At 51.2% G+C, this 57,671-nt stretch carries 51 protein-coding genes, 1 rRNA gene and 1 riboswitch; of the genes, 12 read left to right on the top strand and 40 right to left on the bottom strand.

What is annotated here, in order from left to right; all coding sequences use genetic code 11:
* The first annotated feature begins 228 nt into the window (after positions 1–228).
* Together AC27KL_RS23310 and AC27KL_RS23305 are read left to right on the top strand one after the other, a co-directional pair.
* The gene (locus AC27KL_RS23310; RefSeq protein ID WP_036714979.1) at positions 229–744 is read left to right on the top strand and encodes a DoxX family membrane protein; all 516 of its coding nucleotides are present in this window, start codon (positions 229–231) and stop codon (positions 742–744) included.
* A 298-nt stretch (positions 745–1,042) separates the two neighbouring features.
* On the top strand, positions 1,043–1,579 hold the full coding sequence (locus AC27KL_RS23305) for a DoxX family protein (protein ID WP_339323467.1): 537 nt from the start codon (positions 1,043–1,045) through the stop codon (positions 1,577–1,579).
* Positions 1,580–1,672: 93 nt separating this feature from the next.
* Here the strand turns inward: AC27KL_RS23305 and AC27KL_RS23300 are convergent, their stop codons facing one another.
* Positions 1,673–2,452, bottom strand: a complete 780-nt coding sequence (locus AC27KL_RS23300) for a DODA-type extradiol aromatic ring-opening family dioxygenase (RefSeq protein WP_339323466.1) — start codon at positions 2,450–2,452, stop codon at positions 1,673–1,675.
* 156 nt (positions 2,453–2,608) lie between these two features.
* Positions 2,609–3,442 (bottom strand): alpha/beta hydrolase family protein, encoded by an 834-nt coding sequence (locus tag AC27KL_RS23295; RefSeq protein WP_487171243.1) that lies wholly within the window; start codon positions 3,440–3,442, stop codon positions 2,609–2,611.
* A gap of 235 nt (positions 3,443–3,677) precedes the next feature.
* On the opposite strand from AC27KL_RS23295, the gene AC27KL_RS23290 reads away from it, so the two are divergent.
* The 3 genes from AC27KL_RS23290 (at position 3,678) to AC27KL_RS23280 (ending at position 5,665) form a co-directional block, all read left to right on the top strand.
* Positions 3,678–3,800, top strand: coding sequence for a hypothetical protein (locus tag AC27KL_RS23290; protein ID WP_339323465.1), 123 nt, complete (start codon positions 3,678–3,680; stop codon positions 3,798–3,800).
* Between the two features lie 72 nt (positions 3,801–3,872).
* Positions 3,873–4,538: a DUF1129 family protein gene (locus AC27KL_RS23285; protein ID WP_487171242.1), complete on the top strand. Its 666-nt coding sequence runs from the start codon at positions 3,873–3,875 to the stop codon at positions 4,536–4,538.
* Between the two features lie 164 nt (positions 4,539–4,702).
* Positions 4,703–5,665, top strand: coding sequence for a hypothetical protein (locus tag AC27KL_RS23280; RefSeq protein WP_487171241.1), 963 nt, complete (start codon positions 4,703–4,705; stop codon positions 5,663–5,665).
* Positions 5,666–6,367: 702 nt separating this feature from the next.
* Here AC27KL_RS23280 and AC27KL_RS23275 read toward each other — a convergent pair.
* From AC27KL_RS23275 to AC27KL_RS23255, 5 genes are all read right to left on the bottom strand, one after another.
* A complete protein-coding gene (locus AC27KL_RS23275; protein ID WP_339323462.1) occupies positions 6,368–6,637 on the bottom strand; it encodes a hypothetical protein in 270 nt (89 codons plus the stop codon).
* An 80-nt stretch (positions 6,638–6,717) separates the two neighbouring features.
* Complete coding sequence (locus AC27KL_RS23270) at positions 6,718–8,793, bottom strand: ATP-binding protein (RefSeq protein ID WP_339325036.1); 2,076 nt, start codon at positions 8,791–8,793, stop codon at positions 6,718–6,720.
* Positions 8,777–10,150, bottom strand: a complete 1,374-nt coding sequence (locus AC27KL_RS23265) for an SIR2 family protein (protein WP_339323461.1) — start codon at positions 10,148–10,150, stop codon at positions 8,777–8,779. The genes AC27KL_RS23270 and AC27KL_RS23265 overlap by 17 nt, the downstream gene beginning before the upstream one ends.
* A 359-nt stretch (positions 10,151–10,509) precedes the next feature.
* Positions 10,510–10,629 carry a DUF6809 family protein gene (locus tag AC27KL_RS23260; RefSeq protein WP_445164787.1) on the bottom strand — a complete coding sequence of 40 codons (120 nt, stop codon included), beginning with the start codon at positions 10,627–10,629 and terminating at the stop codon, positions 10,510–10,512.
* A 59-nt stretch (positions 10,630–10,688) separates the two neighbouring features.
* Positions 10,689–10,793 carry a DUF6809 family protein gene (locus tag AC27KL_RS23255; protein ID WP_445164732.1) on the bottom strand — a complete coding sequence of 35 codons (105 nt, stop codon included), beginning with the start codon at positions 10,791–10,793 and terminating at the stop codon, positions 10,689–10,691.
* 346 nt (positions 10,794–11,139) lie between these two features.
* On the opposite strand from AC27KL_RS23255, the gene AC27KL_RS23250 reads away from it, so the two are divergent.
* From AC27KL_RS23250 to AC27KL_RS23230, 5 genes are all read left to right on the top strand, one after another.
* Positions 11,140–12,489 (top strand): FAD-dependent oxidoreductase, encoded by a 1,350-nt coding sequence (locus AC27KL_RS23250; RefSeq protein ID WP_487171240.1) that lies wholly within the window; start codon positions 11,140–11,142, stop codon positions 12,487–12,489.
* Between the two features lie 427 nt (positions 12,490–12,916).
* Positions 12,917–14,209, top strand: a complete 1,293-nt coding sequence (locus tag AC27KL_RS23245) for a transporter permease (RefSeq protein WP_212952466.1) — start codon at positions 12,917–12,919, stop codon at positions 14,207–14,209.
* A gap of 100 nt (positions 14,210–14,309) precedes the next feature.
* On the top strand, positions 14,310–16,454 hold the full coding sequence (locus AC27KL_RS23240) for a hydantoinase/oxoprolinase family protein (RefSeq protein WP_487171239.1): 2,145 nt from the start codon (positions 14,310–14,312) through the stop codon (positions 16,452–16,454).
* A gap of 104 nt (positions 16,455–16,558) precedes the next feature.
* Positions 16,559–17,239 carry a hypothetical protein gene (locus AC27KL_RS23235; protein WP_487171238.1) on the top strand — a complete coding sequence of 227 codons (681 nt, stop codon included), beginning with the start codon at positions 16,559–16,561 and terminating at the stop codon, positions 17,237–17,239.
* 97 nt (positions 17,240–17,336) lie between these two features.
* Positions 17,337–18,197 carry a MurR/RpiR family transcriptional regulator gene (locus AC27KL_RS23230; RefSeq protein ID WP_487171237.1) on the top strand — a complete coding sequence of 287 codons (861 nt, stop codon included), beginning with the start codon at positions 17,337–17,339 and terminating at the stop codon, positions 18,195–18,197.
* Positions 18,198–18,433: 236 nt separating this feature from the next.
* On the opposite strand, the gene ilvA is transcribed toward AC27KL_RS23230, so the two are convergent.
* From ilvA to AC27KL_RS23205, 5 genes are all read right to left on the bottom strand, one after another.
* A complete protein-coding gene (gene ilvA / locus AC27KL_RS23225; protein ID WP_339323455.1) occupies positions 18,434–19,747 on the bottom strand; it encodes a threonine ammonia-lyase IlvA in 1,314 nt (437 codons plus the stop codon).
* A gap of 204 nt (positions 19,748–19,951) precedes the next feature.
* Positions 19,952–20,557 (bottom strand): alpha/beta hydrolase, encoded by a 606-nt coding sequence (locus AC27KL_RS23220; protein ID WP_081992707.1) that lies wholly within the window; start codon positions 20,555–20,557, stop codon positions 19,952–19,954.
* An 11-nt stretch (positions 20,558–20,568) separates the two neighbouring features.
* Positions 20,569–21,516 (bottom strand): ring-cleaving dioxygenase, encoded by a 948-nt coding sequence (locus tag AC27KL_RS23215; RefSeq protein WP_487171236.1) that lies wholly within the window; start codon positions 21,514–21,516, stop codon positions 20,569–20,571.
* A gap of 261 nt (positions 21,517–21,777) precedes the next feature.
* Positions 21,778–22,611, bottom strand: coding sequence for an SDR family NAD(P)-dependent oxidoreductase (locus tag AC27KL_RS23210; RefSeq protein ID WP_487171235.1), 834 nt, complete (start codon positions 22,609–22,611; stop codon positions 21,778–21,780).
* A gap of 211 nt (positions 22,612–22,822) precedes the next feature.
* Complete coding sequence (locus AC27KL_RS23205; RefSeq protein ID WP_487171234.1) at positions 22,823–23,269, bottom strand: YbhB/YbcL family Raf kinase inhibitor-like protein; 447 nt, start codon at positions 23,267–23,269, stop codon at positions 22,823–22,825.
* A 253-nt stretch (positions 23,270–23,522) separates the two neighbouring features.
* On the opposite strand from AC27KL_RS23205, the gene AC27KL_RS23200 reads away from it, so the two are divergent.
* On the top strand, positions 23,523–24,188 hold the full coding sequence (locus AC27KL_RS23200; RefSeq protein ID WP_487171233.1) for a GntR family transcriptional regulator: 666 nt from the start codon (positions 23,523–23,525) through the stop codon (positions 24,186–24,188).
* Between the two features lie 191 nt (positions 24,189–24,379).
* Here the strand turns inward: AC27KL_RS23200 and AC27KL_RS23195 are convergent, their stop codons facing one another.
* The 10 genes from AC27KL_RS23195 to AC27KL_RS23150 form a co-directional block, all read right to left on the bottom strand.
* A complete protein-coding gene (locus AC27KL_RS23195; protein WP_487171232.1) occupies positions 24,380–25,114 on the bottom strand; it encodes an ABC transporter permease in 735 nt (244 codons plus the stop codon).
* A gap of 14 nt (positions 25,115–25,128) precedes the next feature.
* Positions 25,129–25,836, bottom strand: coding sequence for an ABC transporter permease (locus AC27KL_RS23190; protein ID WP_487171231.1), 708 nt, complete (start codon positions 25,834–25,836; stop codon positions 25,129–25,131).
* Positions 25,833–26,753 carry an ABC transporter ATP-binding protein gene (locus AC27KL_RS23185; RefSeq protein ID WP_487171230.1) on the bottom strand — a complete coding sequence of 307 codons (921 nt, stop codon included), beginning with the start codon at positions 26,751–26,753 and terminating at the stop codon, positions 25,833–25,835. The genes AC27KL_RS23190 and AC27KL_RS23185 overlap by 4 nt, the downstream gene beginning before the upstream one ends.
* A 101-nt stretch (positions 26,754–26,854) precedes the next feature.
* Positions 26,855–27,910, bottom strand: a complete 1,056-nt coding sequence (locus AC27KL_RS23180; RefSeq protein WP_487171229.1) for a sensor histidine kinase — start codon at positions 27,908–27,910, stop codon at positions 26,855–26,857.
* Positions 27,911–27,914: 4 nt separating this feature from the next.
* Positions 27,915–28,628 carry a response regulator transcription factor gene (locus AC27KL_RS23175; RefSeq protein ID WP_487171292.1) on the bottom strand — a complete coding sequence of 238 codons (714 nt, stop codon included), beginning with the start codon at positions 28,626–28,628 and terminating at the stop codon, positions 27,915–27,917.
* 213 nt (positions 28,629–28,841) lie between these two features.
* Complete coding sequence (locus AC27KL_RS23170) at positions 28,842–30,740, bottom strand: ABC transporter ATP-binding protein (RefSeq protein ID WP_487171228.1); 1,899 nt, start codon at positions 30,738–30,740, stop codon at positions 28,842–28,844.
* Positions 30,727–33,933: a lantibiotic dehydratase gene (locus tag AC27KL_RS23165; protein ID WP_487171227.1), complete on the bottom strand. Its 3,207-nt coding sequence runs from the start codon at positions 33,931–33,933 to the stop codon at positions 30,727–30,729. The genes AC27KL_RS23170 and AC27KL_RS23165 overlap by 14 nt, the downstream gene beginning before the upstream one ends.
* The gene (locus AC27KL_RS23160) at positions 33,884–34,591 is read right to left on the bottom strand and encodes a winged helix-turn-helix domain-containing protein (RefSeq protein WP_487171226.1); all 708 of its coding nucleotides are present in this window, start codon (positions 34,589–34,591) and stop codon (positions 33,884–33,886) included. The genes AC27KL_RS23165 and AC27KL_RS23160 overlap by 50 nt, the downstream gene beginning before the upstream one ends.
* A gap of 38 nt (positions 34,592–34,629) precedes the next feature.
* Positions 34,630–35,886, bottom strand: a complete 1,257-nt coding sequence (locus AC27KL_RS23155) for a lanthionine synthetase C family protein (protein WP_487171225.1) — start codon at positions 35,884–35,886, stop codon at positions 34,630–34,632.
* 105 nt (positions 35,887–35,991) lie between these two features.
* On the bottom strand, positions 35,992–36,144 hold the full coding sequence (locus AC27KL_RS23150) for an FDLD family class I lanthipeptide (RefSeq protein ID WP_310862384.1): 153 nt from the start codon (positions 36,142–36,144) through the stop codon (positions 35,992–35,994).
* A gap of 196 nt (positions 36,145–36,340) precedes the next feature.
* Here AC27KL_RS23150 and AC27KL_RS23145 point away from each other — a divergent pair, with 196 nt between their 5' ends.
* A complete protein-coding gene (locus AC27KL_RS23145; protein WP_487171224.1) occupies positions 36,341–37,714 on the top strand; it encodes a lanthionine synthetase C family protein in 1,374 nt (457 codons plus the stop codon).
* Between the two features lie 236 nt (positions 37,715–37,950).
* Here AC27KL_RS23145 and purD read toward each other — a convergent pair whose 3' ends face one another.
* From purD to rrf, 18 genes are all read right to left on the bottom strand, one after another.
* Positions 37,951–39,225 (bottom strand): phosphoribosylamine--glycine ligase, encoded by a 1,275-nt coding sequence (purD, locus tag AC27KL_RS23140; RefSeq protein ID WP_339323447.1) that lies wholly within the window; start codon positions 39,223–39,225, stop codon positions 37,951–37,953.
* 166 nt (positions 39,226–39,391) lie between these two features.
* The gene (gene purH, locus AC27KL_RS23135; protein ID WP_487171223.1) at positions 39,392–40,939 is read right to left on the bottom strand and encodes a bifunctional phosphoribosylaminoimidazolecarboxamide formyltransferase/IMP cyclohydrolase; all 1,548 of its coding nucleotides are present in this window, start codon (positions 40,937–40,939) and stop codon (positions 39,392–39,394) included.
* A 239-nt stretch (positions 40,940–41,178) separates the two neighbouring features.
* Positions 41,179–41,793, bottom strand: coding sequence for a phosphoribosylglycinamide formyltransferase (gene purN / locus AC27KL_RS23130; protein WP_487171222.1), 615 nt, complete (start codon positions 41,791–41,793; stop codon positions 41,179–41,181).
* Positions 41,793–42,833 (bottom strand): phosphoribosylformylglycinamidine cyclo-ligase, encoded by a 1,041-nt coding sequence (purM, locus tag AC27KL_RS23125; protein WP_487171221.1) that lies wholly within the window; start codon positions 42,831–42,833, stop codon positions 41,793–41,795. Before purM ends, purN begins: the two co-directional genes overlap by 1 nt.
* Before the next feature lie 116 nt (positions 42,834–42,949).
* On the bottom strand, positions 42,950–44,431 hold the full coding sequence (gene purF, locus AC27KL_RS23120; protein ID WP_339323443.1) for an amidophosphoribosyltransferase: 1,482 nt from the start codon (positions 44,429–44,431) through the stop codon (positions 42,950–42,952).
* Complete coding sequence (purL, locus tag AC27KL_RS23115; RefSeq protein ID WP_487171220.1) at positions 44,416–46,659, bottom strand: phosphoribosylformylglycinamidine synthase subunit PurL; 2,244 nt, start codon at positions 46,657–46,659, stop codon at positions 44,416–44,418. Before purL ends, purF begins: the two co-directional genes overlap by 16 nt.
* A complete protein-coding gene (gene purQ, locus AC27KL_RS23110; RefSeq protein ID WP_036714264.1) occupies positions 46,637–47,326 on the bottom strand; it encodes a phosphoribosylformylglycinamidine synthase subunit PurQ in 690 nt (229 codons plus the stop codon). The genes purL and purQ overlap by 23 nt, the downstream gene beginning before the upstream one ends.
* Before the next feature lie 5 nt (positions 47,327–47,331).
* The gene (gene purS / locus AC27KL_RS23105; RefSeq protein WP_487171219.1) at positions 47,332–47,577 is read right to left on the bottom strand and encodes a phosphoribosylformylglycinamidine synthase subunit PurS; all 246 of its coding nucleotides are present in this window, start codon (positions 47,575–47,577) and stop codon (positions 47,332–47,334) included.
* A gap of 141 nt (positions 47,578–47,718) precedes the next feature.
* The gene (locus AC27KL_RS23100) at positions 47,719–48,606 is read right to left on the bottom strand and encodes a phosphoribosylaminoimidazolesuccinocarboxamide synthase (RefSeq protein ID WP_487171218.1); all 888 of its coding nucleotides are present in this window, start codon (positions 48,604–48,606) and stop codon (positions 47,719–47,721) included.
* 380 nt (positions 48,607–48,986) lie between these two features.
* Positions 48,987–50,282, bottom strand: a complete 1,296-nt coding sequence (purB, locus tag AC27KL_RS23095) for an adenylosuccinate lyase (protein WP_212952432.1) — start codon at positions 50,280–50,282, stop codon at positions 48,987–48,989.
* Between the two features lie 3 nt (positions 50,283–50,285).
* Entirely contained in the window at positions 50,286–51,467 is a 1,182-nt protein-coding gene (purK, locus tag AC27KL_RS23090; RefSeq protein ID WP_487171217.1) for a 5-(carboxyamino)imidazole ribonucleotide synthase, read from the bottom strand.
* On the bottom strand, positions 51,464–51,949 hold the full coding sequence (purE, locus tag AC27KL_RS23085) for a 5-(carboxyamino)imidazole ribonucleotide mutase (RefSeq protein ID WP_487171216.1): 486 nt from the start codon (positions 51,947–51,949) through the stop codon (positions 51,464–51,466). The genes purK and purE overlap by 4 nt, the downstream gene beginning before the upstream one ends.
* Before the next feature lie 210 nt (positions 51,950–52,159).
* Positions 52,160–52,261, bottom strand: a riboswitch (purine riboswitch).
* Positions 52,262–52,461: 200 nt separating this feature from the next.
* Positions 52,462–52,896: a universal stress protein gene (locus tag AC27KL_RS23080; RefSeq protein WP_487171215.1), complete on the bottom strand. Its 435-nt coding sequence runs from the start codon at positions 52,894–52,896 to the stop codon at positions 52,462–52,464.
* Positions 52,897–53,099: 203 nt separating this feature from the next.
* A complete protein-coding gene (locus tag AC27KL_RS23075) occupies positions 53,100–53,363 on the bottom strand; it encodes a DUF1294 domain-containing protein (protein WP_036714253.1) in 264 nt (87 codons plus the stop codon).
* A 130-nt stretch (positions 53,364–53,493) separates the two neighbouring features.
* On the bottom strand, positions 53,494–55,629 hold the full coding sequence (locus tag AC27KL_RS23070) for a DNA topoisomerase III (protein ID WP_487171214.1): 2,136 nt from the start codon (positions 55,627–55,629) through the stop codon (positions 53,494–53,496).
* A 174-nt stretch (positions 55,630–55,803) separates the two neighbouring features.
* Positions 55,804–55,944, bottom strand: coding sequence for a hypothetical protein (locus AC27KL_RS23065; RefSeq protein ID WP_197070048.1), 141 nt, complete (start codon positions 55,942–55,944; stop codon positions 55,804–55,806).
* 45 nt (positions 55,945–55,989) lie between these two features.
* A complete protein-coding gene (locus tag AC27KL_RS23060; RefSeq protein ID WP_487171213.1) occupies positions 55,990–56,742 on the bottom strand; it encodes an acyl-[acyl-carrier-protein] thioesterase in 753 nt (250 codons plus the stop codon).
* Positions 56,743–57,535: 793 nt separating this feature from the next.
* Positions 57,536–57,652: ribosomal RNA gene (rrf, locus tag AC27KL_RS23055) — 5S ribosomal RNA — on the bottom strand.
* Positions 57,653–57,671: the final 19 nt, after the last annotated feature.

Below are 57,671 nucleotides of genomic sequence, written 5' to 3'. Positions count from 1 at the left end.
TCACAAACGGCAGGCTTTGTCTTTGAAAAACCGAAATTTTTGGCCTTCGCTTTCGGCTGCTTGGGGGAAATATGGCGATTGTATTATAAATCGTTGATTACGCTACTTGCCGGTGAATGACTGTAACTTATAATTTAAGGATGTTATTCCATTAAATACTAAAAATTAAAGCGGTAAAGGAATGACAAAGAAAGCACCCTGCCATATAAAAATGAAGGAGTGGGAAAATTGTTCAACAATTGGCTGAGAAAAAATCAAATCGCCATGTGTTTGCTGACGGTCGTCCGGATTTATTTGGGCTACACCTGGTTGAAGGGCGGGATCAAAAAGTTGACCGGAGGTTTCGATGCCGGGGGGTTCCTGAAAGGCGCCATCGCCAAAGCGTCGGGCGAACATCCTGCGGTACAGCACTGGTGGGCGGCTTTTCTGAAACACGGGGCGCTCCCTGGCGTCAAGCTGTTCAACGTCCTGATCCCGCTCGGCGAAACGCTCGTCGGTTTGGGACTTCTGCTGGGCACCTTCGCGACCCTGGCCGCCTTGATGGGCATGGTCATGAACTTTGCCTTCCTCTTCTCGGGCAGCATTAGCGTCAACCCTCAAATGATTCTGCTCGAGATGCTCCTCGTGGCCGCTGCCGCCAATGCCGGACGCATCGGGCTGGATTATTGGATCATGCCTTATCTGCGCACTTTATTCTCCAAAAAGCCAACGCCCTCCGCCTCAACGCCGCACAAAAGCATGTAATGTTTGCAACAGCTAAGCCTATCAAACCTGCATGAATTCTCGTACGGAGCCGGGCCGGATTTCCGTTCGGCTCCGTTTTCGCATGGCTGCCTGCCGAGAGAGGGATTCCCGAAAAAATAATTTTAAATTTTATTTATATTGTGATTTTTATCACATATATTGTGAAAATAATCACATATAATAAAGACATGAAAGAGATGATCATCCTCCAACAAAACAAAGAAGCGAAACATCAAGGCTCAAGCAGACCAAACGCTTCTTCCAAAAAATACGAAACCCCAATAAGGAGTGGTTCAATATGTTCAACAACTGGCTGAGAAACAACAAAGCAGCGATGTGGCTGCTGACGGTCGTCCGGATTTACCTGGGATATACGTGGTTCATGGGAGGGATCGGAAAATTAACCGGCGGATTCGATGCCGAAGGATTCCTCAAAGGCGCCATCGCCAAAGCGGGCGGCGATCATCCCGCCGTGCAGGGCTGGTGGGCCGCCTTCCTGGAACATGGCGCACTGCCCGGCGTGAAGCTGTTCAACTTCCTGATCCCCGTCGGGGAAACGCTGGTCGGACTGGGCCTGATCCTGGGCACCTTCACCACCTTCGCCGCCCTGATGGGCATGGTGATGAACTTCGCCTTCCTATTCTCGGGTACCGTAAGCACCAACGCCCAAATGCTCCTGCTTGAAATGTTCGTCGTCGTGGCCGCCGCCAATGCCGGACGCATCGGGCTGGACCGCTGGGTGATCCCTTACCTGCGGAACCTCTTCCGCCGGAACGGCGAAGGCAACACGCCATTCCCCCAAGGCGGGATGACGAAAACGAAAGGCGCAGCCTAAAACGGTAAACAAGCGATCCCTCCCCCGCGGGAGAACCCAAAAGAGCCGGACTGAATCTTCAGCCCGGCTCTTGATTTTATTTGTCACGTGTCATTAGGAACCGAACATCCAGCAGTTCAGGCTCAAATTGCCGTACTGGTAGTCCTGGAACAGCCGCTTGGCCTGGCGGTCGTCGTCCGCCGCGCCCATCGCGTAAAACAGCGGTATAAAGTGCTCCACGCCGTAAGACGGCACCGCCTGGCGGACATGGGGGGCTTTTTTGTCGTATTCGAAAAGCTCGCCAAGCTTCCAGCCTTCAAGCTTTTCCGCAACCCAATCATCGAACTCCACCGCCCACTCGTCCGGCGTCTCCGTCTGCCCCAGCATCCGCAAATTGTGCACGAGGCCGCCGCTGCCGATGATCAGCACGTTTTCCTGGCGAAGCTCCTTCAGCATGGCGCCGATCGCGTACTGTTCCGATGGAGAACGTTTGGAGTCGACTGACAGCTCGACAACGGGAATGCCGGCATCCGGATACATTTTCTGCAAAATGACCCATGCGCCATGGTCGAGCCCCCGGCCGGAAACGGACTGATGCGGCAGGTTGCCTGCCTCGAACAGCTCCCGGATCCGTCCGGCAAGCGCCGGGGAACCCGGAGCCGGATAACGCAGCTCGTACATCGCGTCCGGGAAACCGTAAAAGTCATGCATCGTCCCGTTGGTCTCGTCCACGCTTACCGACTGGTCGGCTTCATCCCAATGCGCGGAAAAGACGGCGATGGCTTCCGGCACGGGCAGCTCCCGTCCGAGATTTTCCAAAAAACGCGTGTAGCCGTTATCCTCCAGGGCGAGCATGGGTGAACCGTGCGCTACAAATAGAGATGGTATTGTCATCGATGTCAACCTCCACACGCCAGTATAAGTTGCTACTTATATTTTACCGCGTAGATCAGGATAATTCCAACTTCTGTACACCGTGTCTTTTCCACCTTCTGCCGCCGCGCCGTTCCGAACATCCCGTGGGTACGCCCAAGCGCTTTTTTCCGAAGCTTAGATCGACCAATGCTGCCAGTCCTGCTGCTGGGAGATTTGCTCTTTCAGCCATTCTTTGGTCCGGTGAATCAGCTGGTTGCAGTGCGGTCCCGACGAATACGTATGGTTGCCCTGAAAAATGATTTCCTTGTCGCAGCGCCCCTCGGACCGCATCCAAAACACTTTTTGGTACAAAAACGCGTAATCCACCGGGATCGTATCATCCGACGTTCCGTGCACGACCAGCACGTTGCCGCTGAATTTGACCGCTTCCTGGAAAGGCTGGAACATGCCCAGCGAGTCGAAAAAGGCCGGCGTCAGGCCGAAGCCGAGATAATCCGCGCTGCCTTCCTTTACCGCTTGGTCGTATACGTCCCGGCCGGTGATTTTGACGATGTCGCTCAGCGGGTAACCAACCGCCGACCACAGCACCAAATTTTTGACCCTGCGGTCGCGCACCGCCGTCAGGATCGCCACCGCCCCGCCGAGGCTGTGCCCGATCAAAGTGACCTGCGACGGATCGACGTTCCCGCATTCCAGCGCGTAATCGAGCACCGTCCGCGTTTGGGCGATCATCGATTCGAGCCCCTCTTTGCCGTACGAGCCGGTGCTTTCCCCGCATCCCGCAAAATCGAAGCGCAGCACCATATACCCGGCACCTGCCAACTCGCGCGCGGTTTTCACGAACAAACGGTCCACCCCGATCCGGCTGCCGACGAAGCCGTGGCATATGACGACGAGCGGAACCCGCTCCCCTTTAGGTCCGTTTTTCCCTTCCGGCTGCGCCGCCGGATAATGCAAGCTTGCGGTCAGCTCTTCCTGCCCGTAACGAATGCCGATTTGTCTTTCCATCGCTTCACTCCCCTTTAATTCCGATCGACCTATGACTGAAAAACGAAAATATGTGGTCTTTCTATTCCTTAACTTATAATTCCGATAAGTTTAATATGTTTTAGATACGTCCATATTAGCACCGCTCGTTCGGCTGTGTCAAATAGATCGTTTTTATGGAAGCGGGCGTGGTATGGAACCGGGCAGCTTGACAGAAACTAGGTTCAAAACCGAATGCAGAAAGGGACGTGTCGTTATGTGGCAGCAATGTCTAGCTCATATTCGCGAGCATCCGCTGTCCTGGGTGCTGGTCGTATGCGTCATCGCGGCCGTCATATACGTGTTTGTCCATCGCGAGCAGCTTTTTCATCTCGAATGAAGACCCCTGCTTCGATCGGACTTGAATCCGGCAATTCCAGTTCCTATACTTGATGTATACGGAGGAACGGACATGACAACTAGAGAAATGGTACAAGAAAACAACCGTCTGCGGGAGCAAATGACGCCGGCGAACAGGGATTTTTACGAAGATATCGTCGTTTATGTAAGAGACAGCCGGGCGGACCGTCATCGGGGCGAGCAGCGGCTGTTGGAGCTGGCCCAGAAGGTGCTGAACGCCCAGCAAAAAGGAATTCCGGCATCCACGCTGTTTGGCGGCGATGCGGAGGCCTTTGCCCAATCGGTGGTCGAAACGCTGCCGCAGGTCCGAAAGCTCGAAGGTCCCGCCTACTATCTCATGATCGCGTGGACCGGCTTAACGATTTTGTTTCTGGCGGAGGCCGTCATCGGTTTCGGCGCGCAGCTTGCCGGGCATGGCGGGGATCAGCTTAACCGCATCAGCCTGCTGGCCGTCATCCTGGTCGCCGCAGGTTCAATCGCGCTGACGGAAATCATCATGAATTCGCTGGGCAAAACGGCGGATGCCGGTCCGCAAAAGCCGGGAATCAACCTGAAGGCGATCGGCATTTATTTGATCATCATGGTCGTCGTGATGGTCGCCGGATTTTCGCTGCGCGGCGTGCTGCCGGCATGGACGGTACCGCCTTGGGTCAGCCTGATCCTGTGCGTTATCGGCTTTCTCGGGCTGCGGTTTATCTTTTTGCGCAAAACAAAATAAACAACTCCCCAAAAACATCTTTGGATTGAACCAGCGTCGCAAGTTCGGTCAAAGATGTTTTTTATGTTTATGCTAAAAAGTTTACAAGTCCGAAACAAGCGGACGCGATCATGAAACAAGACGCGGGTAATATGGGAGTAACCAAACCTTGGAGGTGCTTTTACATGAAAAAATGGACCAAATCCGCAGCCGCGGCCGCTGCTTTAATCGCCGCCATCAGTTTGCAAACCGGCGCCCCCGCCGTTCATGCAGCCGAAGCCGCGTCAAAAACCGCCCCTGCAGGCGGGCCGATAACGGCACCTGCTGCCGCTTCCGCCAAAACGGCGCATGCCAATGCGGTGTTCAACCAAATGATGAGATTGCTCAAATCTCCTTCCAAACAAGCCGAGGCCGTCGCTTACATGGAAAAAAACATCTATCAGGTGACGCCTTGGCAGGCCACCATCATGGTGCTGAAGCTCGAAAATGCCGAAAAGGCGAACCTCGACGCTTGGAACGACAAATTTTACAGGGACAACGTGCAGCAAAAGCTCATCAAGCTGATGAAGCAGGGCGACGACCTGACTTCCCTGATCAGCAAAACAAACGATAAAAGCTTGAAGACCTTGTTCGCAGGGGCGCGCGACAGCGGTTACCGCATCGATACGGCCGAGGGCATGTTCTATCTCGTGCTCGATTACCCGCGCCTGCAAAAAATACGCCCCTACGTCACCAACGACATCAAAAGCTATATCGACATCATGACGGCCGAAACGAAAGCCCCTTTCGCGCGCGATGCCGCTTTGTCGGTCGGCTGGACGGAAGCAACCAAACGCGCTTTGTCGGATGAGGCATTCCTGAAGTCCTACCCGACATCCAACCGGGCGACGCAAGTCAAATCGTTGTATAACCTGTACCTGGGCGTTTCCATGTACGGCCTCAACAACACGCCGATGTTCGACTATGACACCAAAAAGGTCGATCCCGAGGGAAAAGCGGCCTTGCAGGCAGCCGTTCAAAAAGGGGACCCGTCCAAGAGCGCTTACCTGAAAAAGATCAAAGGATTCCTGGAAGTACTCGAGAAAAATCACGATATGTTGACGCCGGAGGTTGAGGAATATCGGAAAGCGGCGACGGGGAATTGGTAAATCCTGAAAAAGATCAGCCGATAGTGCAAATTTTCCACTTCACTTATTTTTCAAATTATACAAAGAAGCCGGGTGTCGAAACACCCGGCTGAACAAACTTGGATGGGACTAAAGAACGACCTTCAGTGCTAACCTTGCGGTGGGTTCTAAGTTTGACTACCTTTTCTGCCTCTCGCATTTCACATAGCATGGTTAATTTTTAGAGAGGAATGTCCCTTAAGAACGGGAGGGGGCCCGCCTGAGGGGACAAAAGAGCTACTAAAATGCGAAGACAATAGCATTGTTTACCATACAGGGCAAGAACAAATTGCAATTGAGCTGAGAAGGCATCCATCCTGTAGGAGCCGATATCATTCAACTTGAGATGATCATTGATCCGCATCAGATAGAAATCCATCTGGCTTCTAAACTATATTAAAATAGGACATGAATTCACTCACGTCCCTTTTAATTCGATTATATCTATGAGTCATATATTTATTCCATTATTATATCGCTTCCACAAACAACTCCTGCGATAGAACCTTGTAATTGCTGTCTTCAAAGATTCACTTACCAGCAATCATTGTCATAACTTTTTGAAGTTCATTTCAATTGTTCTGAATGGCCAAAAATTACTTATTGTTATTTTTCTAGCATAAGACCTCCTTCTTGCAGAACAAGAAATTCCATCCTACGTTGAGCTTGGCTCCGCCTAAAAAATCACTTGCAATTTAACTTATAAAGACTTTGGTTGACTACGCTAATCCAGTGCTCCTTTTCCTTCACTTGTCCCGAAGCTGCTTTTGTATACGCAATAAGTTCAGCAAAAATATTTTTCTGTGGAGCTTCTATGCTTAATGTTTCTTTCATAAATTCTAAGCGTCTAATAAATGGAGCAGCAGCTTCTTTATTAATCGCCATAATTGCCTTATTGACAAGTCCTTCAATTTCCCCTAATTCTTCATCAGTAAGTTTTCTTTTACTCTCCATCCTTCTGCCCTCCTCAAGTCAATTTTGAGTTAAAAGCAAAGTTCTAACGTCGCTTTACAGATTTTGCAATTTACTTTTTATTATTCAACCTGCCATTCTCTGGCTATGGCTTTCCAGTCGACTTCTCGTTCCACTTTCCTTGTCCACACATCCCAAAAATCAGGATCAGAGGAATGCGGCCGTTCTTCCTCTTTTAATTGTTTCATTTCAACTAGAATCGGAATTGAAGATGCTGCCCCGATCAATAAAGCCTTTCCTGTTGGAAGTACAGGCAGTTCACTTAGCATTTCTCCCAAATTATCAGGAACCAAACGTTTGACTAATTCTTGATCCCGATCGTTTACTATACGGTGCAGCAGGAAGGTATTGCATTGTGACAATACTGTTGGAGATAACTCAGATGGTCTCTGAGAAGATATCATTAGTCCAAGGCCAAACTTTCTCCCTTCGCGGGCAATTCTCTCGAAAGTCTGCGTGCACATAGATGCTGGCGATAATTCTTCCGAATTTTGTACATACCGACTGAGAAAATGATGAGCTTCTTCTAATACCATGACTGTTGGCAACGGTTTTCCATTTTTCCTTCGATATCTTTGTAAAGACTCAAAAATAATCCGTGACATTACAGCAACGATTAGATGTATTATTTCTGATGGGACAAGTGATAAGTCAATGACCACGGCTCCGCTTCCTTGACCATCCCCAATATATGTCTCTAACCATTCAGATAAAGTCATTTCGCTCTTGTTATTAATAATAGAAGACATTTTAATGTCAGCTATCATCGTTTGAATACGCATAATTAAATAGTCTACATACTGTATGGCGTTTTGTTCTTTAGATATTTGAGCAATTTGGGCGGTTAATTGATTGAGATCAAACTCAACTGGCGTATCCTCATTAGGTCCTTCATATTCCACCTCACCTCCCCATGAATCTAGGACTTCCTGCATATTTGCAACTAAATTGTCAAAGTCAGCCCTCGAGATACTCTCAAAATATTGTATCGTTTCCTCATCTCTAACAAATGACTTAGAATACTTATTAATTATGTCCTCAATCATTCGAAGAATTTTCCCTAGTCCAGCAACAACCTCAGAAAGGTGATCATATAGAGTTATCATATGCTCAAAATCACCCTTAAACATAACAAGCCTTTTCCCGAATGCTGTACGCTCATTCTTATCGGACAAAATATCATAGCCTCTGGCAACATGAGTTTTAAGCGCTAAATGGTAGCTCGTCAAATCTATTCTTGCTTTGAAGATATCATTTGAAATAGTACCGCCATTTCGTAATTCTCTCAATGCACGCCTTAGTATTGGTCGTTGCATTTTTCCACTGGCTTGTGCAATCGAACTCCATTCATAGCTATTCCACATCCAGGCTGGTACTTGAAGTTGAGTACTTTCATGAATCAAATCCTCACCTATATTTACCCTAAATTTCTTTGGTTCCCCTAAAGTATCAAAAGTTTTAGAGTATTCTCCATTTGGATCAAAAACAATAAAACGCGCATTTAGTGCCCCTGATTTTTTATTGTTGATTTTAGCAGTCTCAATTGACCAACGAACCAATCCAGCCACTGAGCAGGATTTTCCGCTCCCTGTGTTCCCTAAAACAGCAACATGTCTACCAAATAGTGTATCTGGGTTTATCTTAACGGGAACATTGCCTGCTATTGGGGCTGTGCCAATAATAACATTCGCGTTCCTTTCTCTATTTTCAACAATAGCCTCCATTTCCTCATTTGTAGGAATAGAAACAGCATCCCCAACAGAAGGAAATTGATAGACACCTCGTTCGAATTCAAAAGTTCCATCTCGTTTTGTTTTTAAAGTTCCAAGTAAATTAACTTGCATTTTCCTTTGGGGAAATGGAAGGTCGATTAAATCAAAATCTTTTAATCCTGTTCTTTTGGGATAAAGCGAATTTTCAACGCCAATCCAAGATATCATTCCGACTATAGCCCCGACTTCATTAGGAACAAGTACAAATCCGTTTATTTTAGGAAAAGATACTGGAAAACCAGCATTAAAAGCTGTGTTTACTGGTGTATTGAATTCTAATTTCACTCTAATTGTTGATGGACTGACAAATTCGACAGTACCAATTGTGAGATCTCGAAGATAATCAAAATCAGGAATCCCATTCATCAAATCTACCTTCTCCACTTTTGTTTTGAGGTTCTTTATCTCCTCGACGTTCCTTCAATTCATGCGCTTTTACAGAAATCTTGTCTATTGCAGCTTTTGGCAGATAACAATCAACCAGGTTCTTTAAATCACTAAAATGGCTTCCAATTAATAAAGTAATCTGCGCAGGGTTATGCTTTTCATAGAAACGTTTTATCCGCTTCGCGCTATCTTCATATGCAATGATAACTAAGTGAGTTGAAGGGAGTGTTAACATGTCCTCAATGATCCGATTTATATGGGAATCACCAAAACTGTAGCCATAAACAACAAGTGCAGAGTTAGGGCGACAAAGCGCTGCAGAAAAATCTCGAAACATGTCCGCATATGGAAAAAAATCAGTTTCAATATCCTTAGAAGAGTTAGGGTAAATAACTACAGCTTCTGTTGATTCATTCATAAAGCTTGAAGCTCCAAATTGTAATGGTTCTCTTACAATCTTTTTTCCCTGAAACTTCCAGTCGATTGAACCGTGCATTTTTGTTAATCGTGCTACGCCTTCAACATAGCGAGGTTCTCCTCTAATACCTGGTGGATTGTAGTGATAATCTAATTCAAGTTTAGTCGAACGCATAATCGGAGAAATTTTCCCTATAAAGCGATCCAACAATAATATACCTGCCATATCACATGCGTACTCAATAAATCGATCGTAATTCGTAGTGAAGATGTTAAGGCGATCTCTGCTGGCAGTCCGACTGGCGAAACTTGTAAGGAATGACTTTAGATAGCTTAACGCTTCTTCCGCCTTCTTTTGATAATCTAGTTTTTTTTGTTCTGCCTTACTCCCGTACTCCACATCAAACATCATCTCTATATCAAATTTTTGAAAGTCGGCTTCCAGTGCTTTTTTAAATTGTTCCTCAGTTTTTAAGATTGCTGAAATAAATTCAGATAATGCTGTCTCTATACTTGTCTTTAGTTGCAGGGCATCCACTTCATGGCCGGCGATTTGCAAACCAGCTAATAATTCAAAGGCAGTTCTCAAATCATCTTCCAAGTTAGCTTTGCCTCTATCGCTTTTAGTAGCCTTAATATCTGCGTAAGTCTTTATACGTTCTTTATATGCTCCATCAAAATCAATCCTCCACATCCCTTGGGAGGGTAGGGATGCTATAGAAGTAACTGCGGTCGTTAACCCTGCGCCCAGCAAAACAGACAGATGTTCACTTTGAAAAATCGCTGACAACCATGGTTCTATTTGTTTCCTTACCTCCTCCTCCACAATCTCATCCTTAACATCATATGTAGAAATAGATCTATTAATCTTCATTATGTGTTCGTGATCCCAATTTATTGTATTTTTTAAATTCTCCATAATCCTAATTCCTCCATCAGCTGAAATCAGTTCTACTTTTCTACCAGCTCACTGTTGACATATACAATTTCAGTAAATTCTAGGCATGTCTCTATGGCGAATCTTTCCGATATTTAATATTGCGGATATCGTAATTTTATTAAAAGTAATTGATTACACGACACTATTTTATCAAAATAGTCAAATTTTACCTAGGTATACATTCCCATAATACGGAATAATTTGACGAACAATGTATATCTCCCCTCCTAAAATAAATAAACTCCTGCTGATATTAACAGCAGGAGTGAGTTTTCACGGATATTTGACTCACATCGCGGCGAGTAGTAACATCCTCCTAAATCAATTCTTTTTATTACTTACCCTCTAAAACCCTTCCCACCATCAAACACCTCTACCATCACCAAAGCCCCCACCCTAAACCCTTGAACAAAAGAAGCCCTTGCTAGTATGCCGTTAGACTCCCCATTTAAATCCAGAATTTCCTCAATGGCTGCGAAATCACTCTCCGAAAGTCTCTCTTTGGCTTCTCTATCAATTACGTAATTTTTCTATTCATAGAACGATATTCAGGATCTGCGGGAACAATCTGCTCTTCAAGATTCAGGTTACCGTAATATAATTCTTCTACTACATTCTTCATTTGCTCCCTCACGGGTATTTATAAAAATAGGGAATTGGAAACTGTATAACTCCACTCACCCCGCTCAGTTTACCCTAGACTCCACCGCCAAATAGAATTCTATGCGATATCCGCATATTGCTTTTTTAAGTACAAAAAAGTAGCCCCCTCGGGAATTTCTCCTCTTTTACATGCGTACGCTCCCTCGATTTTGAGGGAAATGTAAACATCTAAAACTCCCGCAAACTATTTACAACATTTCCGCATATTTAGAAAATAATTTTCTAAAAGCGTTTACAAAACGGATTAATTTTGTTAGCCTAAAGGCAATCCAAAGAATACCATCTTGATGAAAGAGGGGTTAGACATGCAGCAATATGACGTAGTCGTGATGGGCGGCGGCATCTCGGGATCCATGGCGGCCATCGCCGCGTCCAAAACGGGAGCCAAGACGCTGATCGTCGAATCGCACGGGTTTTTGGGCGGTACGCTGACGGCGAACGGCGTCGGCCCGATGATGACGTTCCATGCCGGCGACAAGCTGGCCATCCAGGGTTTTACGAACGAGCTGATCGAGCGGCTGAAGCGGTTGGGCAAATCCCCGGGGCATATTTTCGATACGGTGGGTTTCACCTACTCCGTTACCCCGTTTGACGCCGAAGCGATGAAACATGAACTAGAGCTGATGGTGACGGAAGCGGGCGGCGAAATTTTGTATCACACGATGCTGGCCGGCGTCGAGACGGAAAATGGGCGCATTACCGGCATCAAGGTTTGCAACAAATCCGGGCTCAGCGACATCCACGCTTCCGTTTTCATCGACGCGACGGGAGACGGCGACCTCTCCGCCGGGGCCGGCGCGGAATACACGAAAGGCCGCGAATCCGACGGCGCAACGCAGCCGATGACCTTAAAAATGAAAATGTACAATGTCGACATTCCCAAGGTGAAGGAATACATTCATAGCCATCCGGAGGACTTTCCGCTGTACAACGGGGACACCTCCATCATTGAAAAGGCCCCGCGCCTGTCGGTCGGCGGTTTCGACAGCCTCTTCAAAAAAGCGAAGGAACGCGGCGAAATCTCCATCCCGCGCGAAAACATCCTCTTCTTCGAGACGAACAACCCCGGCGAAGTCATTCTCAACACAACCCGCATCATCGGTTATGACGCAACCGACGCGCACAGCCTGAGCCAAGCGGAAATGGAAGGCCGCAAGCAATGCCGGGAGCTGGAGCTGTTCGTACGAAAATATATCCCGGGCTTCGAGCATGCCGTCGTCGAATCGACGGGTCCAAACATCGGCGTCCGCGGCTCGCGCCAAATCAAGGGCGTGTACACGCTGACGGCGGACGATATTTTGCAGCAGCGCAAGTTCGACGACACAATAGCCCATTCGGGGTACCCGATCGATATCCATAGCCCCGACGGCGAGGGCACGAAACATCAGAAGCTGGAATGGGGCGGCATTTACAGCATCCCTTACTCCTGCATGATCACGAGTTCGGTGAAAAATCTGATCGTCATCGGCCGCTGCATCTCGGCCACCTTCGAGGCGCAGGCCGCCATGAGAACGACGCCGACGACGGGCGCCATCGGCCACGGCGGCGGCGTTGCCGCAGCGCTTGCGGCGCTGGAGGGTAAAAATGTACAGGACGTCGACATCAAGAAGGTGCAAACCATTTTAAAAGAGCAAGGGGCTTACCTGGAAGTTTAAAAGTTGTACTAAAGAGAGGGCTCATCGTCATATTTAGTTCTTAAAAAGCAAAGGTAGTGGAGGGGACGAAATCGATTCTTACGAAGCTAAAAGCTTTTTGCAAAAAAGCTACTTCGGAAGCATATGCCGCGTTCGCCTAAAAGCTTTCCGAAGGAAGCTATACAAGTTGAAGTAAGGAAATGAAAGGGCTAGGCAAAGAGGAGGAAATGATTCTGCAGAAACGGAGTGGTCGCCTAAAAGCTTTCCTACGGAAAGCTAGCATCGGAAGCATATGCTTGTGAGCGGATTTCTACCATAGATTAGGTTCAAATCATAGAAATCCGGGAGCAACAGCGACCTTTAAGAACATTTCACCCGGCTGCCTCCTTCCGTTCATAAACATGGGTTCAACTTGTATAAATCACCCATTTTGAGAGGGGAAATTTGGATGACAACGGCAATGTGGTTTCAAGCAATCGGTATTCTGCTCGTTTTTCTGGTGTTCGTCGGACTCATGATGGCGCGCAAGCTGCCGACCATCCTGGCGCTGCCCTGCATGGCGATCCTGTTCGCCGTCATCGCCGGCGTGCCGTGGGTTTCGGGCAATCCGGACACCGTCACCATCGCCAAAACCGTTCTGGCCGGCGGCTCCATGAAGCTGTCCGGCGCCATCGCCGGCCTCGTGTTCGGCGCCTGGTTCGGCCAAATCCTGAACAAGGTCGGCATTACCAAAGCGATTATCCGCAAGGCGGCCGAGCTGGCCGGAGACAAACCCGTACTTATAGCTATTCTGTTTTTTATTACCGCATCCATCATTTTTTCCGCCGCCGGCGGGCTCGGCATGGTCATCCTCGTCGGTACCATCGTCATTCCGATCATGCTCACGGCAGGCATCTCGCAATTCGTCGCCTCCATCGTCGTCCTGCTGGCCGTCGGGGTGGGCTCCCTCTTCAACGTTTCCAACTGGGCCGTCTACGTGGATGTGCTCGGGCTTTCGGTCGATAAAATCGCCAATTATACGTTGGTGGTCGCCCTCCCGCTGATCGTCATTTCGCTCATCATGATCGTCTTCTACGTGCAAAAGGACGGCAAAGGCCGCAAAGCCTGGTCGATGCCTGCCGCCACCCCCGGAGACAACAACAAGGTGCCCGCGTTTGCGCTAATTAGCCCGCTCGTGCCAGTCATTCTCGTCTTTATCTTCAAGATCGACATCGTCCCGGCCGTCATCGTCGGCGCGATCGTCACCCTGCTGCTCACGTGGCCCAAACGTCCGATCCACATCCTCTCCAGCGCATTGGTGGAGGGCATCCAGGACGTCGCCGGCGCGATGGCGCTGATGATCGGGATCGGCATCCTGCTCAGCTCCGTCATGTCTCCGCAGGTATCGGCCGTCATTTCGCCGCTGATCGAAACCGTGCTGCCGGGCAGCCCGCTGACGTACATCCTGTTCTTTACGATTTTGTCGCCGCTGGCGATTTACCGCGGGCCGCTGAATGTGTGGGGACTCGGCAGCGGCATCGCCGCCCTCTTCGTGACGGCGGGCATGTCGCCGGTCGCGGCCATGCTTGCCCTGCGCGCTGTCAGCAACGTGCAGTCCGTTTCCGACCCGACCAACTCCCATAATGTGTGGGTCGCCGATTTCACGAAAAGCGACATCAACGAAATTTTGAAAAAGACGCTGCCTTGGACGATGGCGTCCGTGCTGATCTCGGTGATCATCGGATCGTTTATGGTGTTTTAACCGCGGTTAACCGGCACCTGGACCGGTGCTTCCCGACATCGACAAAACCGGGCGAAGGGCCCCGCAAAAGGTTCTTTGCCCGTCATCTCAGGAGGACATTATGCATAGACGAAAGGTTCGAGTAGGCATCGACGTCGGCGGCACGTTCACCGACGCGGCCTTGATCGACAACGAAACGTACGAAGTCATCGAAAAGATGAAAATACCGACGACCCACCATGACCCGGACGGCGTGGCGAAAGGGATCGTGCAAATTCTGAATCGCATTCTGAAGAGCAAAGGCATCGATCCCGAAGACGTCGTCTTTATCGCCCACGGCACCACGCAGGCGACAAACGCTTTGCTGGAGGGCGACGTGGCCCGCGTCGGCATCATCGGCATGGGCTCCGGCCTGGACGGCCTCAGCGCCCGCTCCGAATCCAATCCCGGGGATATCGAGCTTGCGCCGGGGAAATATCTGCAAACCTACCACACCTATCTCGATTCGAAAAACTTGACGGACGATCAGATCGAAGCCGCCATCGACGAGCTCATCCGGCAGGGCGCCGAAGTCATCGTCGCTTCCGAAGCCTACAGCGTCGACGATCCTGCCAACGAGCTCCGCGTCATCGAGCTTGCGGCCCGCAAAGGCGTTTATGCAACGGGCGGCCACGAAATCAGCCAGCTCTACGGCCTAAAAACCCGGACGCGCACCGCCGTGATCAACGCCTCGCTTATCCCCAAAATGATGGAGACCGCCAATATGACCGAAAAGTCCGTCAAAGACGCGAACATTTCGTCCCAGCTCATGATCATGCGCTGCGACGGCGGCGTCATGAGCATCGACGAGGTGCGGAAGCGGCCGATTCTGACGATGCTGTCAGGCCTGGCCGCCGGGGTTGCGGGAGCGCTGATGTACGAAAAAATTTCGGACGGCATTTTCTTTGAGGTCGGCGGCACCAGCGTCGACATTTCCGTCATTAAAAACGGCAAGGTCATGATCAAAAACGCCGAGGTCGGCGGACACCGCACATACCTGCAGTCCCTGGACGTCCGCACGCTCGGCATCGCCGGCGGCAGCATGATCAAGGTCTCGGGCGGGCGCATCGCCGACGTCGGTCCGCGCAGCGCGCATATTGCCGGCAAGGAATACGAAGCTTTTGCATCCGCCGACGATATCGCCAGCCCCGAGGTCCGCTTCATCAGCCCGCGGGCGGGCGACCCGGCCGAATACGCGGTCTGCGGATGCGCGAACGGAAAGGAATATGCCTACACCCTTGCCGGGGCCGCCAACATTCTCGGATACGTTCCGGAAGGCGACTATGCGAAAGGCAATAAAGAAGCGGCGCTGAAAGCCTGGGAGGCGTTGGCGGAATCCGTCGGGGTTAGTGTGGAGGAGGCGGCCAGACAGGCGATGGACATCGCCATCGATAAAACGATGAAAACCGTCAACGCGATGATCGAAGATTATGAGCTGGACCGCAGCTTCGTTACGCTGGTGGGCGGCGGCGGCAGCGGTGCGGTGCTTGTCCCGGCGATGGCCGAACGCGAAGGCTTCAAATGCCGGATCGCGAACAACGCCCCTTACGTCTCCACGATCGGCGTGGCGCTCGCCATGGTTAAGGAACAGTTGGAGCGGACCGTCGTCAATCCGACCGATGAGGATATCAAACGCATCCGGGCCGATATCGTCGAGCGGATCGTCAAGTCCGGAGCCTCCGAGGATACCGTCGAAGTGACGATCGAAATCGACAGCCAGAAAAATATTCTCCGCGCCGTCGCCACCGGCTCCACCGAACTTCGTTCCAAGGATCTTGCCCAGGAAGCGATGTCCGAGGAAGACATGCGGGCCATTGCCGCCGGTTCCATCGACAGTCCGGTGGAAACGACCGTACTTGCCGCGCAAACCGGACGTTGGAGCTTGTTTGCCAGCGAAAGCGTAAAGAAGTCTTTGTTCGGGCTGCTGAAGAAAAAATCCAAAGCCGTCAGCGTTTTGGACCGCGAAGGCGTTGTCCGCTTCAAGAAAAACAATGCGCATTTTACCAAGCTGAATAAATCCGCGCAGGAAGTGTTAAGCTCGTTTTTGGACGAAAACACCATATATTCCGACGCCAATGCCACGATTCCGAAGGTGTTTGTCTTTTACAAGGAAAAAATGCTGGATCTAACCGGCATGCAGACCAAAGAGCAGCTGTTGTCCATCCTGGAAATCGAAACCGAAATGCTTGCGCCGCAAGATGAAATGCTGATTGTGGCTTATCAGTAAAACAGACAGCTTTGCATGCGGATTCGGGTACATGATCGATTCAGGGATCCCGAAGTACATCTAACGTGGGGAAAATCTTCTAAGTTAGCAAGGAGGTCGTTCGAATGCCGGTTCTAACCGCCCTTTTGCCCGACTGCTTGTCCGGTCTGTCCGATGAAGTTTTGGGCTGCATGGAGCTGAAACAGGATCCGCTTTTTCACAAAATACCGCCTGCGAAGATCCCCTACTATGTCCATGAGTCGCTTCAGGCCGGACGCCTGGCGGCGGCAAAATATAAGGGCCTCGATATTCGGGCGATGTGCAGGGACGCCGGCCTTCGCTATGAAATCACGGAAGCTTCCGGGACATTTCATAACGTCTCTTTTCGCGCGCAGATCGATTTTGCCAAAACGCCGCCGGAGATTATGTTGTACGCCTCTTCCCTAAAAGGCATGCAAACGGTATGCCAAGAGCTTCTTGGCGAACGGTGCGATACCGGCAAAAACGAGCTGGATTTTCTGGTCGATATTCATTTGGCTCATGAGTTTTACCACTGGCTGGAGTACCGGGATCAGGCGTTTACGAATGAAAAGCTCGACAGGATCGAGGTTTTTAAGCTGGGACCGTTTACGAAAAAATCAAGCGTGGTGCAGTGCTGCGAGCTCGCCGCGCATGCTTTTTGCAAAGACTTGCTCGGACTCCCCTGCCTGCCCAATTTGCTGGACTATGCCTATTTGATCCGGGAGCGGAAGCTTCCGGCGGATGAGTTCATGCGGCAAATCAAGGCTTGTAAATACTGGATATGACGCTCTCTCCATACCTCACGCAGTATGATATAATGGGAAAAGTTATCGTCAGCCCCGCCGGATTAGTTTTTCCCGCGTTAGATCAGGAGGAGGTATCATGTCTTCACAGATTCCGGCAGTCATCGCCAAAATCGTGTCCCAAACCCAAAAGCTCACCTTCGGCGAAAACCAAATCGCCAATTTCGTTATACACAATCCGGATTTTATTACGCGCAACACGATTACGGCCATTGCCAATGAAATCGGCGTATCGGAAACGAGCATCAACCGCTTTTGCAAAAAAATCGGCTACAAGGGCTTTAACGATTTCAAGATCGCTTTTGCCCAGGACGCTTTTTATCGGGATATGCAGGCCAAGAAAAAAGAAAGACGGGAAATCAACCCGATCGATGCGCTGGCGCTCGATTATAACGAACTGATCGTCAATACGTCCGCGCTTGTTACCGAGGAGCAGCTTCGGCGCGTGGTGGATAGTTTGAAGGGAGCACGGCGCATTTATATTATCGGGATGTTCGATTCGTACCTCGCCGCCATCGCCCTGAAGAACCGCTTGTCCATCATCGGCATTATGGCCGAGGCGGTCAATGACAGCCGTGCCATGAAGATCGCCGCCGCCCAGTGCGGCCAAGAAGACGCCGTTGTGGCCTTCTCCCGCTCCGGTTCGACGAAGGAAATCGTGGAGACGGTGGCGATCGCACAGGTCCATCAGGTCAAGACGATTGCCATCACCTGCTATGATTCGTCGCCGATTACGGAGTATGCGGACGAGAACATCATCGTGCCGGATAAAATATCAGTGAATAACAGCGCACTCCTGTCCAATCACATCACGTTCCTGTTTGTCGTCGATTTGATCATGAGCATTTTTATCTCCTCGGACAAGACTTATTTGAAAAAGAAACTCGACAGCGAGGCCGTGCTGGCCAGCGATCAGTCGATGACGAATTATTATTTATAACCCTGTTTCCCTTGCGGTAGATGCGTTTTTTCAAGGAGTATATCTTTCATTATATGTCAAGATTTTGCAAAATTCGATTCCTGCCGCTTCAGGGTACAATATATAGACGAACTAAACCGTTTCGCTCTATATATTGCTGATTGAAAGTCGCTCCTTGGATTTTTGCAAAATCCTCATGTAAAAAAAGCGTTCTTCCGGTATGCGGAAGGACGCCTTTTTTATTGTGCTGTTTGCGATCAGATCAAGATGTTATACAGATTCGAGTCCTTGTTCAGCTCGGTATACTGCAGCCCTTTGCGGTTCATGCGCTCGATCAGCGGCAGGTAGTCCTCTTTGCTGTTCAGCTCGATGCCGACGAGGGCCGGGCCGTTTTCCTTGTTATGCTTTTTCGTATATTCGAAGTTGGTGATATCGTCGCCGGGGCCGAGCACGTCTTCGAGAAATTCGCGAAGCGCGCCGGAACGCTGCGGGAAATTGATCATGAAGTAATGTTTGATGCCTTCGTACATCAGGGAACGCTCCTTGATTTCCTGCATCCGGTCGATATCGTTGTTGCCGCCGCTGATGATGCAGACGACGTTTTTGCCCTGAATCTGCTCGCTGTACAGGTCCAGCGCGGCGACCGGCAGGGCGCCCGCCGGCTCCACGACGATCGCGTTTTCGTTGTACAGGTCAAGGATGGTCGTGCACGCTTTGCCTTCCGGCACCTTCACGATGTCGTCGAGCTTGCTCGCGCAAATCGCGTACGGCATGTCCCCTACCCGTTTGACCGCGGCCCCGTCGACGAATTTGTCGATCTCCTCCAGCGTCACCACTTCACGGCGCAGCAAAGCTTCGCTCATCGAAGCCGCTCCCGACGGCTCAACGCCGATCACCTTCGTCGAAGGGCTGACGGCTTTGATGTACAAGCCCACTCCCGCCGCCAGGCCGCCGCCGCCGATCGTTACGAATACGAAATCCGCCGGCACGTCCAGGCTCTCCATAATTTCCATTCCGACCGTGCCGTTGCCCGCGATAATTTTCGGAGCGTCGAACGGGTGGATAAACGTCATGCCCTGCTCTTTGCAAGCCTTCATCGCCTGCTCGAAAGCGTCGTCGAACGTATCCCCGATCAGAATGACTTCGACGTTGCTGCCGCCGAAACGCTTCACCTGCTTGACCTTCTGGTTCGGCGTTGTGCTCGGCATATATATTTTGCCTTGGATGCCAAGGGCATTGCAGGAGAAAGCCACGCCTTGGGCATGGTTGCCCGCGCTTGCGCAGACGATGCCCCTTGCCCGCTCCTCATCCGTTAAGTTGCGGATCATGTTGTAAGCGCCGCGGATTTTAAAGGACCGCACGACCTGCAAATCTTCCCTTTTCAAATAGACGTTGCATTTGTATTTCGCCGACAGCACGGCATCGTGCTGAAGCGGCGTGCGCACGATCACCTCGCGCAGCACGTGATGGGCACGCACGATATCCTCCATCGAAACCGATTGGTCGCTGACTTCCGACGCCGGCGCCGTATTGGCAACGCCCGCAGCCGTTTCTTGCACATGTTCCTTCATTTTTGTTCCCCTCACTCCATCAGCCCGCTTTTTTTATCGCTTCCGGGCTTTGATTCTCGCCTTAAAAGTTTATTACTCAGTACCGTACCTTTTTTGCTGCCATTTTTCAAGAGTAATTTAGGAAAAATCGATATACGGAGATGGGATCGCCCGAACGCAAAAAACCTCCCGCCCCATGTCGGACAGGAGGTTCTCCCTTATAGATTAGAAACGGTTATCCAGCCAGTCGGAGGCGGCGTACAGCTCCCTTTTACTTAACTGATGGCCTTGGTTGTCCCAATGCACCTGAACCTCGGCTCCCGCTCCGGCCAGAAGCGACTGCAGTTCTTCCGTTTCGGACACGGAGCAGAGCGGGTCGTTTTTGCCTGCGCCGATAAAGACCGGAACTCCGGTCAGATCCGGCAGCTGCTTGCCGCGCAGCGGCACCATCGGGTGGAGCAGCACCGCTCCCCACAGCGCATGTTCGTAATGGAACAGCAGGCTGGCGGCGATGTTGGCGCCGTTCGAGAAGCCGACGGCGATCATGCGCTCGCGCTGCAGGCCGTATTCCTTCGCCGCTTCGTCGAGGAAATCATTCAGCTCTTTCGTGCGGAACACCAAATCCTCTTCGTCGAACACGCCTTCCGCCAACCGGCGGAAAAAGCGCGGCATGCCGTTTTCGAGCACGTTGCCGCGCACGCCCAGCACGGACGATTCCGGCGACAGCATCTCGGCCAGCGGCAGCAGGTCATGCTCGTTGCCCCCGGTGCCATGCAAAAGGACCAGCACCGGCGCAGCCGGATCGGAACCTTGTTTAAAAACATGCTTCATGCTTAGATTGCTCATTGAAATTCCCCCTTCACTTCACGTACTTCAATCTTGGTCAATATTTGTTCGATCAATTCGCGCTGCGGCTCGTACCATTCCGGCAGCATCAAATGCGTGCCCAGTTCCTCGAAAGTTTCGTCGCGGGCAAAGCCCGGAGGATCGGTCGCGATTTCGAACAAAATACCTCCCGGTTCACGGAAGTATATCGCATTAAAATACTGGCGGTCAATGACCGGCGTCGGCTGGAAGCCGATTTCCGCCAGCAGCGCGCGCCATTGTTCATGTTCTTCATAGTCTTTGGCCCGCCAGGCGATGTGATGCACCGTGCCTGCGCCGGGATCGCCCCACGGGGCATTTTCGGCGTTGACGTCGATGATGTTGCCGATGTCCCCGAATCCTTTAAAGCGAACAAGGCCGTTTTCTTCGGCCACGCGCTCGAGACCGAGCACTTTTTCCAGCACGAGCATCGTATTTTTCGAGGAGATGCTGCTGAGCATCGCGCCTCCAAAGCCTTTGATCGCATGTTCCGCCGGAATGCCGTTAAAGGACCAGCGGCTTGGCGCTCCTTCCTCGCGTTCCACGAGCTCGATTTGCAATCCCGATGGATCGAAGAAACGCAGGTAGCTCTCTCCGAACCGGGTCGTCGTTTCATGACGAATGCCAAAGGAATCGAGGCGTTTCGTCCAAAAGTCCATGCTGCCGGCCGGAATGGCGTATACCGTAATGCTTACTTGCCCGCCGCCGATGACGCCCGTTCTCGCGTTGTCCTGCGGAAAAAACGTGATGATCGTGCCAGGGCTGCCGTTTTCGTTGCCAAAATATAAATGATATACTTCCGGCGCGTCAAAGTTAATCGTCTTTTTGACCAGTCTCAATCCGAGTACGCCGGCGTGAAAATCGACGTTTTGCTGCGCGTTATTGACGAATGCCGTAATATGGTGAATACCTGCCGTTTTTAGCATGGTCATAATACCTCCTTTTTGTAAAATCTTTAATTCGAGATTATTAATTATATAATATGTGATTTGAAGATAAATAGCAAGGGGTTTGATTTAGCGGGCCTGCCAACAATAAGTGAAAACCCTACGCGAAGTGAATCGTTGCTCACGAATCATAAAGTAAAAGACCGGAACTCCTTGTTCATCAAGGAATCCCGGTCTTTGATTCTCCAAAACATTCGTATATCGTTCAAAGTCCGCAGCGCCACTTGTTCCACTGGGCTATCATTGCGGCTGCCTTGTTTGATCCAAACCGGTCAAACGCGCGCTGAGATCCCACAACCTGCGGCGAAATGGGCCGTCATAGGCTTGCTTGTCGGCAGCTGCTTCCCTTTTGCGATCGAAGTATCCCCCCGTCACTCCTTCGAGTTCGGCCGAAACAGCCAGATGGACGACCGCATCTGCTCCGGAACGGACGCTGCCCAGCGGAGTAACTCCGCTTTCGCGCACCATTTTCGTATCGAGGTACGTTCCGGGATGCAAGCAGTTGCTGGTGATCCCGGAACTCCGGAAAGTTTCGGCCAACTCGAACGTGAACGCTACGAGTGCCAGCTTGCTTTGCTGATAGGCCGCTAACGGCGAATAACCTCGTTCCAGCATCAAGTCGGATAGATCGATCCGTTTCTGACTTGCGGACGCAACATTCACGACCCGCGCCGAATTTGCTTTCAACATGGGCAGCAGCAAACCGGTCAGCAGAAACGGGGCCAAATAATTGACAGCAAGCATAAGCTCATATCCGTCCCGGCTTAAGGCGCGCGCTCCTGATCCACCGGTACCCGCGTTGTTGATCAGCGCATCGAGACCGGCATACCCGTCCTGTACCTCCGCTGCGAACCGCCGCACTTCGGCAAGCGACGAAAAGTCCGCCTTATGAAAACGAATGTTTTCGTTTCCCGTGAACCGGACGATCTGCTCCACAGCAGCCCTTCCCCGCTCGCCATTTCTCCCGTGCACAATAACGGTCGCTCCCCGCGACGCCAAATCGATCGCGGTCTGTTTGCCGATGCCGTCCGTCGCTCCCGTCACAAGAATCGTTTGTTCATGGATCGGCTTCATGATGCTCCCGCCTTCTTAATGGCAATTTTGTTTTTGATTTTGCTCCCACAGCCGCAAATGATCGTATGCTTCAAATTTTTAATCGGTTGGCGGCATACGGGACATACAATTCGATGACGAACCGTTTTGCTTCACCTCTCCTTCCTTATATGACGATGCTCCGGTTGAAGCATCAGGCGTTTCTACCCCTTTGCAGCATGCGGATCATGGGTTACTTCATTTCCCCTGTTGCCATGAGGACTGCTCTCCCCAGTGTATGGCCCAGCATGGTGAATCCCAGGAGAGCCGGCGTGGCGCTTGGGTCAACGCCGATCTTCTCGACATCCAGCGCATGGACGACAAAATAATACCGATGAGGACCGTGTCCGGCTGGAGGCGCCGCACCGATAAATCGTTCAAGCCGCAAATCGTTCGGCAGTTGCAAGGCGCCTTCCGGCAAGCCGCTGCCATGCTCGTCGCCTGCGCCGGCCGGCAGCTCGGTAACGCCGGCAGGGATGTTAATGACCGCCCAGTGCCACAGGCCCGATCCGGTCGGGGCATCGGGGTCATACGCGGTAACGGCGAAGCTCTTCGTGCCTTCGGGCGCACCCGACCATTTCAAATGAGGCGAAAGATCTTTGCCCCCCTCCACTCCAGACGCGTATTGCTGGGGAGGCAAGGGAAAGCCCTCCACAATATCGTTACTCGTTACCTGAAAGGCTGCGACTTCCGGCAATTTGGCAAATGGGTTGTTGTTCACTGTAGATTCCTCCTTTTTTTGTATGACTCGATTATATATACAAGAATCGATTCTGTAAATATAAATATTTTTTTGTTTTCATTTTCGAATTCCAGCTTGTTTTTTTATAGGTTTCAGTGTAAATTATTTAAACGTGGATAATCCCGATGTTATAAAGGATGGTGTCGGCTTCATGGCGAAAAGAAACGGTTCGTCCACTTTAAGTGAAAATGTTACAAAGAAACTCCGGCATGATATTTTGGCCGGGAAATATGAACCGGGCTCTCCATTAACCGTTTCGGAACTAACCAAAAGTTTCGATGTCTCGGTTGCCGTCGTTCGGGAAGCTCTAACCCGGTTAGCGGCCCAAGGCCTCGTTTTGCAAAACCCGAATCACGGCTTTTCCGTGAAAACGGCGTCGGAAGAAGAATTGAAAAGCATCATAGAAGCGCGGTTGATCAATGAATCCGCAGCATTACGCCTGTCCATCGCCCATGGCGATCTCACCTGGGAATCCAATGTCATCGCCCTTCACCACAAATTATCGCAAACGGCCGAATACGAGGAAGTGGATCAAAAGCTTGCCATTCTCGAAGAGTGGTCCGACATCCACCGTCAATTTCATTACCAGCTTATCGCCGCATGTCCGAATTTACTTCTCCTTGATATCTGCAGACGCCTTTGGGATTTGAGCGAATTTTATCGACATTGGTCGTTCCAGCAGCAGCCAACCCGCGATGGCCGCGCCGAACACAAGGCATTAACCGATGCCGTTCTTAGCCGCGACAGCGATCGTGCCGTCGACATCTTTAGAACGCACATCCAGCTCACTGCGGACAACCTGCTTGACAATCTATAACGGTCTGCTCCTTTAGAATGAAGCAAAATAAAACACCTTCAAAAACATGCACCCATCTCTTTAAGGTATGGAGGCATCTTTGAAGGTGTTTTTTTCGCGGCAACAAGAGTCAGCTGCCTGGTGAAAATAACGATAAATCCGAGAAGGCATCACCATGAGCATACCCCGAAAGGTTAAGCCCGCTGATCATGTTACAGCCAGTCTCTTTTTTCAAAAAAGCGCTGCCCGACAAGCAAATAAGCTGCTCCCGTCACCAACGTAATGGCCCATAAGCTGTATGGTTCGACCCTTGGGGCATAGATGGCCGCCTGCGGCATCATCACATAATAGGGAATCGTAAACGGAAGCCAGGCTCCGATCGCGGAATGAAACCCGGTCAGCACGATGTTCGGCACGACATAACCTACGGACAACGCCAGGGAAGCGCCGAAATTGCGCACTTTAATGGAAACGATCAGCTGCAGGGCGGCGAGCGGCAGAATGCCGATCCATCCCCCAAGCCCGGTATACAGCAACGTTCCCCAAGGAATGCTTCCCGGAGCACCCGCCAGCTTGCCTGCGGCAAGGTAGCCCAACATGAATACAAGTTGCACCAATGCCAGAATCCCGATTAACACCAAGTATTTGGCATAGAATACGTTATGCCGCGGACCGGGAAATCCAAGCGCGATCTTCCAGCCCCCGTCCCGGTGCTCGTACATACACAATAAGGAAGCCAGAATCCCGCAATAGAGGGGATAGAAAAACATAGAATGAAGATTCACGCTGTGGATATAAAGGGTCGTCCAGCTCGGCGCAAAAAATTCCTTCAAACTTTGGAGCTGCTCCACGCCCATGGCTGCATTGATCAGCGTATCCAGCAAAGCCAGCAAAAAAACAATGTTCCATTGGGTTTTCATCGCTTCGGCACGCAAAAGCATTTTCATGTCTTCCGTTCCTCCTATACAAACTCTCTTCTGGCGAACATGAAAGCTCCCAGGATCGACAACCATAATCCCATGCCTAGCGATATCCAAATCCACTGGACATGACCGGGAATAAGCGGACTGGATAAAGCGGGATATGACCAAGGAAGAAGATGAATGATGAAAGAACTGCTTCGGGCCAAAAACAGGCTGGAAATGGAGCCGAATATTCCTATAGCCAGCGGCAGCGCCTGATTGGAAAATACGGTGGAAAACCACAGCTGGATCGCCATCATCGGCAGGGAAGACAAGCAGACGAAAAGCGGCTGTAAGATCAGGATTTTCCACGGCAGCGGTTCGCTCGTATATAAAAACCAAATGATGCACATGCCCACGACCGTAATCGCCACGGTGCACAGCTGCAAAATGAAAATCCACAGCAATTTCGCCAGATAAACCGATCCTTTGGGGATCGGCATGGCCAGCAGCTGCTTCCAAGCCTTCGTTTCGTGCTCCGTACCTGCCATTATGCTGGCAAGAATCGTAATGCCCAATAAAAAAACAAACGAGATAAACATATACATGACGGCAAAACCCGCATAGACTCCCCCGGGTCCTTGCCGAAAATAAAGGTACCATTCTAGCGCCGTCATGCTGATTAAAATGATGCCTTGAAAGAAAGGGATCAAACGGCATAACCTCTTCAGTTTGAGGCCTTCGGCACGGATCAGCTCCATATTCATAAGCTTTGCTCCTGCCCGGTCAATTCAAGGAAAATTTCTTCAAGGGTCTTTTTCTTCTCCGTTACCCTGTAGACATCATGCCGCCGTCCAACAAGATATCGGATCATTTCGGCCGATTCCTTCCGACCGGTTACGGAGGTTCTAATCTGACCTGTCGCTGCATCCGGCTCCGCATCCCATCCGTTGTCGTTTAAGGCAGCCGCTGCTTCCATAGGCTGGTCGATTTCCATCCATACATAAGGCCTGCTTCGTTCGGTCAATTCCTGAAGCGGCCCTTGGAAGATCAATTCTCCATGGTTAATAATCCCTACATAGGTGGCCACCTGCTCAATTTCACTCAAGAGGTGGCTGGAGAGCAAAACCGTGATGTCAAAGTCACGGGGCAGCCGCGTAATCAGCTCGCGGATTTCTTGTATGCCGGATGGGTCCAAGCCGTTCGTCGGCTCGTCCAGAATCAGCAGCTTGGGTTCCGTAATCAGCGCCATCGCAATGCCCAGCCGCTGTTTCATGCCAAGGGAATACCCCTTCACCGGACGATGGGCGGCTTGCTCCAGCCGGACCCATTGCAACACCTCGTTGATTCTGGATTCCGGAATCCCGTGCATCAGTGTTACGATTTTCAGATTTTTATAGCCTGAAAGATGGGCATAGTAAGACGGAGATTCGACGAGCGATCCCACATCTTTTAATATCTCCATTCGGTTTTTGTTCAGATCTTTGCCCAAAATGCGGATATCTCCGGACGAAGCGCGTATCAAACCAAGGAGCATCCGGATCGTGGTTGTTTTCCCGGCTCCGTTCGGCCCCAAAAATCCATAGATCTCGCGCTTCGGAACCTTCAGGTCAATCCGCTTCACCGTCTCCCGTTGTCCAAACCTTCGCGTTAGCTGATGGGTGTCGATTGCATAATCCGTCATTGTTTATTCCTCCTGCTTGCATCTTAACGAACATCTCAAGTGTAGCAATGCAGGGTAAATAACAGGTAAACAAGGAATAAACGGCAGCCTAATTCATCGGCCTAACCCGGCAATGTGATCTCAACCCGGGTGCCCCCGCCGTCGGCCCTCATGATGTTCATCCGTCCGGAATGCGCTTCGACAAAGGCTCTGGCGATCGCGATCCCTTTGCCGGAATGAACCATCCCCTCCTTCAGCACGCCCTCGCCGATCCCGACTCCACTGTCTTCGATCACAATGAACCCGCTGTTATCTCGAACTGCAAATTCGCATGTAACCTGAGTTCCGGGGGGATTATGGATCACGGCGTTCATCAGTAGGTTTTGAATGGCTCTCCCGAGCAGCTTGCTGTCAAAATCCATCCTATACATGCTTTCCGAAGCCGTAAAAGTAAACAGGGTATGCTCCGCCAAAGGATGGTTTGCGATATCGATGACCACATCGCGCAGAAAATTCACCACATCTTCCCTTTTACGGTCCATGGGAAATGGCTCTACCGGCCAGCGGTTCGTATGATTCAAATCCTGGATCAGCCTTTTGATGTCTGCCGTCTTATCGCTGATCTGCCTGCTGAAATTCGACTTTTCTTCATCGGTCCAATGATACTCGGCTGCGGTTAACATGTGGGCGTAACCCTCAATATAGGACAGCGGCGTTTTCAGGTCGTGACTGATGGACGAAATCCATTCCTGCTTTTTGGCTTCCATATTCAGCCGATCCTCTTCGCTCTGACGCAGCTGCTCCGATAACTGGCTCATCTCCTCCAACAATTCCTTGTATAACGCATAAGGATAACGATAGCTTTTTTCTTGTACGGCACCCTTGGATTGCTTCCGAACATGGTCTTCGGGCTGTTGGTAGTTCCCATCGTATAAACGGTGGATCCAACGAATGAAATAGATCAGGGGTTTGCCGACGCTCCAGCCGCAAGCCAAAATAAATAAGACGATTTGAATGAGCCCAATTGAAAACAGTAATGTTCTAGTGGATATGAACTGCAGCGGAGTTATGACTTCCCGAAGATAAATAAGGACAATCGCAAGGATAATAAAGCAAGCAACAGAAGCCGCCACCAGCACGAGGGTGAACTGAATAAAACGAATCGCCATTTTGATCATGGCTTCATTCCTGCCCCTTCCTCAGGGCTACCATTTTGTAGCCCAGCCCCCTGACGTTCACAAGAAAGCGGGGATGGCCCGGGTCGGGTTCAATCTTTTTCCGCAGCCGGGAGATATGGATCACAACGGTCTTCTCATCTCCGAGATAAGGCTCGTTCCAGACCGCTTCGTATAAGTGGCGTGTGCTGAAAATACGGTTCGGATGACGGCATAAAAATACGAGCAGTTCCCATTCGCGGGCCGGGCATTCCATCCGCTTCCCGTCTACGATGAGCTCCCCGGCCTCAGGCTCGACCCGGAAATAGTTGTAATCCAATATCGCTGGCTGGGCCGCCGCTTTTTCTTCCCGCATCTTGTATTTCAAACGGGCTTTAATGCGGGCGACAACCTCCAAAGGGTTAAACGGTTTGGTGATATAATCGTCCCCGCCGATCCCAAACCCCATCAGCTTGTCCAAATCGGTGTCCCTGGCGGTCAAAAAAAGAATCGGCGCTTCGGTCATTTTGCGCATTTTCCGGCACACCTCGAAGCCGTCTTCATCCGGAAGCATCACATCCAGCACGATGACATCGACCGTGATCACGGCCAACATTTGCAGCGCTTCGCTTCCGGTCCCCACGCTGCGGATCTGCCGAAAACCTTCCTTTTTCAATACGGCTGTCAGCATGTCGCACAACCCCTGCTCATCGTCCACCAACAATATGGAAATTTGATCGATAAAGTTTTTCTCCATCACTCTGAGTTCCTTTTGGTTCGACATAGAATTTTATCAATACCCAAGTTGGTCTATCTGTACATCGGTATATACATGTATTATATAACAAATAAGGGAAAAAGAAGAATCCGACATTTCTTCATCATTTTTGGAAAATAAAAAAATCGCCCATGTTTGGATCAACCAGCATGAGCGTTTTAAGGAATGGGGCATTCTCTATTCACCTGAAGTGTAAACCAACGGCGACCAATGTCCGTTTTTCTCTGTAGACTCGGAATCGTCAGCCGAGCGATAAGAGGAGGCTTGAATTTCAAACATTTCAGAATAGGTGCCATTTAACCTCATCAAGCTTTCATGCGTGCCTTCTTCAATAATTCGGCCGTTCTCCAATAAAATGATTTTGTCCGCCGTTCTGGCCGTGGAAAGTCTGTGAGATATGAATACTCCAATTTTATCGCATGTCAGCTGCTCGAATTTTTCGAATACTTCCCGCTCGGAATGAGGGTCCAAATAAGAACTCGGCTCATCCAAAATATAAATATCCGCATTTCGCATAAAAGCTCTCGCAATGGCAACACGCTGCCACTGTCCGCCTGACAATTGCTGGCCATCCTCAAACCATTTTCCAAGAACCGTATTCAATTTATTAGGCAGTCGTTGAATTAATTCGGTAATTCCGGATTGCTCAACGGCGTTCCATACAAGCTGATCATTCTCCTTATCCTTTACATCCCCAAATCCGACATTGTCCCTTACCGTCATTTCATATTGTACGAAATCCTGAAAAACCACACCCATTTTTTCACGAAAGCTTTCTTTATTCAGATCGCGTATAGATTTCCCGTTAATCAAAATATCCCCTTCAAAATCCGAATATAATAACGTAATCAGCTTTACGATGGTAGATTTGCCGGACCCGTTTTTGCCTACGATGGCTAGTTTCTCATTTTTATTCAAGGTAAAGCTTACATTCGAAAGCGCATTTCTCTCCGTATTCGGATATTTAAAAGACACGTTGCGAAATTCCAGGCTTTGAATACCGGATATTTTTTGGCCCGATCCCTGTACCTCTTCCTCCTCGGGCAAATCCAAAAAATCAAACAGCTGTTTGACATACAAATTGTTTTGACACAAACTCAGGATTCCTTGAACGATGCTTTGCGAGGTGGATTGGGTCAGCGTAATGGCTTGAATGAAACTGATCAGATTCCCCAGCAAAATTTGTCCCATGTATGCACTATAAACAGCCAGAAAAACGACGAAACCGCATGCCCCTTGATTGATAATTTGAAAAAACAAGGATGTATAAGATCTTCGGGCAGCCAAAAATTTATCCTCTTTAAAAAACTCTTTCAGTATCGCCATATATCTTCCGCGCAGATAATGCCCTAACTGAAAAATTTTGATTTCTTTAAAACTGTTGTCCCGGGTCACCAGAAATGACAAATACCACGATTCCCGCTGCTTTGCCGCCCTCCTGTAATAAGTATTAAATTCCCTTTGCCCGATTCGCAAAAAAGAATAGAATGACAAACACGGAATAAGGAAGATGACAAAGATGACCCACCACTTCCAGGCAACAAGAATCGCGCAGGCCGAGAACAGGGTTACGACACTGCTAATAATCGCAAGGATTTGCACAAAGATCTCAAAAGGCCGATAATTTGCTTCCGCTTGGGCGCGCTGCAGCTTATTTTGAACGTCGGCATCTTCAAAAGACTGCAATGTCATTTGATGCGCCTTTTCAATGATTTTTAAGTTCACCCTGTTGGACAGGAGGCTTTGAAACATTTTTCGAAAGTACCCGTCAACGATATTGAACAAGTCCGATAAAACGTTCAGTGCAATCAAAAATCCAAATGCAAGCAGGACAGGTCTAAAGTCACCTTTGGACACGCCTCCGACGACATGGTTAATCAATTCCCTTGTAGCAATAAGGACAACGGCAGGCAGGACGCCTTTAAGCAAACTGACGAACAAGATCCCCATCAAATAAGGGGCGTGGGTTTCCCATAACAGTTTAAATATACGAGGCCAGAATAGAAATGTCCGAAATATATTTTTGGAGGAAAACGACACGTAATCATCCTTCATGCTTGTATCAGGAGATAACATTTAGAGCTCCTTTCGCGTGATAAAAATGGGCCGCAGAAAATTTGGCTAAAGCCATGCATTTTATTTCGAGTTCCCGATCAATACCGAGCAAGCGATTGATATGCATATGAACCAAACTGGCCAGAATATCATTGGGGTCATTGGTCAGTCCCGTTTGCTTGTTCGCGTCATGAATCATTTTGGAATACGACTTGATCAGCGATTGTCTTTCGTATAATGCATGGAGTAGAGGATTTGGAGCATCCGCCCGGAACAACAGCCCGGATTCTTTGGCCTCCAAAGCTTGAATGATGTCGTTTTTTAATTCCCTATATGCCTTCATATGCTCCTTGCCGTCAACTTTGCGTTCCAGCCAATTCATCTGTTCTTCCAGGTTCAGTCCGAAGCTGGAGAGAATATCCAAAATATTCATGACCGCCGCCACTTCCTCGGCAAGATGGATTTGTTTTCTCCGGACTTCTCCCAGATATAGACTTACGAATTTACTGTCGGCAGCAAAAACAGACTCGGCCGTCTCCATCAATGAGAGCCCGCCATATCTTTCGAATTCCGGGACATAGGTGTCGATCGTCATTCGAGTCAACAGTCCATCATGACGCAACTTGTTACACCATTGATTCAGGTAACGAATCCCCGTGGACCACAACTCTTGCGGATTGCCGTTAAATCTTAACCTTATATGGTTTTCATCGTCTTTATAGCGGATAAAATAAAACTTCTCTGCCCACTGCCTGATCTCAGGCTGGTCCCATAAATCGGCCAAATGTAAGCCTATAAGATCATTTTCCCTCTCATAGATCCCGTACAATTTTATATAAAGCCATTCCTCACCGGGGAGAACCCCCCTGGATATGAATGGAAAACTGGCTGCCTCGTGTTTTAGATTTCCTTTCCTGGCGAGGTCAGGAGAAGGTTTTGGATCGATTTTGCTTTTGAGCAGGGGGAAAACAAATTCGCCGATATATTTTCCGTTATCCGAGGTTAGAGGCGTAGAACCCGGGTGACCTATGCACTCAGTTAGAAGCAACTCTTGGCCGTCCCTCAGCTTCGCTGTTTCACGCCGCAATTCCTCTACGCATAACGGATTGTCCAAGTCCAAGAGCAGCCTGTTATCGCCCATTGTTAAATAGACATACCGCGGAACCTTCCATCTGTCCTTCCACAGGTTGAATGTTTTGTCCCACTCTTCCCTTGAATCAGTACTACCAAGAGTCAGCTTGGAAAGCCTCCACTGTGCGGAGCTAATGATGATATTTTTGTAACGGAGCCGTGGCAAAAAGGGGGATTGCTCTAACGGTCCCCAGTTAAAATAAGACCACGTCCCCATTAATTTTCTGGATATATCACTAAGAAACCTAAACATATAGGGGGAGATTCTGTGGTTAAACATATGCGTTTGCAACGGAATAACCTCTTTTCCCAACCTTTTGGATTTAATATAAAATCGATCATATGTAGCCCCTACAAGTAAGTCATCGATATGCAGTGTATGTTGCTGATCCTTGGAGGAAGTGGTGCCAGATACGATTTCGTACCCCAATCCGTTTTTTCCGAGCATAATGTTCGAGACCCTGCCGCTAGAGGGCATAAAAACCAGTTCAGCCAGCACAGCGTCCGGATGAAACTGTTGATGGTGAGAATAAACTTGTTTGAATTTTTCAATCAATGTTGAATCGAACATATCCATAAATCGCCCCATCGTTTTCCCGGCTCCGCTCGATCCTGCACTTGCCCCCAATACCAGCTTGTAATCCCCCTGGTCCACATGCCGGGCGGAATCGGCCAATAACGTATAATAAATCTCCATCGATTCAGGAGCATCGTTCGGATCCGTCACTACAGTCAGTTGCCGAACATATTCATCCGTAAGCTGAATTTCAACAGATCCCTGGCGTACAGCCTCCGAAACCAATTGGAATAAAGCAGCGTTGCGGCCATATAAGTTCTGCTGACCTTCAGGGCTAAACTCCGGCTGGTATGCTTTTGGAACTCCAAGCCCCCAATCAGGATCAAACAGCTCCTGAATCGGGATTTCTTGATATACGCCGTATTTTTCGAGAAAGCGATTTAAATACTCTTCTAACCCCACTCCTTCAGGAACAAATAATTTACACATCAGCTCGGCACCGAGCGCAACATCGTCAGCGACAGATTGGGACAGCATAACATGTTTATCCAATGTAACATCAACCTGAACCAAATGATCCGTTGCCACAACTTCATTCATCTTTGCGGTAAGCTGATGGAATAAAGGCTCGCCTTGTCCAATAAGACATCGCTCGTACAGCATAAGCAGGTCGCTGATCTCACTTAATACCGCCATCCATTTTTCAGCCCCATCCTTTCCTGCAAGCACACCCCTTATATGTTCCAATGGTGGCACATCCATAAACGGAGGCCGAAGCTCGCTGATTATAAACTCCTGCTCCAACAACTGCGACAAAAAATGATGAACAACGTCATCGGTTGCTTCCGGGAAAGCCTTCAACATCACTTGCTTTAGCGTCTTCACTTCAATCGGCTCTTCCGCGGCGTTCAGCGCAAATTCAACGACTTCCGAATACCCGATTGAGTTGATCCCTTCAGGGAAGGCCTCGAGTTTTAATATCCCGTATTGAGGGCGAACAGGCAGCTTAATCCGATTTCCTTTAAGCATTGATGTTTTGTTACGTGATACCTTTAATCCATCAACAATGTCCGGATCCGACTCCAGCCGTTTGATCAAATGAAAAATCCACTCCATATCAGGCCTAGCCCTCTTCCTGTTGTCCGCTACAGAACCGGTATCCAAGTCGCTATAGTCTCCGAAATACCCTTGAGCTACCCTTGAAAACAAACCATATGGAGTGGTTCGGGTCGACATTCGAATAAAATAGCGGAGAAAACTAATGAATGTCTTTTCATATTTTTGCAAGGCTTTTCGGTCCGATTCACATGCCGTTGTATGCAAAAAATTTAGAAAAGACCTCAGCGAAGGAGACGCAACCGCTATAGCTTCTTGAACGATGGAGTTCATTGCTTCCTCTTTTAATCGCTCTTCCGTCTCTTGGGCTGGTTTCGCTTGAAAGGAAGGCTGCGACAAAACATGCAAATAGGCATTGAGAGGAAGTAAAGGGATTCTGACGATAAAAAAATCACACGGCTTATACCATCTCTTCGATTTCAACGGATTTATACTGGTATGCATCTTCATAACCGGCCTCCTCCAAATGATTGTTTACGACGTTTAATCGATATCCCAGTCCGTGGCAAGTTACTAGTATTTTCGGATTGCTGGGATCGGCCTCGATCTTCTCTCTCAGCTTTCGAATATGAACATACACCGTATTGGATGAAGTGAAGGTATCGACACCCCAAACCTTATTGATGATGTGATCAATATTGGAGACCCAGTCGCCGCATTCCAAAAAATATTCCAGCAACCTGTATTCCATCAGCGTAAGCATTTGCCCCTCTCCGTCCTTCCAAATCATTTTGACATTGGGGTCATATATTGTATCCGGCGATAAATAAACACACTCCCTCTCCCTCTTTGCCTTCTTGTCATTGCATTGGGAGGAAAGAGATAGAAGTTGATCCAGAATATCGAGCTCGAACTGGTTGTTATCACCCGGAGTCAGAAAAATGAATGGAATGCTGTTTTTTTCTCTGAGCCTGCACCAGATGGATAATTCCTTTAACGTAAGATTCCTCTGACAAACGATGATGCCTATACATCGATGGTCAATGGCTAATTCTATTTGGTGAAATGAGTCATAAAACAAAATTTGGATATGGCTGGATTCATTCATGAGGTTAAAAAACACTTGGTTGGGACTATCGGGCGCAACAAAAATGATTGTTTTTTTCATATGAACCCCCTATTCAAATAGTCCTGCTTTGCTCCATGTCATGAAACAAGAAATACTTCTTTCCATTTCCCCAAATATTTCGGATCATCCCACCTCCCATAGTCAAGTAAACTTAAAGCGATGCCGACGGCCCCTTGAAGCAGGCCTGGATTGTCAATACTGACGGCGTCTTCCAAGTCTTGATAACCGAAGGGAAGCGACTCATCAAACATCCGGATCAGCTTACCAGCCACCCGATCGGAAAACAGGGCAGCCTCTTCATTGCCGGATAGGGTATAAACGAAGTTCGACAAATGCAGTAAACCTGCAAGGCCATGGCAAAACGAGGGGGGCATCGCGTTCAGTTCCTCGTCACCGAGCCTAAAAACTGACCTTGCAGCTTTATCGGCTACCGCTTTCCACTGTTCCTTGCCGCAAATGATGCCCGCTCTCATTAACGTAACGGATACCCCTAAAGTGCCGTGACACCATCCTTCAATCTCCCTCGTTTCTTCCCTTTCCTCTTTACTCCACTGCAAATTTCGCTCGGAAGAAACAGGCCAATACAACCCAAATCGGTCTCGGCGAATTTGCTGGGCCAAATAATCGGCTATACGATCAATTGCAATATGTAAACCTTCCACTTTAAAACCTTTGTGAAGAGCCGTAACCAATAGTGCAAGAGTCCCCGCAAGACCATGAGCCATTCCCAGTCGGATCGTGTCCGGCGCGCTGAAACGAATACCATCCATGAATGAATGTACTTCCTTAACCAGCATGGCAAAAAAGGACTCGGCAATCTCACATATGCCCTCATCTAGATAGCTTTCTAATATATATCTTCCTGCGCCGCTTAAACCATTTATAATCTCCAGCGCATCCAGACCCCAACCTTCCAGCGTATGGTTTGTAAAATGGCTCGCAATAACATGATTAAGATTGGCGCGTGCCTGTGAATAGTTGCTTCGATGATCGGATGCTATTAATAATCCATAGGATAACCCTGTAACTCCCGAAAAAAGTGTAATGTCAGGAGTCCTGAACGACATGTTTTTGAATAAAGACAGCACATGATGATGAATCCGCTCTTTCCACCCGTTCTCCGGTTCAAGCTGATCCCACTCCGCAAAAAGCAACCATATTCCGGGTATGCCGTCGGCTAATGAAGCCGGATTCCAAGGAGCTTGGCCCCTGGAAGGAGACAAATTGGCAGATTTCATAACAGCGTTTTCTATAAATGGCAGATGAATGACTCTTTGCGCTATACTCCTGCTTATGATGATGGATTGTTCTTTTAAATCATTGGACAATCCCATTCTCTTTTTCCCCTTTATTTAAAAATTAATATGTGAGAAAAAGACACGGTTTGAAAAAACCGTGTCTTCTGACCGTATATCTTTGGTTGCATGTCTGCATTACCTTTAGCAAGTTCTGCAGAAAGACAAGCTGATTTTGCAGTTGAGTGTTCCAGTCAAACAAGATGGAGTACAGATTAAGCCGCTGGCAGGTTGTACGTCTTTCGGAGCAACTTCGTTTTTAGCTACTTGCAAGTCCAGATCAAACTGGGTTTTCATAGTATTTCACCTCCTTTATATTTACAATTCGATTATATTATTCCACTTATTAAATAATCTTTATTTGCAACTTAATTATTTCTTAAATAAAGAAAATCTATTAAAAAATTATTAATTAACATTTAATTGCGTTTTAAGGACAGAAGAAAGATGTTCTACCATAATTAGATAGAGCAGTTAAAGGAGGATAAACCTCATGAAAAATGATATATCCATTGTCAAAGAGCATCATTCCGAGCACTTGCCTAGAAAAGCAAAGGAGATCAGCAAAGAAATTGCTGTTCGGCTACGAGACCCCAAATTCGTATTTGAAGCTGTTCACTCCAAAGGCAATGTCATTACGGATTCCGAATTTTTCCCTTGGGGAGACATTTCGTTATCCCATGGTTATCCGGGGAATATTCACCTTTTATCTCTATGGCGTGAAATGGACGACACGTCCGATTGGCAAGAAGCTATTCATTTGAATCTGCTTGAAATCCAATCTTATCTTGCCAAGTATGGAACCCGGGATATTTCACTATTTAGCGGGTGGACCGGTATCGCCTCTTCGGTGTTGGCAGCATCAAATCATGGTGAATTTTATAATCAATTTTTGGAACAGATTCACCAATGGATGGCGTCTTTGATTGAAGAACGGCTTCAAACCGGTACGGAGCTTATGAAACAAAACAACGGAGTTCCGGTCGAAATGTTTGACACCATATCGGGTGCTGCCGGTTTAGGCAGATATCTGCTGAAGAATCCATCTGATCCCAATTTATCCCCTTTAATAGAACCGACGATTAAATTCCTTATCGATCTGACAAAGCCGATCCGCTTGGATGGCAAAACGGTTCCAGGCTGGTTTACGCCCAGTAAACTCCACATCATGGAAAGGGACAGACAACGGTTTTCAATGGGCAGCCTTAATTGTGGAATGGCACATGGCATACCTGGCCCTCTCGCTTTATTATCCACCGCTTATAATAGCGGAATTGAATTATCCGGGCAGTATAGAGCCATTGAATGCATTACTGAGTGGCTGCTCGATGTACAGGGGGAAGACGAATACGGGACCTATTGGCCCCACATGATTCCGTTTGAATACTATAAAAACGACTCTAAACATAACTTACTGCGTCAAAGAGAAGCTTGGTGCTATGGAACGCCTGGGGTCTCATGCGCTTTATATATGGCCTCGACCAGTTTAAACAACATAGAATTAAAGCAGCATGCTCTTCACTCCTTCATCCAATCCGTTAAATACGAATGTGAACAAAAAAATATGAATTCCCCTTCCATATGCCACGGTCTGTCTGGATTGCTTCTAATGTGTTGGCGCATGTGGAATAACAGCAAAGAACCGGCACTCGAACCTTTGATCCATCAATTGAGCGCCGAACTGTTGCAGCGTTTCGATCCAAGTCATCCACTCGGCTTTATGGATGCCGAGCCGGCTGCGGATGGTACGATGCGGTGGCTAACCAAGGCCGGCCTTCTTGAAGGAGCCGCCGGGATTGGTGCGATGCTCTTCGGCATAGCGGAACAGCAAACCAACGACTGGGATTACTTGCTCATGCTGTCTTAAATCATTTAAGAAACATTGTATATTAAGCAAGAAAAAGTAATATATTGAATTATATCTATGAAAAGTAAATTCCAGATAAACAACGAATAAATACAAGATAAATTAACGCACTGGGAATTTACGCTTATTCGTGTAGAAGAAGATAAAATTTGTGCAGCGCAAAAAAGGAGCCTTCGACGAGGAAGACTCCTTTTTTTGATCCCATATATTTCAGTAAAAAGTGGATTCTTGAACTTCTACACCAACGCTTTGGCGGCAATGTCGGTGCGGTTCTGCTTGCCCTCGAACGTAATCCGCTCCGCTTTTTCGTAAGCTTTTTGGCGGGCTTCGGCGATATCGGCGCCCAGTCCGACGACGCCGAGCACACGTCCGCCGCTTGTGACGTATTGCCCCTGCTCATTCAAAGCCGTGCCGGCGTGGAACACGACCGCGTCTTCTTCGTCCGTCGACGGTTCGAGACCGTTGATCGGCCGCCCTTTCGGGTAAGAACCCGGGTACCCTTCGGAAGCAAGAATGACGCACACGGCTGCGCGGTCGCTCCATTCGATATCGACATCGGCCAGCGTGCCGTTGACGGCCGCGAGGAAAATGTCGAGCAGATCGCTTTTCAGCCGCGGCAGCACCACCTGCGTTTCGGGATCGCCGAAACGGGCGTTGAACTCCACCGTCGTCGGCGTGCCGTCCGGCTGGATCATCAGCCCCGCGAACAGGACGCCGCGGAACGGACGGCCTTCGGCCACCAACGCTTTGGCGGTCGGTTTGACGATGGTTTCGATCGCTTTCTCCACGATGGCCGGATCGATATGCGGCAGCGGCGAATAGGTGCCCATGCCGCCGGTATTCGGCCCGCGGTCGCCGTCGAAGATCGGCTTATGATCCTGGGCCGCCGGCATCGGTCGTACCGTCTCCCCGTCGACAAAGGACAAGATCGACATTTCCTGGCCTTCGAGGAACTGCTCGATGACGACCTGCGCGCCGGATTCGCCGAACACTTTGGCGACCATGATATCGTGTAGGGCCTGCCGCGCTTCCTCCATCGTGCGGGCGACCGTCACGCCTTTGCCGGCTGCAAGCCCGTCCGCTTTGATGACGATCGGCGCCTGCTGCGTATTCAAATAAGCCAACGCTGCTTCATGGTTGTCGAATTTTTCGTAAGAGGCCGTCGGGATGCCGTATTTATGAAGCAGATCCTTCATGAACGTTTTGCTGCCTTCGATTTCCGCCGCGTTTTTGCGCGGTCCGAACACCGGAATGTTTTTCGCTTCAAACGCATCGACGATGCCGTCAGCCAGCGGATCATCCGGTCCGACAACGACCAGGCCTACGTTTTTGTCGGCTGCAAAAGCCGTCAGCTTGTCGAATTCATGTACGGCAATCGGCACGCACTCCGCGATTTGCCCGATGCCGGCATTTCCCGGCGCGCAGTAAATCGTTCCCGCTTTGGGGCTTTTCCGCAGCGCCCAGACGATCGCATGCTCCCGGCCCCCGCCGCCAATGACCAAAATATCCATGTTTCGCCTCCTGTAGTTCCCATGTATTATTCAGGCCCCGCCCGCATTCGCTTTATAACGGCAGCAGGCGGAGCCCGATCTCAAGTTTCATATGTCGTTTCTGATATGCCAAGTCCGGCTTTTAGTCGCAATGTGCATATAACATTGGCCGTTCGCCGAATGATGTTTAATGTTTAAAATGTCTAACGCCCGTAAACACCATGGCGATGCCATGCTCGTTTGCGACTTTGATCGACTCTTCGTCGCGGACGGAGCCGCCCGGCTGAATCACGGCCGTGATGCCTGCTTTGGCCGCAAGCTCCAGCGTGTCGCCCATCGGGAAAAAGGCATCGGAAGCCAAGACGGCGCCTTTTGCTTTTTCTCCGGCTTGCTCAATGGCGATTTTCGCCGCACCGACGCGGTTCATTTGCCCGGCGCCGACGCCGACGGTCATGTTGTCCGCAGCGAGAACGATCGCATTGGATTTGACGTGCTTCACGACTTTCCACCCGAACAGCAGCTGCTTGAGTTCTTCCGGCGTCGGTTGACGTTCGGTCACAACTTTGAGGTCGGCCTCATCCAGCGCGTGCACGTCGCTTTCCTGTACGACCATGCCGCCGTCGATGGACGTAACGACAAAACTGCTTTTGCGTTCCCTGGAGGATCCGAATTCGCCCATTTTGAGGAGACGGATGTTTTTCTTTTTCGTCAAAATGTCGAGCGCTTCCTCGGTGAAGCCCGGCGCCAGGATGATTTCGAGGAAAATTTCGCTCAGCAGCTTCGCGGTATCGCTGTCGATGATCCGGTTCGCCGCGACGATGCCGCCGAAAATCGAGGTCGGGTCCGCGCTGTACGCTTTTTCATAAGCTTCCAAAATGCTTTCGCCCACGCCGACGCCGCAAGGGTTCATGTGCTTCACGGCGACGACCGCCGGTTCGTCGAATTCTTTCACGATTTGCAGCGCTGCATTGGCATCATTGATGTTGTTATACGACAATTCCTTCCCATGAAGCTGCTCCGCCGTCGTCAGCGTGCCGGATGGAGCCAGCGGTTTGCGGTAAAAGGCCGCTTTTTGATGCGGATTTTCCCCATAGCGGAGGTCCTGGATTTTCTCGTAGGTCACGGTAAAACGTTCCGGCAGCGGATCGCCGGTCACGTTCGACAAATAATCGGCGATCAGGGCGTCGTATGCGCCTGTATGGCGGAAGACTTTGGCTGCAAGCTGTTTGCGCGTCTCCAGGGTGGTGTCCCCTTGCTCGCGGATTTGCTCGATCACGGTGCCGTAATCGCCCGAATCCACGACGACCGTTACGAACGCATGGTTTTTGGCAGCCGAACGGAGCATGGTCGGTCCGCCGATGTCGATGTTTTCAATGGCGTCTTCATACGTCACATCCGGTTTTGCGATCGTTTCCTGGAACGGATACAGGTTAACGACAACGAGATCGATATAACCCAGCCCCAAATCCTTCATCTGCTGCTGATGGTCCGCGCTGTCGCGAATGGCCAGCAGGCCGCTGTGAACCGCGGGATGAAGCGTTTTGACGCGTCCGTCCAAAATTTCGGGAAACCCCGTCACGTCGGAAATGCCGATCACCGGCACGCCTTCTTTTGCCAAAAGGCTTTTGGTTCCGCCCGTCGAAATGATTTCCACGCCCAGTGCAGACAGCTCGCGGCAAAAATCTACGATGCCTGTTTTATCCGAAACGCTTACCAGCGCTCTTTTCATACCCACAATATGCTCCTCCTTTGTCGTAGAGGATGGTGGAAATTCCTCGATCACGGCTTTGCGGCCGCTTTTCCATCATCCTCGCGTTAATACGCTAACATTCGGGTGATCGTTTTTTTATTTCCCGAGAAATATCGAATGGTCTCCGTGTTTCTCTCCCTCAACATGCCGGTCATGACAAAACATCGGAATATTCACATTCCTTAGCCGAACTTGTCGTCTCCTTCAGCGAAAAATGCATCAAATCATTCCACGATTGTAACCTGTCTGCCTTCCAGCTTGACCCGTCCTTGGGCAAACCAGGATACGACCTCGGGATACAGTTCTCTCTCCACGGCATGGACCGCTTGCGCAAAAGACTCCGGCGTTTCGCCTGATGCGATCGGGATCGCCGCCTGAGCGATAATCGGCCCCGTGTCCATCCCTTCGTCGACAAAATGAACCGTCACGCCGCTTACTTTTACGCCGTATGCCAAAGCCTGTCCAATCGCGTCTTTCCCGGGAAATGCCGGCAGCAGCGACGGGTGGATGTTGATGAGGCGTCCGCTGTATTTTCCGACGATCACGGGCGTCAGCAGCCGCATGTATCCCGCAAGCACGACAAGATCCACGCCATGCGCCTCAAGCTGTTCGACGATTACGCGTTCGTAAGCTTCCCGGGACTCGTAATCCTTCGGTTTGAACAGGAAGGCGGGGATGCCCAGCAGCTCAGCTCGTCCCACGACAGGCGCCGACGGTTTGTCGCAAACGAGCAACGCGATTTCGGCTTTGCCAAGCCTGCCTGCATCTACCGCTTCGGCCAACGCTTGAAAATTGCTGCCTTCGCCCGATGCAAATACAGCGATACGGTAAACGCCCATTAAACGTCAGCCCCCGTAAACGTCACGATCGATTCGCCCGCCGTCACCTTGCCGATGATATAGGCCTCTTCCCCTTGTTCCTTCAAAAAGCCGACCGCTTTTTCCGCGTCTTCAGCCTTGACGACAAGAACCAGCCCGATGCCCATATTAAACGTCGTAAACATATCGCGGTTTGAAATGGAGCCTTTGCGCTGCATCAGCTTAAAGATCGGCAGAATCGGCCAGGAGCCGTATTCGATGTCGACGTTGACGTGATCCGGCAGCATCCGCGGAATATTTTCGATGAACCCGCCGCCGGTGATGTGCGCCATGCCTTTGACCGGCAGCTGCTCCAGGAGGGCCAGCAGCGGTTTGACGTAGATTTTCGTAGGCGCAAGAAGCGTGTCTCCCAAGGTGCCTCCCAGCTCCGGAATTGAATCCTGCAGGCTGTAACCCTCCTGCTCAAGGAGTAGCTTGCGAACCAGAGAAAAGCCGTTGCTATGCACGCCGCTGGACGAAAGTCCGATCACCGCGTCGCCGGGGGTAATGTCCGCGCCGTTAATGATTTTGCTTTTGTCGACGACGCCGACGGTGAAGCCGGCAATGTCGTATTCGCCTTCGGCGTACATGCCGGGCATCTCAGCCGTTTCGCCGCCGATCAGCGCGCAGCCGGCCTGATGGCAGCCTTCGGCGATGCCGGCCACGATGGCTTCGATTTTTTCGGGCACGACTTTGTCGCACGCGAGATAATCCAGGAAAAACAGCGGTTCGGCGCCCTGCACGACGATATCGTTGACGCACATGGCGACGGCATCGATCCCGATCGTATCGTGGCGGTCCATCGCAAAGGCGATTTTCAGCTTCGTGCCGACTCCGTCCGTGCCCGACACGAGCACCGGTTCCTCATATTTCTCCTTGTTTAATCCGAACAATGCACCGAAGCCGCCGAGATCGGTCATCACTTCGGGACGGAACGTCCGTTTCACGTGCTTTTTCATGCGTTCTACCGCTTCATTCCCTGCCGCGATATCGACGCCGGCGTTTTTGTAGGCCTCAGACACTTCCCACGACACTTCCCTTCCATTTTATATCAATGATTGATGAAAACGAGCGTTAACGTATACGTGATAAAATTTTTATCTGATGAACTTTCACGGCTGTCATCATGGTCAAACGCTTAACAACCGCAGCCGAACTTCTCTTCGCCGTCGAAATCGAGGCGCGTCGGGTAATCGTTGTCGAAGCAGGCCAGGCAAAGACCGCCTTTATAATCCGCCTCGTTATTTCCCGCGATTGCCGCGATCAACCCTTCGGGGCTTAAAAATGCCAGCGAATCCGCATTGATCTCCCGACAAATTTCTTCCACGGTCCGTGACGAAGCGATCAGCTCGCGCCGGTCCGGCGTGTCGATGCCGTAAAAGCAAGGGTTTTTGAACGGCGGCGACGTAATCCGCACATGCACCTCGACGGCGCCCGCATCGCGGAGCAGATTGACGATCCGTCTCGAAGTCGTACCGCGGACGATCGAATCGTCGATCATGACGACGCGCTGTCCTTCCACCACGCGGCGCACGGCGCTCAGCTTCATCTTGACGCCTTGCTCGCGCAGCTCCTGGCTCGGCTGGATGAACGTCCGGCCGGTGTATTTGTTTTTGATGAGACCCAGCTCATACGGAATCCCGGTCTGTTCGGCATAACCGATGGCCGCCGAAATGCTGGAATCCGGCACGCCGGTCACGATGTCCGCATCGACAAACGATTCGATCGCCATTTGGCTGCCCATCCGTTTGCGCGCCGCATGCTGGTTCGAGCCGTTCATGTCGCTGTCGGGGCGCGCAAAGTAGATGTATTCCATCGCGCATAGCGCTTTGCGGTGTTTTTTCTCGTCAAAACGGCCTTCATGCAGCCCTTCGCGGTCCAGCACCAGCAGCTCGCCCGGCTCGATGTCGCGCACGAATTCCGCGCCGATCGTCTCAAACGCGCACGTCTCGGAAGCGAAAATATAGGCATCGCCGAGTTTGCCCATGCTGAGCGGGCGCAGGCCGTGAGGGTCGGAAGCCACCAACAGCTTGTCGTTCGTCATGATCAGGAACGCATAACCGCCGACGATCCGGTTAAACGCATCTTTCGCCGCTTCCACCAAATCCTTCGGGGAACGGGCGATTAAATGCGCGATCACCTCGGTGTCGCTTGTCGTTTGGAAAATCGAGCCGCTTTCCTCCAGCTCGCGGCGGATTTGCGGCGCATTGACGATATTGCCGTTGGTTGCCACGGCGAGATCCCCCGCGCGGTATTTGAATACGAGCGGCTGCGCGTTCGCCAGCTTGCTGTCGCCGCTGGTCGAATACCGGACATGGCCGATGGAGATGGAGCCGGCAAGAGACGACAGCAGGTCTTTGTCGAAGACCTCCTTCACCAGCCCCATGCCGCGGTGGAAATGAAACTCCTGACCGTCGCTGACGCATATCCCGGCGCTTTCTTCCCCCCGGTGCTGCAGGGCATGCAGCCCGTAATAGGAAAGGGATGCGGCATCGGAGTGTCCGTACACCCCGAATACGCCGCATTCTTCCTTTAATTTGTCGAACAGGCCTTCCTTGCCGGCCCCTTCGTTATAATAGTCTCCGGTCCACAGCGGCTGGGATGCTATTTCATGAGACATGGAATCGCATCCTCCCAGACCTGGCGCAAACCTTCCACCGGTTCGTTCACGGCCTGCGCGTCGTTGATCGTCACGGCCAGGCTTTCGCCGCCGACGGAACCGATCCGCGTCACGGGCACTCCGCGTTCGGACAGATAGGCTTCCAGCTTGTCGGCTTGCTCCCGGCTTGCGGACAGCAGAATCCGCGACTGCGATTCGCTGAAGAGCGCCACGTCGCTGCGCAGCGGCGTGCTGAGCGAAACTTGGGCGCCGATGGAACCGCTGATGCAGGATTCCGCCAAAGCGACCGCGAGCCCGCCTTCGGACAGGTCATGCGCGGACTGCACGAGTCCGCTTTGAATGGCGCCGAGCACGCCTGCAAGCAGTTTTTTCTCCGTATCCAAATCCAATACCGGCGGACGTCCTTCCGTAACACCGTGAACGGCATATTGGAATTCGCTGCCTCCAAGTTCGGCTTTCGTGTCGCCGAGCAGGAAGATGACGTCACCTTCCTGTTTGAAGCCTTGGGTTGTAATATGGTCCGTATCATGCAGCAGGCCGACCATGCCGACCACCGGCGTCGGGTAAATCGCGCCGCTCGCGTTTTCGTTGTACAAGCTCACGTTGCCGCCGATGACCGGCGTGTCGAGCACGCGGCAGGCTTCGGCCATGCCGTCGACCGCGCGTTCCATTTGCCAGAAGATGTCCGGCTTTTCCGGGCTGCCGAAGTTCAGGTTGTCCGTAATCGCCAGCGGCTCCGCGCCGGAGCAGACGATGTTGCGGGCCGCCTCGCTGACGGCGATTTTGCCGCCGACTTCCGGATCGAGGTACACGTAACGGCCGTTGCAGTCCGTCGTCATGGCGAGCCCTTTGCGCGTACCGTCGATCGTGATCACCGCCGCATCCGAACCCGGGCGCACCGCCGTACTGGTGCGGACCATATAGTCGTATTGGTTGTACACCCACGCCTTGCTGGCGACGGTCGGAGAAGCCAGTACCTTTTTCAGGGCGCCGCCCAGATCTTTGACTTCTTCATAACGCAGCGTATCTACGTTTTCGTTTTCTACATAATAAGCAGGCACGCTCGATGGCTTCTCGTATACCGGGCACTCGTCGACCAGCGCCTGTACCGGCATGTCGCCGACCAGCTCGCCATGATGGAACAGCTTCAAACGTCCGTCGTCCGTCACTTTGCCGACTTTGGCGCAGATGACGCCCCAACGCTCGAAAATTTCCATGGCTTGGGCTTCGTCCTTCGGTTCAACGACGAACAGCATCCGTTCCTGCGATTCGGAAAGCATCATCTCATACGGCGTCATGCCTTCCTCGCGCTGCGGCACCTGGTCCAGGTACAGCTCGAGGCCGTTGCCCGCCTTGCTCGCCATTTCCGCGCTGGAGCAGGTGAGGCCTGCTGCGCCCATATCCTGAATGCCGAGCACGATACCGGTGTCGATCAGCTCAAGGCAGGCTTCCATCACGAGTTTTTCCATGAACGGATCGCCGACCTGAACGGCCGTTTTCTTGGCTTCCGACTCTTCGCTCAGCTCCACGGAGGCGAACGTCGCGCCATGGATGCCGTCGCGGCCCGTCGGAGGTCCGACGTAAAATACCGGGTTGCCGACGCCTTTGGCGACGCCGCGCTGGATTTTGTCATGATCGATGAGTCCGACGCACATCGCGTTGACGAGCGGATTGCCGTCGTAGCTGTTGTCGAACATCACTTCGCCCGCCACGGTCGGAATGCCGATGCAGTTGCCGTATCCCGCGATGCCGGAAACGACATGTTCAAACAAGTATTTGACGCGTTCGCTCTCTAGCTTGCCGAAACGGAGGGAATTCAAGAGGGCTACCGGTCTTGCGCCCATGGAGAAAATGTCGCGGATGATGCCGCCCACCCCGGTCGCCGCGCCTTGGTAAGGTTCAACCGCCGATGGATGGTTATGGCTTTCGATTTTGAATACGACGGCCTGGTTGTCGCCGATGTCGACGATGCCCGCGCCTTCGCCAGGACCCATCAGGACGCGAGGCCCGCTGGTCGGGAAGCGGCGCAAAAGCGGCTTCGAGTTTTTGTACGCGCAATGCTCGGACCACATGACGCTGAAAACGCCGATTTCCGTATAGTTCGGGAGGCGGCCCATAAACGAGCAAATCAGTTCATATTCGCTGTCCGATACGCCAAACTGCTGATAAATTTTCTGTTCCGCAATCTGCTGTGCGGTCGGTTCCTTAGCGGACACTTGCTGTGCCATGGGTATCCCTCCAAGCCTTCAGGATTGATGTAAACATGCGTTTTCCGTCCGCAGAGCCGAGCAATTCGCTGACCGCCCGCTCCGGATGCGGCATCATGCCGACGACGTTGCCCCGTTTGTTGGAAATGCCGGCAATGTCGGCCAGGGAGCCGTTCGGATTGTCCTTGTACGTAAACACGATCTGGTTATTTTGCTGAAGCTCTTTTAACGTCTCTTCGTCGCAATAATAATTGCCTTCGCCATGGGCGATCGGGATGACGATTTCTTCGTTCGGCGCAAAATCGTTCGTAAACGGCGTTTTATTGTTCACGACCTGAAGCACCGTGTCATGGCAGCGGAATTTCAGGGACGTGTTGCGGAGCAGCACGCCGGGCAGCAAGCCCGCTTCCGTCAAAATCTGAAACCCGTTGCAGATGCCAAGAATGTATTTGCCTTCTTCCGCCGCTTTCGCCACTTCGCTCATGACCGGAGCAAACCGGGAAATCGCCCCGCAGCGCAGGTAGTCGCCGTACGAAAAACCGCCCGGAACCAGAATGCAGTCATATGCGGAAAGATCGGTAGCCGTATGCCACACGTAATCGACAGGCTCTCCAACCGTTTCCTGCACCGCTTTGTAGCAGTCGATGTCGCAGTTGGAGCCAGGAAAAACGAGAACTGCAAATTTCATGGATGTTAGCCCTCCAATTCGTAACGGTAATCCTCAACCACCGTGTTTGCCAAAAGCTTTTCGCACATCTCTTTGACGCGGCGCTCGGCCTCGGCACGGTCATCCGTGTCCAGGCTAAGTTCCATATATTTGCCGATGCGCACACTCTCTACTTCCTGAAACCCCATCGAATGCAGCGTTCCCTTCACCGCAACGCCTTGCGGATCGAGTACGCCCTGCTTAATCGTGACATAGACCGTAGCTTTCAACATATTCCTCTAGTTCCTCCTCAGGTTAGATCGATAGAATGAGCTGATGATAAATGCTATTTTAAGGCTCAATACTTACATTAGTTCCTGTACTATTTATGACGTAGAGTTCCTTTTAAAACCTTCTATTCATGTTAACAGGCCTTACGCCCGCTCGGTCAACCGATGATAAATATCCTGATAGCGGCGGGTGGTTTCTTCCACCACTTCCGCCGGAAGCGGATCCGGCTGGCTGTTTTGGTCCCATGTCGTCGACGCCAGATACGTGCGGACAGGCTGTTTGTCCATGCTGTCGATTTCGATGTCCAGCGCATATTTTTCTTTCGCCCAGAACCGGGAGCAATCCGGAGTGAAAATTTCGTCGATGAGGATGACCCGGCCGTCCAGGATGCCGAATTCGAACTTGCAGTCCGCCAGAATGATGCCGCGCTCCGCGCAGTAGTCCCTGGCAAACCCATACAGCTTCAAGCTTTTCTCCTGCAGCTCAAGGGCAAGTTCCTGGCCGATCATCGCCTTCATTTGATCCATCGAAATGTCTTCGTCGTGCCCGACGTCGTTTTTCGCGGCCGGCGTGAAGATCGGCTCCGGAAACGCCTCGTTTTTCCGCATGCCCTCGGGAAGCTTGATCCCGTTGACTTCGCCCGAAGCTTGATACTGCTTCCAACCGCCTCCGGTAATGTAACCCCGGACCACGCATTCGATGTCGATGCGTTTCGCTTTGCGGACGACCATGATCCGGTCCTTCAAAAGCGTTTTGTCCTTCGCGATAGGTCCGAGGCGCTCCACGTCGGTATGCACCACGTGATTGTCCATCAGCTCCCGCGTTTGGTCGAACCAGAAGGCGCTGAGCCGGTTCAGGACGTTTCCTTTTTCCGGCACGGCGGGCTCCAGCACGTAATCAAAAGCGGATATCCGGTCCGTGACGACGATCAGCGTATGTTCCCCCAGATCGTACAGCTCGCGAACCTTGCCTTTGTAAAGCAGCGGCGCATCAATAAGTTCCACAGCGGTGGATACGGCCGGTGATGTCATGTGACTCCTCCCCATGTTGTGGATCAACATTGAAATTAGATTTTTGACGAAGTATACCGCTTCGGTAATGCTTTTCGATGCGGTATAAGTTGAACCAATAATTTGAACGGATAAAGGCAGCCGGGTGAAATGTTCTTTCGATCGCTGTCGTTCCTTGATTTCCATGATTTAACATTCATTAAGGTAGAAATCCGCTCTCAAAGGCGAACGCTTCGCTTCTCTAGAATCATTTCTCCCTCTTGCCTATTCCTTATCCATTTCTTTAGTTCAACTTATATAGCTTTCTTTCGGAAAGCTTTTATAGAAAGAATCGATTCCGTCCCCTCCGCTACTTTCGCCTCATTAAAATCAAAAGTCCAATGTTGATCCACTTTTTTTCTTTATATCAAACCAAGTCTTTTGAAAATCGTATCCACATGCTTCAAATGCCAGGATGGGTTAAACGCGTCTTCGATGTCCTCAGGGCTCAGCACGCTTGTAATTTCCGGCGTGGCCTCGATGATCTCGCGGAACTGGCGCTGCTCCTCCCATGCCTGCATTGCCCGCGGCTGCACGGTATCGTACGCCTGCTCGCGGCTGAAGCCTTTGTCGATCAGCTTGGTCATGACGCGTCCGGAGAACGGCACGCCGAAGGTGCGGCTCATGTTGCGCTTCATATTTTCCGGGAATACCGTCAAGTTTTTCACGATATTGCCGAAACGGTTCAGCATATAGTTGATCAGCATCGTCGCATCCGGCAAAATGACGCGCTCCACCGAGGAATGCGAAATGTCGCGTTCATGCCAAAGCGCCACGTCTTCGTACGCCGTGACCATATGGCCGCGGATGACGCGGGACAGGCCGGAAATGTTCTCGCAGCCGATCGGGTTGCGTTTATGCGGCATGGCCGACGAACCCTTTTGGCCCTTCGCAAAAGCTTCCTCCACCTCGCGGACCTCGCTCTTTTGCAGGGCACGGATTTCCGTCGCGAATTTGTCCATCGACGTCGCGATCAGCGCCAGCGTCGCCATATATTCGGCATGGCGGTCGCGCTGCAGCGTTTGCGTCGAAATCGGAGCCGGGCTGATGCCGAGCTTGCGGCACACGAATTCTTCGACGAACGGATCGATGTTCGCGTACGTGCCGACGGCGCCGGAAATTTTGCCGAATTCCACGCCTTTGGCCGCATGGCGGAAACGCTCGAGGTTCCGTTTCATTTCTTCATGCCACAACGCCATTTTGAGTCCGAACGTCGTCGGTTCGGCATGAACGCCGTGCGTGCGTCCCATCATCGGCGTGTCTTTGTAAGCAATCGCTTTGTCTTTCAAAATGTCGATAAAGCGGATCAAATCCTGCTCGATGATTTCGTTCGCCTGGCGCAGCAGGTAACCGAGCGCCGTATCCACTACGTCGGTCGACGTCAGGCCGTAATGCACCCATTTGCGTTCCTGCCCGAGGCTTTCGGACACGGTACGCGTAAAAGCGATGACGTCATGGCGCGTCTCCTGCTCGATTTCGTAAATGCGGTCGATGTCAAAGGACGCCTTCTCCCGCAGCAGCTTGGCGTCTTCCTTCGGAATGACCCCGAGCTCCGCCCATGCCTCGCAAGCGCAAATCTCGACTTCGAGCCAAGCCTTAAACTTGTTTTCTTCGGTCCAAATGGCCCGCATTTCCGGTCTGCTGTAACGTTCGATCATGAATTATCCTTGCCTCCAAATATGAGTTTGTTCGACCCAATCCAGCGCATGCTGGACGTCTTTGCACAACAAATTGATATGTCCCATTTTGCGGCCTGTCTTGCTTTCAGTTTTTCCATATAAATGAAGCTTAGGCACGATGCCGAATTCATTCAGCGAAGGATCCGGCACCCCTGCCCGCTTCACGGCTTCATCCAAATGCTGCCCTAATACGTTCACCATGACGACCGGGCTGAGCAGCGTCGTATCCCCCAGCGGAAGATTGCAAATCGCGCGGATATGCTGCTCGAACTGCGAGGTGGCGCAAGCCTCCATCGTGTAATGCCCGGAGTTGTGGGGACGCGGCGCAACCTCGTTGACGTACAGTCCGCCGTCCTCCGTCACGAACATCTCGACGGCCAGAAGTCCGGCCACGTTCAGACTTTCCGCCAGCCGTTCCGCCAGCTTCCGCGCCTCCCGCTGGATGCTTTCCTCGACCCGGGCAGGGACGATCGACAGATGCAAAATGCCGTTCACGTGAATGTTTTCCGACACCGGAAAGCTTTTGATCTCCCCTTTTGGGCTGCGGGCGGCGATGACGGAAACTTCGGCGCGGAACGGAATGAATTTCTCCAAAACCAGTTCGCTGCCGGATGCCGCCAGCTCCCGGTATGCCGTTTCCAGTTCGTCCGCTTCGCGAATGACCGCCTGCCCTTTGCCGTCATATCCTCCGGTTGCCGTTTTCAGCACGCAGGGAAGACCAAGCTCGCCGGCCGCGACGACCAGGCTTTGCAAATCCGTCACTTCGCGGTACGGGGCAACGGGAACGCCCGCCGCTTCGATCGCCCGCTTTTCGCGCAATCGGTGCTGGGTGGTGTACAGCAGGGCGCTGCCCTGCGGCACGTAGGATTCCCGCTCCAGCAAGGCGGCAACGCCGGCGTCGACATTTTCGAATTCGTACGTGATGACGTCCGACCGTTCTGCCAGCTTCCGCGCCGCTTCTTCATCGCCGTAGGCCGCTTCGATCTGCGGCGTCACTTGTCCGCACGGCGAACCGGGCGTCGGATCGAGCGTGACGAACCGGTATCCCATGGCCGTCCCGGCAAGCGCCATCATCCGCCCGAGCTGGCCTCCGCCCAAAACGCCGATCGTCGCTCCCGGGAGGAGCGTTTTTGCTTGGAGCTGGTTTGGCTGTACGTTACTCATAGCGAATCACTGCTTTCCATCACTTCGTTGCGGATGTGATCCCGCCGCGCTTGCACCCGGTTCTGGATGACAGGGTCCGAGGCTCCCAAAATTTGAGCTGCCAATAGTCCCGCGTTTGTCGCGCCGGCCTGGCCGATGGCCACCGTCGCCACCGGAATGCCCCCAGGCATCTGCACGATGGACAGCAGCGAATCCAGTCCGTTCAGCGCTTTCGTCTGCACCGGCACGCCGATCACCGGCAGCACCGTTTTGGCGGCGACCATCCCCGGCAAATGCGCGGCTCCGCCCGCTCCGGCGATAATGACCTTAATTCCCCGCTGCGCGGCTTCTTCCGCAAAAGAAAACATCAAATCCGGCGTCCGATGCGCCGAAACGACCTTTTTCTCATAAGGAATGTTTAATTCATCGAGCACCTTGCAGGCGTGCTGCATCGTTTCCCAATCCGACTTGCTGCCCATAATCACTGCGACCAATGCTGACATGCTTTCTACCTACTTTCCTGTGGTTTTCTCAAAAAAGCGTTCTGCTATGGATGATGCCTTTTCTAGTGAAAGCCGAAAATAAGACCAAAAGGCCCGGTCCCAAGAAAATGGAGATTTTCAGGCTACCGGACCATGTCAGGAATACGCAGGCGAACCCGGGACGCTGCCTACGGATAAAAGCTGGCGCCAAGGCGGAAGGAGGTACTGGCCTCCCCTGCGGTATTCCCTCGTAGTCCGGAAATTTACGGTTTCCGGGTAGAAACTTCCGGGCCTTATTCCCGGCATTATACGAGTCGTTTTTAATTGAAAGTTGTAGATGATTGGCGAAAGTCTCCGGTAAGGCGACTTACACTTATCAGTTTAACAATCCCCTACATCACATGTCAACTCAAACCCGAACAATTAAAATGAATATGATTACAATGTTCGTTTTTTCGGTCCGTCCAACTAAAAAGCAAGCCAGTATGCCTTTCGATTCCGGCACACTGGCTTACGTTTTTTATATTTTCGCTTTATTTAATCACAAGAACAGGTATGCGCGCATGCTGCACCACGTTATGGCTGACGCTGCCAAGCACGAATTCGCGGATTCCGCCAAGTCCCCGGCTGCCGATCACGATCACGTCCGAGCCATGCTCCTGGGCCAATTTCAAAATGGTTTCCGCAGGCGCCCCTTGAATCAATTCCGCGCTGTAGTTCACGCCCGCATCGTCCAAGCGTCTTTTCGCTTCTTCAACCGTCTGTTCCGCAAGATCGTAATAATCCTTGTTTACGGAGGCGGGAATCGGCGCCAATCCTTCACCGATAAACACGCGAGGGAAATCGAACGCATGCACGACTTTAATCACCGAGCCGGGGGCCGCTTGCGCAAGCTCGACCGCCTTGTCGAGCGCCCGGTTGGACGCTTTGGAACCGTCGTAAGCCAGAAGGATGTTGGAAAATAACATGTGAACCCACCTCTTCTTTCTCTGTTTTGTTGGACCGCCGCAACTTTGCTGAAGCCGGTAACCTTCTCTTTTTATTACACGCAAAGATAAAGGAAGAAACTTCTAGTCAAAGCCTCGGAGCCACAGGAAACAAACCGTCGTAAAAGAAAGAAATTCGATGATGCCCGTCAATAGGGTCTTGCCTCAGGTCGATGCGGAAAGCCTTACCTCAAAAAATAGGCGTACAGAACGGCATTGATGAACAGCAGCACCGGGATGCCGATCCGGAAGCTCAAGTGGCGCGTTTTATGGCGCTTGCGGTACATGGCGATCCATACGCCCAGCGCCCCGCCGATGGCCGCCAGCAAAAACAGCGTTTTTTCCGGCACGCGGTCGCGCCTGTTTCTTGCCCTTTTCTTATCTTCCGACATGACCAGGTAGCCCACAGCATTGATAAAAATAAACCATACCCAAAGGGCTGTCCTCACCCGGAGAACCACCTCCGTTCTTACTGCCTACCTTCATTATAAATCCGCATCCCGGCGGAAACAATGGACAAACTCCAAACCATAACGGAAGATAAACCCGCAAAAGATCGGATGGCGTCGATATTCGTCGTTACTTGTCGTTTTTCTGCTCCAAGGCCGCTTTTAACAGCTCGCCCAGGTTGGATACGGCAGCCGATTCCTGTTTGGCATATTTTTCGACCAGTTTGCGCGCTTCCCTTTTGTTGACGTGGTTATGATCCTTATTGAGCGTTTCGGTAAAACCGCATGGCAGGCACTGCACGTACAAGCCGGCTTTGCCTTCCTTGAGCTCCATTTTTTTGTGGCATGTCGGGCAGCGGCGATTGGACAGCCTTTTTTCGTCCGAACGGCGGTAGCCGCAGTCATCGCTCGGGCATACCAGCAGTTTGCCGCGTTTGCCTTTTTTCTCGAGGAGTCGGGTTCCGCACTGCGGGCAGTGGCTGTTCGAGACGTTATGCGGTTTGTAACCTGCAGAGCTGTTTTTGACCTCGGCCACCAGCTCCTTGGACATTTGGCGAATGCCCTCGATAAACGGCTCCGGCTTGCCTTGGCCGCGGGCGATTTTTTCGAGTTCGGCTTCCCAGCGGGCGGTCAGTTCCGGCGTACGCAGCTCGGGCGCTACCAGCTCGATCAGCTGTTTTCCTTTTCCGGTCGGATGCAGCAGATTGCCTTGACGCTCGATCGTATCGGAATTGATCAATTTTTCAATGATGTCGGCCCGCGTCGCAGGCGTCCCGAGTCCATGCTTTTCCATCTGCGAGAGGAGGCTGGCTTCGGTGTAACGCTTCGGCGGAAGCGTTCTTCCTTTCTGGACGTGCACGCGCTGCACTTTCACCGAATCGCCCTCGCGAAGCTCGGGGAGCAATACCGGACTGTCGTCGTTATCCCCGTCGTTGTCGTCGTCGGACAAATCGTCCGCATCCGCGCCGTACACTTCCCGCCAGCCGGCATCCTTGATCGTGGTGCCTTTGACGTGAAGCTGCTCGCCTTCGACCTGCACGACGACGCTGACGTTGTCATAACGGGCAGGCGGATAAAACAGGCTGATAAACCGGCGCACGATCAGATCGTACAGCTTGCGCTCCTCCGTGCTTAGCTGGTTCAGCAGCACCGTCTCTTCCGTCGGAATGATGGCATGGTGATCGCTGACCTTGGAGTCGTCGACGATCCGTTTGGACGTAGGCAGGTTTTTGCGCAAAAGCGGACGGGCCAGCTGGGCATACGGGCCGACGGCCACGCTCTCCAGGCGTTCCTTCAGCGTATGAACCATATCCGACGTTAAATAACGGCTGTCCGTGCGCGGATAGGTGACAAGCTTATGCTGCTCATACAGGCGCTGCAGCACGTTGGACGTCTGCTTGGCGGAAAATCCGTATTTGCGGTTGGCGTCCCGCTGAAGTTCGGTAAGGTCATAAGCGAGCGGATGCGGCTCGACCTTCTCCGATTTTTTCACCTGCGTGACTTTCCCGTATTGTCCTTCGAGTTTCTTTTTGATCGTATCGGTCTGCTGGCGCTCGAAGATGCGCGCATCCCCGTTTTTGCCGCGCCAGGTTGCCGTGAAGCTGCCAAAATCGGCCTTCAGCGTCTCGTATTCCTGGGACCGGAAATTCACGATTTCATTTTCCCGGTTCATGATCATACCGAGCGTCGGGGTCTGTACCCGCCCTGCGGACAGCTGCGCCCCGAATTTGACGGTCAATGCCCGGGTGACGTTCAGCCCGATCATCCAGTCGGCTTCGGCCCGGCAGCGCGCCGATTCGTACAATCGGTCGAACTGGTTGCCCGGACGCAGCGAAGCAAAACCCTCCTTGATCGCTTTGTCGGTTTGCGAGGAAATCCACAGGCGCTGGAACGGTTTGTTCCAATGGGACATTTTCATGATCCACCGGGCCAGAAGCTCCCCTTCGCGCGCCGCGTCGGTGGCGATGATCAGTTTGTTGATATCCTGGCGTTTGGTCAGCGACTGCACGATTTTAAACTGGTGGCTGGTTTCACGGAGCACCTTCAGCTTCATCGTTTTCGGCAAAATCGGCAAATCCTCCAGATTCCAGGTTGCGTATTTGTGGTCGTAATCTTCGGGTTCGGCCAGGCCGACCAGATGCCCTAGCGCCCAAGTCACGATATATTGTGGGCCTTCAAAATATCCCTTATGCTTTTCCCTGCTGCCCATAACCCGCGCGATTTCGCGAGCCACGGACGGTTTTTCGGCTAAAACGAGCGATTTCATTATGTATCCACCCTTTCTTCCGTCCTATTATAACATTGATTGCGGCTGCGAATGCAAAGGAGGATGAAACCCGACCGATTTGGTTCAAGTCGTGAAACGACAAAATCCCCTCAGTGGGCATCACGTCCGATGACGGTACCTTTCTGAAGGGATTTCAGGTGGTGCGGTGTTCGCCTAATCCTGTTCCTGCTTCGGAATCTCGTTCAGGCTCGGCGGAAATTTAGCAGCTTTATCCGGATGCAGCGTTACGTTTTCCTCTTTCCTGCTCGCTCGGTTTTGCTGGTTGTTGATTTTGAGCGGTTTATGATGCGGCATGCTTATCCCCCCTTACCGTTTAGCCATCCCCTGATCCGCGTCGAATTATCCATGACTGCGTTCGGTTTCTTTTAATAGAAGATAAGCATCAAAATAATGCGTCCCGGCCCCGGCTTGTCCGCTTACGTAAATGCGGCCGTCCGTCACCTCGGACCTCTTGACCTGAATTTCATCGCCCAAGCGGGCTTCGTGATGATACGTAATTCGGAATTCGGCGTACGTTAGACCGGCAAGCTCGTCCGGGGTCAACGTATCCATACATAAATCGGCGTAACGCGAATTGTTCAGATGGCCGTTGGCGTCGATCCCGCTGTATCGCACCACGGATCGGTACGCATCCCGAAGAGGGACGTCCTCCGGGATGGTGACTTTATCCGGCGTTTCGCCCGCCGAGTCCTCTTCGTTGATGTAGACGTCAAACGGGAATTTGGACGGTCTCAGCATTCTCCTTTTTTCAATGTCGACCAGCGCCCAAATGCTGCAAGCTTCAGCAATGATCTCCCCGCCGGAATAGATCCGGAAATCCCGCTGCCACAGCGCTCCCTTCGGTCCTTTGTTCCAGGTTTCGATCGCGATCTCCTCGAGCGCCTTCGGCATCCGACCGATGCGCAAATCCATCGTCATCAGCATCCAGCCCATACCCGCTTCGATCATCTGGTCTCTCGTCGCCCCTAGCTGCTCCAAATCGGCATCGGCCGTTCTTTGGGCGAGCGACAGCAGCACCGACAACCTTGCTTCGGATTTATAATCGATATCGTTGGAATGTATCAGGTAGGTTTCTGTCCATTTGTTGCCCATAGCTCTCTCCCTTTTTGAGTAAAAATTGAGGCGTCCCGGCGCGTACCTTTTTCGTTGTCCGAATTTTTCATGAATTTCAGTCTGCGCATATCCTCTTATGTATTAAAAGCTCGGGAATGCTCATCCTAAAGGTAATCCATCCACCGGGTAATGAAGCGAATGTTACGGATTTCATGGCCTTCACGTTAAGGGTTCGGGGGTTGTCATCCCATACATACAGCATACTCCTAGTTTTTATTTTATTCAAAGCGGCGTAATCGCCGTCATATTCAGGGAAGTTCCCTTGCTCCGCCATCCGGTCAGATCGGATCATGCTCGATGTCATGATGCCCCAAATAGACGGAATTCAAGCATGCAAGGAAGTTCGTGAGGATGGCGGGGATAGAAAAGCCCGCCAAAATTATTATGCTTTGACGGGCTTCCAGGCTTTATGTGGATATCGATATTTCTGCTACGGCTTAGCTTCAAAAGATAGTTCGCAAACTTACAGAACGACCTTTAAACGCTTTCAAAAGTTCGTGATTCAAAAAATGTGAATAGAAATTTAAGAATATCCACGTTTGAACCTTTCATGCCATGAATCTGTGTATTATGGGGATTATTTTGTGAATTTGTGGAAAACTTTTTGTGAAAAACTACAAAATTACAAAAATCGATTATTTTTTCTGTGCATAAGTCCATTTTCCGATATAAAAAGAGAGGGAATTGTGGACGAAATTTTCCGGATTCAAAAAGATATCCACAAATAGGGACAAAAAAACCACTGTCAATGTTTCATCAACAGTGGTTCTTCGCTTGGCAGCGTCCTACTCTCCCAGGACCCTTCGGTCCAAGTACCATCGGCGCTGGAGGGCTTAACGGTCGTGTTCGGGATGGGTACGCGTGGAACCCCTCCGCTATCGCCACCAAACGATTCAAGTGCTTTGATC

Source organism: Paenibacillus sp. YAE3 (assembly GCF_057546105.1).
Note: the sequence above shows the minus strand (reverse complement) of the source record. Positions and strands in the feature narration are given on the sequence as shown.

Coding starts and splice junctions, on each gene's coding strand:
- AC27KL_RS23270 (WP_339325036.1), bottom strand. CDS start 8,793: ATGAATGGGATTCCTGATTTTGATTATCTTCGAGATCTCACAATTGGT.
- AC27KL_RS23250 (WP_487171240.1), top strand. CDS start 11,140: ATGCAGCAATATGACGTAGTCGTGATGGGCGGCGGCATCTCGGGATCC.
- AC27KL_RS23145 (WP_487171224.1), top strand. CDS start 36,341: ATGAAAAATGATATATCCATTGTCAAAGAGCATCATTCCGAGCACTTG.
- AC27KL_RS23235 (WP_487171238.1), top strand. CDS start 16,559: ATGCCGGTTCTAACCGCCCTTTTGCCCGACTGCTTGTCCGGTCTGTCC.
- purS (WP_487171219.1), bottom strand. CDS start 47,577: ATGTTGAAAGCTACGGTCTATGTCACGATTAAGCAGGGCGTACTCGAT.
- AC27KL_RS23170 (WP_487171228.1), bottom strand. CDS start 30,740: ATGTTATCTCCTGATACAAGCATGAAGGATGATTACGTGTCGTTTTCC.
- AC27KL_RS23305 (WP_339323467.1), top strand. CDS start 1,043: ATGTTCAACAACTGGCTGAGAAACAACAAAGCAGCGATGTGGCTGCTG.
- AC27KL_RS23190 (WP_487171231.1), bottom strand. CDS start 25,836: ATGAATATGGAGCTGATCCGTGCCGAAGGCCTCAAACTGAAGAGGTTA.
- AC27KL_RS23240 (WP_487171239.1), top strand. CDS start 14,310: ATGCATAGACGAAAGGTTCGAGTAGGCATCGACGTCGGCGGCACGTTC.
- AC27KL_RS23200 (WP_487171233.1), top strand. CDS start 23,523: ATGGCGAAAAGAAACGGTTCGTCCACTTTAAGTGAAAATGTTACAAAG.
- AC27KL_RS23295 (WP_487171243.1), bottom strand. CDS start 3,442: ATGGAAAGACAAATCGGCATTCGTTACGGGCAGGAAGAGCTGACCGCA.
- AC27KL_RS23285 (WP_487171242.1), top strand. CDS start 3,873: ATGACAACTAGAGAAATGGTACAAGAAAACAACCGTCTGCGGGAGCAA.
- AC27KL_RS23160 (WP_487171226.1), bottom strand. CDS start 34,591: ATGAAAAAAACAATCATTTTTGTTGCGCCCGATAGTCCCAACCAAGTG.
- AC27KL_RS23275 (WP_339323462.1), bottom strand. CDS start 6,637: ATGGAGAGTAAAAGAAAACTTACTGATGAAGAATTAGGGGAAATTGAA.
- AC27KL_RS23215 (WP_487171236.1), bottom strand. CDS start 21,516: ATGCTAAAAACGGCAGGTATTCACCATATTACGGCATTCGTCAATAAC.
- AC27KL_RS23300 (WP_339323466.1), bottom strand. CDS start 2,452: ATGACAATACCATCTCTATTTGTAGCGCACGGTTCACCCATGCTCGCC.
- purQ (WP_036714264.1), bottom strand. CDS start 47,326: ATGAAATTTGCAGTTCTCGTTTTTCCTGGCTCCAACTGCGACATCGAC.
- AC27KL_RS23065 (WP_197070048.1), bottom strand. CDS start 55,944: ATGCCGCATCATAAACCGCTCAAAATCAACAACCAGCAAAACCGAGCG.
- purL (WP_487171220.1), bottom strand. CDS start 46,659: ATGGCACAGCAAGTGTCCGCTAAGGAACCGACCGCACAGCAGATTGCG.
- AC27KL_RS23070 (WP_487171214.1), bottom strand. CDS start 55,629: ATGAAATCGCTCGTTTTAGCCGAAAAACCGTCCGTGGCTCGCGAAATC.
- AC27KL_RS23060 (WP_487171213.1), bottom strand. CDS start 56,742: ATGGGCAACAAATGGACAGAAACCTACCTGATACATTCCAACGATATC.
- purN (WP_487171222.1), bottom strand. CDS start 41,793: ATGGGCGTTTACCGTATCGCTGTATTTGCATCGGGCGAAGGCAGCAAT.
- purE (WP_487171216.1), bottom strand. CDS start 51,949: ATGTCAGCATTGGTCGCAGTGATTATGGGCAGCAAGTCGGATTGGGAA.
- AC27KL_RS23195 (WP_487171232.1), bottom strand. CDS start 25,114: ATGAAAATGCTTTTGCGTGCCGAAGCGATGAAAACCCAATGGAACATT.
- purK (WP_487171217.1), bottom strand. CDS start 51,467: ATGAGTAACGTACAGCCAAACCAGCTCCAAGCAAAAACGCTCCTCCCG.
- AC27KL_RS23185 (WP_487171230.1), bottom strand. CDS start 26,753: ATGACGGATTATGCAATCGACACCCATCAGCTAACGCGAAGGTTTGGA.
- AC27KL_RS23230 (WP_487171237.1), top strand. CDS start 17,337: ATGTCTTCACAGATTCCGGCAGTCATCGCCAAAATCGTGTCCCAAACC.
- AC27KL_RS23150 (WP_310862384.1), bottom strand. CDS start 36,144: ATGAAAACCCAGTTTGATCTGGACTTGCAAGTAGCTAAAAACGAAGTT.
- AC27KL_RS23210 (WP_487171235.1), bottom strand. CDS start 22,611: ATGAAGCCGATCCATGAACAAACGATTCTTGTGACGGGAGCGACGGAC.
- AC27KL_RS23100 (WP_487171218.1), bottom strand. CDS start 48,606: ATGACATCACCGGCCGTATCCACCGCTGTGGAACTTATTGATGCGCCG.
- AC27KL_RS23220 (WP_081992707.1), bottom strand. CDS start 20,557: ATGAAGCATGTTTTTAAACAAGGTTCCGATCCGGCTGCGCCGGTGCTG.
- AC27KL_RS23245 (WP_212952466.1), top strand. CDS start 12,917: ATGACAACGGCAATGTGGTTTCAAGCAATCGGTATTCTGCTCGTTTTT.
- AC27KL_RS23255 (WP_445164732.1), bottom strand. CDS start 10,793: ATGAAGAATGTAGTAGAAGAATTATATTACGGTAACCTGAATCTTGAA.
- AC27KL_RS23180 (WP_487171229.1), bottom strand. CDS start 27,910: ATGATCAAAATGGCGATTCGTTTTATTCAGTTCACCCTCGTGCTGGTG.
- purB (WP_212952432.1), bottom strand. CDS start 50,282: ATGATCGAACGTTACAGCAGACCGGAAATGCGGGCCATTTGGACCGAA.
- AC27KL_RS23165 (WP_487171227.1), bottom strand. CDS start 33,933: ATGAAGATGCATACCAGTATAAATCCGTTGAAATCGAAGAGATGGTAT.
- AC27KL_RS23265 (WP_339323461.1), bottom strand. CDS start 10,150: ATGGAGAATTTAAAAAATACAATAAATTGGGATCACGAACACATAATG.
- AC27KL_RS23280 (WP_487171241.1), top strand. CDS start 4,703: ATGAAAAAATGGACCAAATCCGCAGCCGCGGCCGCTGCTTTAATCGCC.
- AC27KL_RS23080 (WP_487171215.1), bottom strand. CDS start 52,896: ATGTTATTTTCCAACATCCTTCTGGCTTACGACGGTTCCAAAGCGTCC.
- AC27KL_RS23290 (WP_339323465.1), top strand. CDS start 3,678: ATGTGGCAGCAATGTCTAGCTCATATTCGCGAGCATCCGCTGTCCTGG.
- purD (WP_339323447.1), bottom strand. CDS start 39,225: ATGGATATTTTGGTCATTGGCGGCGGGGGCCGGGAGCATGCGATCGTC.
- ilvA (WP_339323455.1), bottom strand. CDS start 19,747: ATGAAGGAACATGTGCAAGAAACGGCTGCGGGCGTTGCCAATACGGCG.
- purF (WP_339323443.1), bottom strand. CDS start 44,431: ATGTCTCATGAAATAGCATCCCAGCCGCTGTGGACCGGAGACTATTAT.
- AC27KL_RS23155 (WP_487171225.1), bottom strand. CDS start 35,886: ATGGGATTGTCCAATGATTTAAAAGAACAATCCATCATCATAAGCAGG.